Here is a 57,671-nt window from a genome sequence, read left to right on the forward strand (position 1 = left end):
GCCGGGGCGGGGGGGGGGGGGGGGGGGCGCCCGGCGGGGGGGGGGGGGCCCCCCCCCCCCCCCCCCCCCCCCCCCCCCCCCCGCCGCCGCCCCCGGGGGCCCGCCCCCGCCCCCCCCCCCCCCCCCCCCCGGCCGCCCCCCCCCCCCCCCGGGGGGGGGGGGCGCGCCCCTCTGCCCCCACCCCACCCGCCCCGCCCCCACCCCACCCGCCCCCGCCCCCGTACCCCACCCCGGTCCCGCCCCTCGCCCGGCCGCCCCCGCCCGACCCGGCCCCGCGATCTTGCACTTTCGGCCCTGGAGATGACCGGTCCTGGCGTCGGTCGTCACCTTTGTCCCGGGCAGGAACTGCAAGATCGCGGGCGGGTGTGCGAGGCGAAGCGCCCCGCAGCGCGCGAGGGCTTTTGCTGGATCTGACAAAAGTTGGCGTTGGATCTGCCGAAGGTATGGACAGGCGGCGCAGAAGGCTCCTACTGTGTCGGACACAACACATCGGCGATACGTCGATGTGAACGAGCCCCGTGAAGAGGTGAGTCCGGTGCGGACGGTCGATCCCCTGCACCTCCAGCTGTTGCGGTTGCTCCGCGACGAGGGGGCGGCGTCCCGGGCCGAGCTGGGCGACCGGTTGCAGATGCCCCGCCCCCGGCTGCTGGCCGAGCTGGAGCGGCTCGTCGGCCTCGGCTACGTCGCCGAGGCGGGGCTGGCCGCCTCCCGGGGCGGCCGCCGCTCCACCCTCGTGGAGCTGAGCCCCCGCCTGCGGTTCGCCGCCGTCGACCTCGGCGCCAGCTCGATCGACGTCGAGGTGGTCAACGGCCGCCTGGAGCCGGTCGCCGCGTACGCCGAGGCGGCCGACATCCGCACCGGCCCGAAGGTGACCCTCCAGCGGGTCAACGAGCTGCTGCACAAGGCCAGGGTCGACGGCGCCTACGAGCGGCTCGACGCCGTCGGCATCGGCGTGCCCGGCCCGGTCAGCTTCCGCGACGGCGTCCCGGTCTCCCCGCCGATCATGCCGGGCTGGGACCGGTTCCCGGTGCGCGAGCTGCTCACCCGCGAGCACGGCTGCCCGGCGGTGGTCGACAACGACGTCAACATCATGGCGATCGGCGAGCGGCACGGCGGCGTCGCCCACTCGGTGGACGACTTCCTCTTCGTCAAGATCGGCACCGGAATAGGGTGCGGGATCTACCTCAGCGGCGAGGTCTACCGGGGCACCGACGGCTGCGCCGGGGACATCGGCCACATCCAGGTCGACTCGCACGGCCCGATGTGCTCGTGCGGCAACGTCGGCTGCCTGGAGGCGCTGTTCAGCGGAGCCGCGCTGGCGAAGGAGGCGACCGCCGCGGCGCGCAGCGGCGCCTCGCCCGCACTGGCCGAGCGGCTCACCGCCCGGGGCGCGGTGACCGCCCGGGACGTCGCCGAGGGTGCCGGCGAGGGGGACGTCACCTGCATCCAGCTCATCCGCGACGGGGGTCGGCGGGTCGGCGGGGTCCTGGCCGGGCTGGTCAGCTTCACCAACCCGTCGATGATCGTGATCGGCGGCGGGCTGGCCCAGCTCGGGCACATCCTGCTGGCCGAGATCCGCAGCGTGGTCTACCGCCGGTCGCTGCCCCTGGCCACCGGCAACCTTCCGGTCGTCCTGTCCGAGCTGGGGCCCCGCGCCGGCGTCGCCGGCGCCGCCGTCCTGGCCAGCGACGTTGCCTTCGCGGAGGCGTCATGAGCGAGTGTCAGCGAGCGAGTCGTCGGCGTGGTGCCGTGGTGCCTCATGGCGGCGCGAAGCGGAGCGCCGTCATGAGCGAGTGTCAGCGAGCGAGTCATCGGCGTGGTGCCGTGGTGCCTCATGGCGGCGCGGAGCGAAGCGGAGCGCCGGCATGAGCAACCAACCCGAGGAGGCCGCCGTGGCACCCGCTCCGCTGGTCGAGGCCCCCGCCGACGCCGTCGCCGGCGAGGTGGTCCTGCGCCTCACCGACGTGGTCAAGACCTTCCCCGGCGTACGCGCCCTGGACGGCGTGCAGCTCGAGGTGCGCGCCGGCGAGGTGCACTGCCTGCTCGGGCAGAACGGCGCCGGCAAGTCCACCCTGATCAAGGTGCTGGCCGGGGTGCACCGCCCCGACTCCGGGCTGGTGCAGTGGCGCGGCGAGCCGGCGTCCTTCGCCAACCCGCAGGCCGCCATGCGCGCCGGCATCGCCACGATCTACCAGGAACTCGACCTGGTCGAGGACCTGTCGGTCGCGGAGAACACCTTCCTCGGCCACGAGCCGCGTCGGTTCGGCTTCGTCCGCCGGGGTCACATGGCCCGGCGTACCCGGCAGATCCTCGGGCGGCTGGGGCACGCCGAGATCCCGCCCGGGCGGATGGTCCGCGCCCTGCCGGCCGCCGGCAAGCAGGTGGTCAGCATGGCCCGCGCGCTCTCCCACGAGGCACGGTTGATCATCATGGACGAGCCGAGCGCCGTGCTGGCCCACGACGAGGTGGGCAACCTGTTCCGGATCATCCGCGAGCTGACCGCCCAGGGCATCGCCGTCATCTACATCTCGCACCGGCTGGAGGAGATCCGCGAGATCGGCGACCGGGTCACCGTACTCAAGGACGGCCGCACCACGGCGGCGAACCTGCCGGCCCGCGACACCCCGACCCGCGAGCTGGTCAGCCGGATGACCGGCCGCACCATAGAGTACGTCTTCCCGGACCGCCCGGCCGGCGCGGCCGGCGGCGCGGAGCTGCTCACGGTCGAGGGGCTGACCCGGGCCGGGGAGTTCGCCGACGTGTCGCTCAGCGTCCGCGCCGGCGAGATCGTGGGCATCGCCGGGCTGGTCGGCTCGGGCCGCTCGGAGCTGCTGGAGACCATCTACGGCGCGCGCCGCCCCGAGGCCGGCTCGGTGCGGATGGCCGGCAGGGCGCTGCGCCCCGGCAGCGTCGGCGCGGCCGTGAAGGCCGGCATGGGGATGGCCCCCGAGGAGCGCAAGAGTCAGGCGCTGCTGCTCGGCGAGCCGATCTACCGCAACGTCACCCTGGCCACCTTCGGCCGCTACGCCCGCGCCGGCTTCACCGACGTCGGCCGCGAGCGGGCCGAGGCGGACCGGATCGCCGAGAGCCTGGAGCTGCGCCCCCGCGACGTCCGCCGGCCGGTGCGCACCCTCTCCGGCGGCAACCAGCAGAAGGTGGTGGTCGGGCGCTGGCTGCTCGGCGACACGAAGCTGCTGCTGCTCGACGAGCCCACCCGGGGTGTCGACGTCGGCGCCAGGGCAGAGCTCTACCAGGTCATCCGAGGGCTGGCCGCCCGCGGCGTCGGGGTCCTGCTGGTCTCCAGCGAGGTCCCCGAGGTGCTCGGCCTGGCCGACCGGGTGCTGGTCATGCGGGAGGGGCGGGTCGTCCGCGAGGCCCCGGCCGGCGAACTCGACGAGAACACCGTGCTCGACCTCGTCATGGCGGGGTCCCTGATGGAAGGCGCACCGGCATGAGCGAGCTTCCTACGTCCACCGCGGCGCCGCACCGGGCGGCGCAACTGCCGGCGCAGTCTCCGCCGGTGGACCCGGCGGAGACCGCGGCCGTCGCGAAGGTCTCCACCGCCGGCCGACTCTCCTGGTGGCGGGGCGACGGCGGCGAGGGCGCCCGCCGCAACCTCGGCCTGATCGGCGTGCTGGTGGCGCTCGTCGTCATCGGCGCGCTCACCCGCTCCGACCTGTACTCCGACCCGGACTGGGTGTGGGACAACGTCCTCAGCATCCTGAAGCTCGCCGCCGTGGTCGGCGTGGTCACCGTCGGGATGACCTTCGTGATCATCGGTGGCGGCATCGACCTCTCCGTCGGCGCGATCGTCGCGTTGGCCGGGGTCTGGTGCACCACGGTGGCCACCCAGAGCTACGGTGCCGGCGGCATGATCTTCAGCGCCCTCACCGTCGGGCTGGCGGTCGGCCTGGTCAACGGGCTGCTCATCTCGTACGGCCGGCTGGTGCCCTTCATCGCCACCCTGGCGATGCTGGTGGCCGCCCGGGGCCTGGCCGCCGAGATCTCCGACAAGCAGACCCAGGTGTCGGACAACACGTTCATCAACGGCCTGGCCAGCAACAGCGTGTTCGGCATCCCGCTGCTGGTCTACATCCTCGCCGCCGTGGTCGCCGCCGGGTGGGTGCTGCTCAACCGCACCACCTTCGGCCGCCGGACGGTCGCCGTCGGCGGCAACCCGGAGGCGGCCCGGCTCGCCGGCATCAACGTCAAGCGGCACACCGTGCTGCTCTACGCGCTCTCCGGCCTCTGCTGCGGCATCGCCGCCATCATGCTCACCGCCCAGGCCAACTCGGCCCAGGCGGCGATGGCGAACCTCTACGAGCTGGACGCGATCGCCGCCGCGATCATCGGCGGCACGCTGCTCAGCGGCGGGCGGGGCACCATCATCGGTTCCCTGCTCGGGGTGGTCATCTTCGCCACCATCACCAACCTCTTCGCCATCAACGGCCTCTCCACCGAGGCCCAGAACATGGTCAAGGGCGGCATCATCGTCGCCGCCGTCCTGGTCCAGCAGGTCCAGTTCCGCAGCCTCACGCAGTTCCTGGGCCGCAACCGGCTCACCACCACCTGACCCGCACCGCACCGACCAGCACCCGAAGCGCGCAGCACCCGCACCGACCTGCGACCGAACCGCGCAGCACCCGCACCGACCAGCACCCGCACCGCGCGGCGTCCGGGCCACCCGAGCGACGGTGGCCGGACCCCGCACGCCCTCTTCCCGCCCTCGCACCGCGAATTCCCTCCACCACCGCGAACCCAGGAGGTCGTCATGACCCAGCACAGTCGCGACGTGTCGCGCCGCCGGCTGCTCTTCGGCGGGGCCGCCGTCGGCGCCGGCGTGCTCCTCGCCGGCTGCACCAGCAACGAGGCCCAGCCGACCGAGGCGCAGACCAAGGCGGCGGGCGCGCCCGGCGGCAACAGCGAGCCCGGCAAGCGGGTGACGATCGGCTTCTCCGCGCCGGCCGCCGACCACGGCTGGATCGCCGCCATCACCAACAACGCCAAGGCGCAGGCCGGCGCGTACTCCGACGTGGACTTCAAGACGGTCGAGGCCGGCGCCGACGCGGCAGCCCAGCGGGCCGCGCTGTCCACGCTGATCTCGCAGAAGCCGGACGTGATCGTGCTGCTGCCGCACGACGGCAAGGAGCTCAACGCGTTCGGCCTGGAGGCGATGAAGGCCGGCATCCCGGTGGTCAACCTGGACCGGGCCTTCCCCGACGCACGGGCGTACCGGCTCCAGATCAAGGGCGACAACTACGGCATGGGCGTGGCCGCCGCCACCTACATGGTCGCGCAGTTCAAGGCCAAGGGCATCAGCAACCCGATCATCGGCGAGATCGCCGGCATGGACGAGCTGGAGCTGACCCAGGAGCGATCGAAGGGCTTCGTCGACACCCTCACGGCGAACGGCTTCAAGGTCGCGAACCGCCGGGCGGCCCGGTTCACGGCCGACTCCGGGCAGCAGGAGGCGGCGCAGCTGCTCCAGGCCCTGCCGAAGATCGACGCGGTCTGGAACCACGACGACGACCAGGGCATCGGCGTGCTGGCCGCGGTGAGCCAGGCCAACCGCAAGGAGTTCTTCATGGTCGGCGGCGCCGGCTCGAAGAAGGCGATGGAGGACATCCAGGCCGACAACACGGTGCTGAAGGCGACCGTGACCTACAGCCCGTCGATGGCCTCCTCGGCCATCTCCCTGGCCCGGCTGATCGCCCAGGGCAAGGGCATGTCCGACCTGGTGGAACTCCAGGTGCCCAAGGAGATCATCCTCGCCTCCGAGACGATCACCAAGGAGAACGCGGGCAACTACCTCAAGCTCGGGTTCTGACACACGGGGGGAGACCCACCTTGTCCACGAAAGACAGGCAACTGCGGGTCGGCATGGTCGGCTACGCGTTCATGGGAGCCGCGCACTCGCAGGCGTGGCGCACCGTGAACCGGGTGTACGACCTGCCGGCGCGGGCCCGGATGGCGCTGATCTGCGGCCGGGACGCCGGGAAGGTGGCCGACGCCGCCGACCGGCTCGGCTGGGAGGCGTACACGACCGACTGGCGCGACCTGGTCGCCCGGGACGACATCGACGTGGTCGACGTCTGCACACCCGGGGACAGCCACGCCGAGATCGCCCTCGCCGCGTTGGCCGCCGGCAAGCACGTGCTGTGCGAGAAGCCGTTGGCCAACACGGTCGACGAGGCCCGGGCGATGGCCGCCGCGGCGGCCACCGCGCAGGCCGCGGGGGTGCGGTCGATGTGCGGGTTCAACTACCGGCGGGTGCCCGCGGTCACGATGATGCGGCAGCTCGTCGCCGACGGGCGGCTCGGGGTGATCCGGCACGTCCGGGCGACGTACCTGCAGGACTGGATCGTGGATCCGCAGTTCCCGCTGGTCTGGCGGTTGCAGCGGGACAGGGCGGGCTCCGGCGCGCTCGGCGACATCGGCGCGCACATCATCGACCTGACCCAGTACGTCACCGGCCGGCGGATCACCGGGGTCAGCGCGGTCACCGAGACGTTCGTCAAGGAGCGGCCGCTGCCGGCCGGGTCGAGCGGGCTGGCGGCCACGGCGGACGGTGCCGCGGTCGACGGCCACGGCGCCGACGGCCACCGCCCCGCCACCGGCGCGGTCACCGTCGACGACGCGGCGGTCTTCGTGGCCCGGCTCGACGGCGGCGTGCTGGCCACGTACGAGGCGAGCCGGTTCGCCACCGGACGCAAGAACTCCCTGCGGGTGGAGATCAACGGTTCGCTCGGCACCGTCGTCTTCGACCTGGAGCGCCTCAACGAGCTGGAGTTCTACGACGCGACGCGGCCGACCGCCGAGCAGGGCTTCAGCCGCATCCTGGTGACCGAGGGCGAGCACCCGTACATGTCGGCCTGGTGGCCGCCCGGGCACATCATCGGCTACGAGCACTCCTTCACCCACCAGATGCGGGACTTCGTCGAGGCGGTCGCCACCGGCACCGACCCGGCCCCCTCCTTCGCCGACGCGTTGCAGGTCCAGTTGGTGCTGGACGCGGTGACCCGGTCGGCGGAACTCGGTTCCTCGTGGACCGAGGTGGAACCGGCGCTGGTCACGGTCGCCGCCTGAGCCACCTCCGGCGCCGACCGGCGAGGGACCGGCCGCGGTTGCGCCCCGCGGTCGGGACGAGGCCGGTGCCGGAGGACGTGCAGCCGGGCCGCGGCCCGGTGGCGCACGAGCAGGACGGTCGTCCGGTGCGGCCGGACCGGGATTCCCCGGTCGCACCGGAGGACCGCCACCACCCGGCGACCTGCCGGGCGCGTGTCCACCACGACCTCCGGTCGGGGCGCGCCGTCGTCCCGACCGGCGGATGCGGGGGAGGCAGGGGCGAGACGCCGACCGACCCTGCCTGCCAGCCCCGTCCGTCCGTAACCGCACCGGGAACCGGGCCGGCGTCGTCGCCGCCGACTTCGTCGCCGGTCCGGTCGGCTCCCCCGGGGCGGCCGGCGGACGGGGCCCATCCGCACAGATCCATATCATTCCGAACAAACTTCTGATATCTATGTAACTCAATGCACGGCTGGTTCCTCCTGACGGGAAGGAGCACCATGCGTACGGGTGTCTGGCTGGTGGGGGCGCGCGGCTCGGTCGCGACCACCAGCGTCGTCGGGGCGCTCGCCCTGCGGGCCGGGCTCGCCGGCCCGACCGGATGCGTCACCGAGCTGCCCGACCTGCGCGGGCCCGCCCTGCCGGCCTTCACCGACCTGGTCTTCGGCGGCCACGACGTCGCGACCACCCCGCTGGCCAAGCGCGCCGAGGCTCTCGCCGACGCCGGAGTGCTGCCCGCCCGGCTGGTCGCCGCCCTCACCGACGAGCTGGCCGCCGTCGAGCGAGCGCTCCGCCCGGCCCCCGCCGGTGGCACCCAGGCCGACCGGGCCGCCGCGACCGTACGCGACCTCACCGAGTTCCGGAGCCGGCACGGGCTGGACCGGGTGGTCGTGGTCAACGTCTCGGCCACCGAACCGGCCGCCCGCCCGCACCCGGCGCACGTCGACCCGGACGCGTTGCCCACCGCGCTCGCCGGACCCGACGAGGTGCTGCCGCCCAGCTCGCTCTACGCGTACGCGGCGGTGCGGGCGGGCTGCCCGTACGTCGACTTCACCCCGTCCACCGGGCTGCGGCTGCCCGCCCTGGCCGCGCTGGCCGTCCGGCGCGGAATCCCGTACGCCGGGCACGACGGCAAGACCGGCGAGACCCTGGTCAAGTCGGTGCTCGCGCCGATGTTCGCGATGCGGCACCTGGCGGTGCGCTCCTGGTCGGGGGTCAACCTGCTCGGCGGCGGCGACGGCGCCACGCTGGCCGACCCGGCCGCCAACGCGGCCAAGGTGGAGAGCAAGCAGCGGGTGCTCGGCGAGACGCTCGGCTACCTGCCGCAGGGCGGCACCCGGATCGAGTACGTCGAGGCGCTGGGCGACTTCAAGACCGCCTGGGACCTGGTCACCTTCGCCGGCTTCCTCGGCACCGGGATGCGGATGGAGTTCACCTGGCACGGCTGCGACTCCGCGCTCGCCGCGCCCCTGGTGCTGGACCTGGCCCGGCTCACCGCCGCCGCGCACGCCGCCGGGCACGCCGGCCCCCTGGCCGACCTCGCCTTCTTCTTCAAGGATCCGCTCGACACGGCGACCCACTCGCTGTCCGAGCAGTGGAACCGGCTCTGCGGCTTCGCCCGCCGGCTGCACGCCGGGGGAGGTGCCGATGCCCCGCGTCACTGACCTCGCGGAACTGGTCCGGGCGCCGGCCGCGCTCTCGGTGCCCGGGGACGTCGTCGCCGGGGCCGCCGCGGCCGGGGCGCTGGACCGGCGCACGCCCGCCCTGGCCGGCGCGTCCGTGCTGCTCTACTGGGCGGGGATGGCCGCCAACGACTGGGCCGACCGGCGACTGGACGCCGTCGAGCGCCCCGAGCGGCCCATCCCCAGCGGCCGGATCGCCCCCGGCACCGCGCTCGGCCTCGCCGCCGGCCTCACCGCCGCCGGGGTCGCGGTGGCCGCCGCCGCCGGGGGCCGGCGCGCCGCCACGGTCGCGGTTCCGCTCGCCGCCGCCGTCTGGGGGTACGACCTGGCGGCGAAGAACACCGTCGCCGGACCGGCCGTGATGGCCGCCTGCCGAGGGCTGGACGTCCTCCTCGGCGCCACCGGCGGACGGGTGCCGCGGGCGCTGCCGGCGGCGGTCACCGTGGCCGCGCACACGTGGACGGTCACCGCGCTGTCCCGCCGGGAGGTCACCGGCGCCGACGCCGCGCTGCCGCTGGGTACCCTCGCCGGCACCGCCCTGGTCGCCGCGAGCGCCGCCACCGCTGCGGCACGCCCGGCCCCGGCGGGTCCACACCGCCACCCCCGCTCCACCACCCGCGCGACGCTCGGCCGCGCCTGCCGGCCGACGGCCGCCGCGCTGCCGGCGCTGCTGGCCGGCTGGTACGCGGCCCGCTACGGGGCCGCCCAGGCCCGGGTGGTGGCCGAGCCCTCCGCCGGCCGGGTGCGGGCGGCGGTGGGGGCCGGGATCACCGGGCTGCCCGCGTTGCAGGGCGCCCTGGCCGCGCGCGCCGGGGCCGGGCTGCTCGGGCTGGCGGTGGCGGCGGCCGCGCCCCTGGGCGCCCGCCTGGCCCGGAGGGTCTCCCCGACATGACCACGCCGCCGCCCTCTGTCGAGCCGGCGCGCGCGGACCCGCCGCACCCCACGACGCCGCGGTTCGGCTACGGGACGAACGGGTTCGCCAACCACCGGCTCGACGACGCGCTCGCGGTCGTCGCCGACCTGGGCTACCAGGGCGTCGCGCTCACCCTGGACCACGACCACCTCGACCCGTTCGCGCCCGGGCTGGCCGGGCGGGTGGCCGCCGTCGCCCGCCGCCTCGGGGCGCTCGGCCTCGCCGTGGTCGTCGAGACCGGCGCGCGGTACCTGCTCGACCCCTGGCACAAGCACGCCCCGACGCTGCTGCACGACGACCCGGCGCGGCGCGTCGAGTTCCTCCGCCGGGCCGTGCGCGTCGGCGCCGACCTGGGCGCGGAGGCCGTCTCCTTCTGGGCCGGCGTACGCCCCGCCACCGTCGCGCCGGGGACCGCCTGGGACCGGCTGGTCGCCGGCTGTGCCACGGTGGTCGACGCCGCCGACGCGGCGGGGGTGACCCTGGGCTTCGAGCCGGAGCCGGGCATGCTGGTCGAGGACATCGCCGGCTGGCGGCGGCTGCGCGGCGCGCTCGGCGACCCGGCCCGCTTCGGCATCACCCTCGACATCGGACACTGCCGCTGCCTGGAGCCGCGGCCGGTCCCCGAGTGCGTGCACGAGGTGGCCCCGCACCTGGTCAACGTGCAGATCGACGACATGCGCCGGGGCGTGCACGAGCACCTGGAGTTCGGTGCGGGGGAGATCGACTTCCCGCCGGTGCTGCGCGCCCTCACCGACGCCGGCTACCGGGGACTGGTCGCCGTGGAGCTGCCCCGGCACTCGCACGCCGCCCCCGCCGTCGCCGCCCGCTCACTCGCCTTCCTGCGCGCCGCCGCGAAGGAGGCAGCGCGACGACGACGGTGACGGCAGCCACCGGGCAGCAGCACGAGAGAGGAGACGGGATGACACCGGATTCACTGCGGGCCGCCCTGCGGGGCGTGCCCGATCCCGAATGGCTCGACGCGGCGGTGCGGGCGGTGGCGGCGGAACCGGCGGCGATCGGCCGGTTCTTCCCGGCCGCCGGCCGGCGCTGTGGCCGCCACGACCTGCCCGGGCTGCCCGGCTGGAGCGCCGACGAGGCGGCCCGGGCGCTGCTGCTGACCGCGCTGCCCACCGACCACGCCGCGCACGCCGAGGCCCGCTACCGGCACGGCGACGCCGCCGAGAAGCGGGCCGTGCTCAAGGCCCTGCCGCTGCTGCCCATCGGCACGGCCGGCGCGCCGCTGCTGCACGACGCGATCCGCACCAACGACACCCGGCTGCTCGCCGCCGCCCTCGGCCCGTACGCCCGGCACCTCGACCCCGCCGCCTGGCGGCAGGCGGTGCTCAAGTGCGTGTTCACGGGCGTGCCGCTGGCCGTGGTGCACGACCTCGACGCCCGTGCCGACGGCGAACTCGCCGCGATGCTCGCCGGGCTGGCCGCGGAACGGCAGGCCGCCGGCCGCGCCATGCCCGCCGACGCCGCCGCGCTGCTCGACCGGCTCACCTCCGGCTCCGCACCGATCACCGCCAGGGAGGCGTGATGCGCATCTTCGACCCGCACATCCACATGACCTCGCGGACCACGGACGACTACGAGCGGATGGCCGCCGCCGGTGTCCGCGCGGTGGTGGAGCCGGCGTTCTGGCTGGGCCAGCCCCGCACCAGCGCCGCCTCGTTCGCCGACTACTTCGACTCCCTGATCGGCTGGGAGCCGTTCCGGGCCGGGCAGTTCGGGATCCGCCACCACGCCACGGTGGCGCTCAACCCGAAGGAGGCCAACGACCCGCGCTGCCGCCCGGTGCTCGACCTGCTGCCGCGCTACCTGGACAAGGACGGTGTGGTGGCGGTCGGCGAGATCGGCTACGACTCGATGACGCCCGAGGAGGACGAGGCGTTCGCCGCCCAGCTCGCCCTGGCCGTCGCGCACGACCTGCCGGCCCTGGTGCACACCCCGCACCGGGACAAGGCCCGGGGCGTCGAGCGGAGCCTCGCCGTGGTCGCGGAGTCCGGCATCGAACCGGGCCGGGTGGTGCTCGACCACCTCAACGAGGTGACGGTAGAGCTGGTCCGGGACACCGGTTGCTGGCTGGGCTTCTCGATCTATCCGGACACGAAGATGTCCCCGCCGCGGATGGTGGAGCTGCTGCGGGCGTACGGGACCGAGCGGATGCTGGTCAACTCGGCGGCCGACTGGGGGCGCTCCGACCCGCTGCTCACCCGGGCCACCGGGGAGGCCATGCTGCTCGCCGGCTTCTCCGACGACGACGTCGACCGGGTGCTCTGGCGCAACCCGGTCGAGTTCTACGGCCAGTCGGGACGGCTCGACCTGGCCGACCTGGACCTCGCCGAGCTGGACCCGCCGACCGGCAGCTACGCCGGCAACTCGATCCTGCGGGGCGGCAGCTGATGCGGCTGCGACACGCCGGCGGGGACACGGTCCACCTCGGCTACTGCACCAACGTGCATCCGGCCGACGACCTCGCCGGCGTCCTCCGCCAGTTGGACACGTACGCCGTGCCCGTCCGCGAGGAGCTCGGCGCGGACCTGCTCGGCCTCGGACTGTGGCTGGCCGCTCCGGTGGCCGCCGCGCTGGCCGCCGACCCCGGCACCCGTCGCCGGCTGCGCGCCGAGCTGACCGCGCGAGGGCTGGAGGTGGTCACCCTCAACGGCTTCCCGTACGCGGCCTTCCAGGCCCCGGTGGTCAAGGGCGACGTCTACCACCCGGACTGGACCACCGGCGAGCGGCTCGCGTACACGCTGGACCTGGCCCGGGTGCTGGCCGACCTGCTGCCCGACGACGCGGCCCGGGGCTCGGTCTCCACCCTGCCGCTGGCCTGGCGGCGGCCCTGGGACGCCGGCCGCGCCGACGCCGCCCGCCGCCGGCTCGACCAGCTCGCGGCCGGTCTCGCGGCCGTCGAGCGGGACACCGGCCGGCCGGTCCGGGTCGGCTTTGAGCCGGAGCCGGGCTGCGTGGTGGAGAGCACCCGGCAGGCCACCGCGCTCTTGCGCGGCGTGGACACCGGGCGGCTCGGGATCTGCCTCGACCTGGCGCACCTCGCCTGTGCCTGGGAGGAGCCGGCCGACGCGCTGCGCCGGCTGCGGGCGGCCGGCCTGCCGGTGGTGAAGGTGCAGGTGTCGGCCGCCATCGAGGCGCCGCCCGGGGCGACGACGGCGCTGCGCCCGTGGGTCGAGCCGCGCTTCCTGCACCAGACCCGCGCCGCCGGCTGTGCCGACGCGGCCGACCCGGCCGACCCGGCCCACGCCGCCGACGACCTGGACGTCGCGCTGGACGCCCGGCTGCCCGGGCCGTGGCGGGTGCACTACCACGTGCCGCTGCACGCCCCGCCCGAACCACCGCTCGGCTCCACCCTGCCGGTGCTGCGCGCCGCGCTGGCGGCGCTCTACGCCGGGCCCGAGGCGGGCTGTGACCACCTCGACGTGGAGACGTACACCTGGGGGGTGTTGCCGGCCGCGCGGCGCCCGCGCACCGACGCGGAGCTGGCCGCCGGCATCGCCGCCGAACTGGCCTTCGCCCGCGCCGAGCTGGTCGCCCTCGGCCTGGCGCCGGCGGGCCGTCCGAGCCCGGCGGCGACGGGGGTACGGCGATGAGCGGGCGGGCGCGAGTGGGTCATCGATCCGGCGCCGGGCGGAGCGAGGTGCGGGCATGAGCCGGCGGCTGGTGGTGCTGGACGTGGTGGGGCTGACCCCGCGCCTGCTGGCGCACATGCCGAGGCTGCGCGCGGTCGCCGACGCCGGGTTCCGGGCGGAGCTGGGCACGGTGCTGCCCGCGGTGACCTGCTCGGTGCAGTCGACCTTCCTCACCGGGGCGCTCCCGGCCGGGCACGGCATCGTCGGCAACGGCTGGTACTTCCGCGACCTCGGCGAGGTGCTGCTCTGGCGGCAGCACCACGCCCTGGTCGGCGGCGAGCGGCTCTGGCAGGCGGCCCGCCGGGCCGAGCCGGGCTACACCGTCGCCAACGTCTGCTGGTGGTACGCGATGGGCGCGGATGTGGACTGGACGGTCACCCCGCGCCCCGTCTACCACGCCGACGGGCGCAAGGAGCCGGACTGCTACACCGACCCACCGGCGCTGCACGACGCGCTCACCGACCGGCTGGGCACCTTCCCGCTGTTCAGCTACTGGGGGCCGGGCGCCGGGTTGGCGTCGTCGGCGTGGATCTGCCGGGCCGCGGAGCGGATCCTCGCCGAGCAGTCCCCGGACCTGACCCTCGTCTACGTCCCGCACCTCGACTACGACCTGCAACGCTTCGGCGCCTCGTCGCCGCGGGCCGCCGCGGCGGCGGCCGAGCTGGACGGGGTGCTCGGGCCGCTGTTGGACGCCGCCCGGGCGCGGGACGCGACCGTGGTGGTCCTCTCCGAGTACGGCATCACCGACGTCTCCCGCCCGGTCGACGTCAACCGGCTGCTGCGCGCCGAGGGGCTGCTGCGGGTGCACACCCAGGCCGGGATGGAGTACCTCGACCCGTGGACCTCGCGGGCCTTCGCGGTCGCCGACCACCAGGTCGCGCACGTCTACGTGCGCGACCCGGCCGACGTGCCGGCGGTGGCGAAGCTCTGCGCCGGGCTGCCCGGGGTGGCCGAGGTGCTCGACGGCGACGGCAAGGCCGCGCACGGGCTGGACCACCCGCGCGCCGGTGAGCTGGTGCTGGTGGCCGAGCCGGATGCCTGGTTCACCTACTACTACTGGCTCGACGACGCCCGCGCGCCGGACTTCGCCCGGCTCGTGGAGATCCATCGCAAGCCGGGCTACGACCCGGCCGAGCTGTTCTTCGACCCGGCCGCCCCGGGCGCGGCGAAGCGGCGGGCCGCCGTGGCGCTGGCCCGCAAGAAGCTCGGGATGCGCTACCTGATGAGCGTGGTCGGGCTGGACGCCGGCGCCCGGGCGGTGCGCGGGTCGCACGGGCGCCTGCCGGCCGACCCGGCCGACGGGCCGGTGCTGCTCTGCTCCGACCCGTCCGCCGTCCGGGACCGGGTCGCCGCGACGGAGGTGAAGGCCCTGCTGCTGGAGCTGGCGGGGCTGGCCCCGCCGCCGGCGGCCGGGCGGCCGGGGGTGGCGTCGTGACCGTCACCGTCGCGCCGACCGACGTGAGCGGGTTGCGGGCCCGCATCGACGCCGAGTTGGCGGCCTTCCTCGACCGGCAGGACCCGCAGTGGCCGGACGGCGCGCCCCGGGGCGTCTTCACCGCGCTGCACCGCTTCGTGCTGGCCGGCGGCAAGCGGCTGCGCCCGCTCTTCTGCTACTGGGGGTGGCGCGCCGCCGGCGGCGTCGACGGCACCCCGATCGTGGTCGCCGCCGCCGCGCTGGAGCTGTTCCACGCGTTCGCGCTGATCCACGACGACATCCTCGACCGCAGCGACCGCCGCCGGGGCGAGCCGTCGGTGCACCGGCTCTTCGCCGACCTGCACGCCCGCTCGTCCTGGCGCGGCGACCCGGAGGCGTACGGGCGCAACACCGCGCTGCTCTGCGGCGACCTCTGCGCGGCCTGGTCGGACCAGATGTTCCACGAGTGCGGGCTGAGCGCCGAGCGGGTGCACCGGGGGTACGCCGTCTTCGCCCTGATGCGCACCGAGGTGATCGCGGGGGAGTACCTGGACCTGGTCTCCGGGGTGGGCGACGGCTCGGTGGCCAGCGCGCTGACCGTGATCCGGATGAAGGCGGCCCGCTACACGGTCACCCGGCCGTTGCAGATCGGGGCGACGCTGGCCGGGGCGGGCTCGGGGCTCGTCGACGCGCTGGCCGAGTTCGGCGACCCGCTGGGCGACGCGTTCCAGCTCCGCGACGACGTGCTGGGGGTCTTCGGCGATCCGGCGGTCACCGGCAAGTCGGTCCTGGACGACCTGCGGGAGGGCAAGCCGACGGTGATGATGGCGCTGACCCGCGCCGCCGCCGACCGGGCGCAGGCCGCCAGGCTGCGGGAGCTGTTCGGCAACCCGGCGCTGGACGCCGACGGGGCGGCCGAGCTGCGGGGCATCATCGAGCGCACCGGTGCCCGCGCGCGGATCGAACAGATGATCCGGGTACGCGCCGACGCCGCCCTGACGGCCCTGGCGGACGCCCCCGTGACGCCCGAGGCCCGGGCCGCCCTCGCCGCCCTCGCCGCCCAGGCCGTCGACCGTCCGCTCTGAGCGGCGCCCACGAGGGACTTTTGGCGGGATCGACGAAAGTTCGGGCCACGTAGGCGGAAGGTGTAGACACATCGATGAACGCCATTTAATGTCGTGCCATCGAAGTTGTTTCGTCGAGGTGAACCGGCGGCGCGGGAACCCATCGACTGGTGACCTCCGAGCGATGGCCTCCATCCCTCGCGGGTCGCGGCCGGCCGGGGACGGCACCCGGCGGGCCGATCGCATCCCCGCTACGGCACCCGGCGCGACGGCGCGCGCCCGCCCTGGCAGTCACTCGTCAGGAAGGGACGGCACAACGATGTCCACCAAGGACGCCTCCACCCACCGGACCAGACGGCGGTTCTCCGCCGGCTCGGCGCTGCTGCTGGTCGCCACCGCCGGCACGGTCGCCCTCGGCGCCGGCCCGGCCGGGCTCGGCGGCCCCACACCCGCCCAGGCCCACCCCATCGTCGGCACCGACTTCCAGCAGGTCACCCTCGCCAAGGGCGTCGCCGAGGTCGGCGAACCCATGACGATCGCGGTGCTGCCGGACCGGTCGGTGCTGCACACCGCCCGCAACGGCACCGTCCGGCGTACGGACTCCGCCGGCACCACCTCCGTGATCGGCACGCTGCCGGTCTACACCCACGACGAGGAGGGCTTGCAGGGCGTCGGGGTCGACCCCAACTTCGCCACCAACCGGCACGTCTACCTCTACTACGCGCCGCCGCTCTCCACCCCGGCGGGCGACGCGCCGGCGACCGGCAGCGACTTCTCGGCCTGGCAGGGCGTCAACCGGCTCTCCCGGTTCACCCTCAACGCCGACTTCACCCTGAACACCGGCAGCAGGGTCGACATCCTCGACGTGCCCGCCGACCGGGGCATGTGCTGCCACGTCGGCGGCGACATCGACTTCGACGCCGCCGGCAACCTCTACCTCTCCACCGGCGACGACACCAACCCGTTCGACTCGGCCGGGTACGCCCCGATCGACGAGCGCACCAACCGCAACCCCGCGTACGACGCGCAGCGCAGCGCGGCCAACACCAACGACCTGCGCGGGAAGATCCTGCGGATCAAGGTGAACGCCAACGGCACGTACTCGATCCCGGCCGGGAACATGTTCGTCGACTCGGACCCGAAGACCCGCCCCGAGATCTACGCGATGGGCTTCCGCAACCCGTTCCGGATGAGCGTCGACCGGGCCACCGGCATCGTCTACGTCGGCGACTACGGCCCGGACGCCGGCACCACCAGCGCCCGCGGCCCCAGCGGCCAGGTCGAGTTCAACCGGGTCACCGGCCCCGGCAACTACGGCTGGCCGTACTGCACCGGCACCAACACCGCCACCGAGACGTACGCCGAGTGGGACTTCGCCGCCGGCACCGCCGGTGCGAAGTACAACTGCGCCGGCGGGCCGACCAACAACTCGTTCCGCAACACCGGCCTGACCACCCTGCCGGGGGCGAAGCCGGCCTGGATCCGGTACGCCGGCGACGCCGGCAGCCCGCCCGAGTTCGGCGGCGGCTCCGAGTCGCCGATGGCCGGCCCCGTCTACCGCTACGACGCCGCGCTGAACTCCACCACCAAGTTCCCGCAGTCCTTCGACGGGCAGTTCTTCGCCGGGGAACTCGGCCGGGGCTGGGTCAAGCCGATCCACCTCACCGCCGACGGCTCGCCGGGTGGCATCGACACGTTCCCGTGGAACGGCAAGCAGGTCATGGACATGGCGTTCGGGCCGGAGGGGGCGCTCTACGTCCTCGACTACGGCACCGGCTACTTCAACGGCGACGCCAACTCAGCGCTCTACCGCTACGACCACATCGCCGGCGGCAACCGCGCGCCGACCGCCGTCGCCGCGGCCGACAGGACCTCCGGCGCGGCCCCGTTGACCGTGAACTTCTCCTCGGCCGGGTCGACGGACCCGGAGGGCGGCGCGCTGACGTACTCCTGGAACTTCGGCGACGGCACCACCTCGACGGCGGCGAACCCCAGCAAGACGTACACCGCCAACGGCACCTACCAGGTGACGCTGACCGTCCGCGACCCGCAGGGCGCCACCGGCACGGCGAACGTGCAGATCGGGGTCGGCAACACCGCCCCCACGGTCACCATCACCAGCCCGGCCAACGGCCAGCTGTTCAGCTACGGCGACACCGTGCCGTTCAGCATCACGGTGACCGACCCGGAGGACGGCGCCATCGACTGCACCAAGGTCAAGATGACCTACGTGCTGGGCCACGACAGCCACGGCCACCAGATCACCTCGAAGACCGGCTGCTCGGGCTCGATCACCATTCCCGTCGACGGCGAGCACGACGACGCGGCGAACATCTTCGCCATCTTCGACGCCGAGTACACCGACGCGGGCGGGCTGACCACCCACAAGCAGCACACCCTCCAGCCGCGCAAGCGGCAGGCGGAGCACTTCAAGACCTCCTCCGGCGTCGGGACCTTCGACAAGGCCACCGCCGAGGGCGGCAGGACGGTCGGCGACATCAACAACGGCGACTGGATCGCGTTCGAGCCGTACCGGCTCACCGACGCGACCTCGTTCAGCGCGCGGGTCTCCTCGGCCGGCTCCGGCGGCACCCTGCAGGTGCGGGCCGGCTCGGCCACCGGCACCGTGCTCGGCTCCGCGACGGTCCCGGTCACCGGCGCCTGGGACACGTTCACCACGGTCAGCGGCAGCATCGCCGGGGCGCCGGCCGGCACCACCACGCTCTACCTGACCTTCGCCGGCTCCGGCACCGGCGCGCTCTACGACGTGGACTCGTTCACTTTCGCCACCAGCGCGGTGCGGACCGGCCCGGTCGTCGGGCTGGGCGGTAAGTGCCTGGACGTGCGCAACGCCGCCACGGCCGACGGCACCCAGATCCAGATCTACGGCTGCAACGGCAGCGCGGCGCAGACCTGGACGGTGACGCCGAACTCGACGGTCAGGGCGTTGGGCAAGTGTCTGGACGTCTCCGGTGGTGGCTCGGCCGACGGTACGAAGATCCAGTTGTGGACGTGCAACGGCACGGGCGCGCAGAACTGGTCGGCGCAGCCGGACGGGACGGTGAAGAACCCCCAGTCGGGCAAGTGCCTGGACGTCTCGGGCAACAACCCGGCCGACGGCCAGGCCGTGCACCTGTGGACCTGCCACACCGGCGCCAACCAGAAGTGGACCCTGCCCTGACCCGACGGGGAGGGGCCGAGGCGCCCCTCTCCACCCCGGCATTGGAGAGCGACATGCGCAGACTCCTCCGACCCGTCCTCGGCGCGGCCACCGCCGTCCTCGCCGTCCTCGCCTGCACCACCCCGGCCACCCCGGCCAGCGCCGCCGACGCCCCGTACGACGTGCTGGTCTTCTCGAAGACCGCCGGCTTCCGGCACGACTCCATCGCGGTCGGCACCCAGGCCATCCGCGACCTCGGCGCGGCGAACAACTTCACCGTCACCGCCACCGAGGACGCCGCCCAGTTCACCACCGCCAACCTGGCCCGGTACGAGGCGGTCGTCTTCCTGAACACCACCGGCGACGTGCTCGACGCCGCCCAGCAGGGCGCCTTCGAGTCGTACATCGGCTCCGGCGGCGGCTTCGTGGGCGTGCACGCCGCGGCCGACACCGAGTACGGCTGGTCCTTCTACGGCAACCTGGTCGGGGCGTACTTCGCCTCGCACCCGCACATCCAGCAGGCCAACGTGAAGGTGGAGCACCGGGGGCACGCGGCCACCGCGCACCTGCCGCAGACCTGGACCCGCACCGACGAGTGGTACAACTACCAGACCAACGCCCGCTCCACCGCCCGGGTGCTGGCCACCCTCGACGAGTCCTCCTACTCGGGCGGCTCGATGGGCGCCGACCACCCGCACTCGTGGTGCAAGACCCACAGCGGCGGCCGGGCCTTCTACACCGGCGGCGGGCACACCCAGGCGTCGTACGCCGAGCCGGCCTTCCGGGCGCACCTGCTCGGCGGCATCCGCTACGCGGCCGGCCGCAGCAAGGCCGACTGCCGGCCGGAGACGGGCTACACCACCCTCTACAACGGCTCGACCACGGGCTGGTCGCAGGCCGGCCCGGGCAGCTTCACCAACGCCGACGCCACCCTGACCTCGGTCGGCGGGATGGGCCTGTACTGGTACAGCGCCAAGCAGTTCACCAACTACTCGCTCAAGCTGGACTGGCGGCTCGCCGGCGACGACAACTCCGGGGTCTTCATCGGCTTCCCGGCCTCCAGCGACCCCTGGTCGGCGGTGAACAACGGCTACGAGGTGCAGATCGACGCCACCGACGCGGCCGACCGCACCACCGGCGCGGTCTACACCTTCAAGTCCGCCGACCTCGCCGCCCGCGACGCCGCGCTCAACCCGCCGGGGGAGTGGAACACCTACGAACTGCTCGTCGAGGGCGAGCGGCTCCAGGTCTTCCTGAACGGGGTGAAGATCAACGACTTCACCAACACCGACCCGGCGCGTTCGCTCGCCGGACACGTCGGACTCCAGAACCACGGCACCGGCGACGACGCGTCGTTCCGCAACATCCGGATCAAGGAACTCGGCGTCACCCCGCCGGGCGGGAACACCACCGTCCAGGCGGAGGCGTTCAGCTCGGGCAGCGGGGTCACCCCGTTCGCCAAGGCGGGCGCGAACGGCGGCCAGACCCTCGGCTACATCGACCCGGGCGACTGGGCCGCGTACGACGGGGTGGACCTGACCGGCGTGACGTCGTTCCGGGCGCGGGTCGTCTCCGGCGGCTCCGGCGGCACCATCCAGGTCCGTACCGGCTCCACCACCGGCGCCGTGCTCGGCTCCGTCGCGGTGCCGAACACCGGGAGCTGGACCACCTTCGCCGACGTCACCACCACCCTCTCCGGGGTGCCGACCGGCACCCGCAACCTCTACCTGACCTTCACCGGGTCGGGCTCGGGGCTCTTCGACGTGGACGACTTCACCCTGGTGAGGTCCGGTGGCGGCGGCACCGGCACCGGCCCGATCAAGGGTCTGGGCGGCAAGTGCCTGGACGTGCGCAACGCCGCCACGGCCGACGGCACCCAGATCCAGATCAACACCTGCAACGGCAGCGCGGCGCAGACCTGGACGGTGACGCCGAACTCGACGGTCAGGGCGTTGGGCAAGTGTCTGGACGTCTCCGGTGGCGGCTCGGCCGACGGTACGAAGATCCAGTTGTGGACGTGCAACGGCACGGGCGCGCAGAACTGGTCGGCGCAGCCGGACGGGACGGTGAAGAACCCCCAGTCGGGCAAGTGCCTGGACGTCTCGGGCAACAACCCGGCCGACGGCCAGGCCGTGCACCTGTGGACCTGCCACACCGGCGCCAACCAGAAGTGGACCCTGCCCTAACCCCGGCCCCACCCTCCCGATCCTCCCCGCGATCCTGAAGTTCGTGCCCCGGCATCCCGGACGAAGGCCGTGAACCGGGGGCGGAAAGTGCAAGATCGCGGGGAGCGGGGCGGAGGGGTTTCGTGGGGGGCCCGACGGTTTTAGAGTGGGGGCGGCGACCGTGGCGGTTGCCGGTGACCGGCGGGAGGCGCAACCCGGCGGTTCCAGGTGCGCGCGCACCCGCCGGTGTCCCGCCGTGGCCCGCCGCGCACCGGCCCGCCCGGTCACCCTCGCCCCGGCCCCGCACATCCACCGGAATCCCCATCACCACAGGGGAGAAGCACCATGGCGCGACCCATCACGCTCTTCACCGGCCAGTGGGCCGACCTTCCGTTCGACGAGGTCTGCCGGCTCGCCTCCGAGTGGGGCTACGACGGGCTGGAGATCGCCTGCTGGGGCGACCACTTCGAGGTCGACAAGGCCCTCGCCGACGACTCGTACGTCGACCGCAAGCGGGAGACCCTGGCCAAGCACAACCTGAAGGTCTACGCGATCTCCAACCACCTGGTCGGCCAGGCCGTCTGCGACCACCCGATCGACGAGCGGCACCAGGGCATCCTGCCCGCCCGGATCTGGGGCGACGGCGAGCCCGAGGGGGTACGCCGCCGGGCCGCCGAGGAGATCAAGGACACCGCCCGGGCGGCGGCGAAGCTGGGCGTCGACACCGTCGTCGGCTTCACCGGGTCCTCGATCTGGCACACCCTGGCGATGTTCCCGCCGGTGCCGCCGTCGATGATCGAGCGGGGCTACCAGGACTTCGCCGACCGGTGGAACCCGATCCTCGACGTCTTCGACGAGGTGGGGGTGCGCTTCGCGCACGAGGTGCACCCGAGCGAGATCGCGTACGACTACTGGACGACGAAGCGGACGCTGGAGGCGGTCGGGCACCGGCCCGCGTTCGGGCTGAACTGGGACCCGTCGCACTTCGTCTGGCAGGAACTGGACCCGGTGAACTTCATCTTCGACTTCGCCGACCGCATCTACCACGTCGACTGCAAGGACGCGAAGGTACGCACCGGGGACGGGCGGCGCGGCCGGCTCGCCTCGCACCTGCCCTGGGCGGACATGCGGCGCGGCTGGGACTTCGTCTCCACCGGCCACGGCGACGTCCCCTGGGAGGACTGCTTCCGCGCGCTGAACGCGATCGGTTACGCCGGCCCGATCTCGATCGAGTGGGAGGACGCCGGCATGGACCGCCTCGTCGGTGCCCCGGAGGCGTTGCAGTTCGTCCGCCGGCTCGCCTTCGACGCTCCGGCCGCGGCCTTCGACGCCGCGTTCAGCAGCAAGGACTGAGCCCGCACCGGGGGCCGGCCGCCGGTCGGCCCCCGTCAGTCGGCCGAGAAGACGTGCTCGCTGACCAGCCGCGCCGCCCCCACCGCGCCGGCGCGGCCGTCGAGGTCCGACAGCACGATCGGCATGGTGCCGGTGGCCAGCGGCGCGGATCGGCGGTAGACCACACCGCGGATCTCCGCCAGCAGCGTGTGGCCCAGCCCGGCCGGGGCGCCCCCGATGATGACGATGCCCGGGTTGAAGAAGCTCACCAGGCCGACCAGCACCTGACCCAGGCGGCGGGCCGCCTCCCGGGCCAGGGCCTGCACGGCGGCGTCGCCCGCGCCCGCCGCCGCGGCGACGTCGGCCACGGTGAGGGCGCCGGCCTCGGCCAGCCGGCCCGCCAGCGCCGTCGACCGGCCCGCGCGCGCCGCGGCGAGCGCCGCGCCGACCAGCCCGCTGTCGCCGCAGTGCGCCTCCAGGCAGCCGGTCTCGCCGCAGACGCAGCTCGGCCCGTCCTCGGTGAGCGGCAGGTGGGCGATGTCGCCGGCGCTGCTCGTCGCGCCCCGGTAGGGCGCGCCGCCGAGCACCAGCCCGCAGCCGATCGCGCTGCCGAGCTTGACGTAGAGGAAGTCGTCGAAGGTGCGTCCGATCCCGGCGTGCTTCTCGCCGAGCGCCATCACGTTCGCGTCGTTGTCGACCAGGGTGGGGCAGCCCAGCTCGGCGGCGAACGCCTCGCGCACCGGGTACCGGTGCCAGCCCGGCATGGCAGCCGGCGAGACCGGGATGCCCTCGGGAAAGTCGACCGGCCCCGGCAGGCCCACGCCGACCCCGGTGAGCTGGGCCAGGCCCAGCTCGGCCTGGAGCTTCCCGACCAGTTCGACGGCCCGGCCGAGCACCGGCTCCGGCCCGACCCGGACGTCGGTCGGCTCGTGGACCTCGGCGAGCACGCTCAACTCGCCGTCGGTCACCGTGACGGTGATCCGGTCCGTGCCGACGACGACGCCGGCGAAGCGCAGGCCGCCGGCGACGCGCAGCAGCGAGGACCGCCGGCCCCCGCGCGACGCCGCCGGACCGGCGTTCTCGACCAGGCCCCGCTCGACCAGCCGGTCCACCTCCGCGGTGAGCTTCGACCGGGACAGACCCACCGCGTCGCCCAGTTCCACGCGCGAGCGGGGGCCGTCGTCACGCAGCAGCCGGACGAGCCGCGCCTGGTACGCGTTCTCAGGCCGGACGAGGACCATCGCCACCACCTCCCGGCCCGAGTCTTCCACGGCGCTGTTACCGCCGTGTGGCGCGAGGGGGCCGCGCCGGTCGTCCCGGCGCGGCCCCCGGCGCGTGCCGGGTCCGTCAGCCCCGCAGACCCGACATGTGCTGGAAACTGATCTCCGCGTACCGCAGGGAGCGGCCGGGGTCGGCGGCGCCGCCCGGCGCGTTGTCCTGCTCCCACATCGGGTTGTGGTAGCCCTTCGCGCCCATGTTGGCGAAGAACCCGCCGTAGTCGATGTCGCCCTGGCCGAGCGGCACCATCTCGTACCCCGCGCTGTTGGCCGGGTTGAAGGCGCCGTCCTTGGCGTGGAACAGCGGGAAGCGGATCGGCTGGGCCGCCACCGTCGCCAGCGGGTCGAAGACGTCGGTCCGCGTCACGCCGTCCGGGTCGGTGTAGCTGCGGAACCGGTGCTGGGCCACGTGCGCCCAGTAGATGTCCATCTCGAACCACACGTACGCCGGGTCGGTGAGCCCGATGAAGTACTCCAGCTTCCGGACGCCGGAGGACCGGGTCGGCCGGCCCAGGGCGTCCAGCGGGCCGCTGTCGAGCAGGAAGTTGTACGCCGCGTCGTGGTTGTGCGTGTACAGCTTCAGCCCGCGGGCGGCGGCCAGCTCGCCCAGGGTGTTCCACCGCTCGGCGGCGGCGTCCCAGTCGGCCTTGTAGTTGCTGCCGGTCGGGTCGCTGCCGGTGCCGATGTGTGTCATGCCCAGCGTCTCGGCGACGTCGAGCTGCTGCTCGAACGCGGCCAGGGTGGTGGGGTTGAGGACGCTCGGGACGGAGGTGTGCGAGCCGTTGGCCCGCAGCCCGTTGTCGTCCAGGATCTTGCGGATCTCCGCGGCGGTGATCTGCCGGCCGAGGATCGAGGTGTGCTGGTTGTAGCCGGCGAACTCCACCTCCTTGTAGCCGATCTCGGCGAGCCGCGCGAGCACCCGCTCGAAGCCGTACGGCACTCCGCTGGTGTCCGGGGCGGCGCCGATCCGGTCCCGGACGCTGTAGAGGATGATGCCGCGCTTGCCGGCGGGGACGAGCAGGCCGTTGCCGTTGGCGCCGGCGGCGGTCGCGAGTCCGGTGGCGCCGACGGCCGCCGCGCCGGCGACGCCGGCGAGGGCGCCGAGCATGCGGCGACGGCTCATTGCGTGCTGACTGTCGTTCATGTGCTGCTGCCTCTCGGTGCGGTGGGTGGTGGAGCCGGTGCCGGGCCACCGGCGGTGGTCCGGCACCGGCGGCGGCTAGGGCGCGACGCCGATGCCCTGGCCGGCGAACTCGATCCAGTTGAGGTTGCCGAAGCCGCTGGCCGGACCGCCGGGAACGGTGGCGAAGACCAGGTAGAGCCGGTGGCTGCCGCCCGGGTCGGTGATCGGCACGGTGGTGCTGGTGAAGGCGTTGTTGCCGCTGGTCGCGTTGACCGTCGCGGTGGTCAGCAGCGGGCCGGTGGGCGAGTCCAGCCGCAACTGGACGGCGAAGCGGGGCTGCCCGGCGGTCGCCGCGCTGCCGCCGGAGGTGCGCAGGGTGACCGACTGCATGTTCCGCAGGTTCACCGTGTTGTTCACCGCGATCCAGTCGCCCGGGTCGAGGCTGCCGCGCTGCTGCCCGCCCCCGGTGTCGGCGCTGGTGCCCACGGTGGTGCCGGACTGGTCGGCGGCGAACTCGACCTCCTGCCGCTTGGCCTGGATGATCTGCTGGTCCACCGTGGTCAGCGCCGGTTGCCCGTTCGCGCCGCGGTCGGTGTAGGAGGCGCTGACCACCCCGTAGATGTAGCCGCCGTGGGAGGCGTCGTCGGCCTCCGTGGGCAGCACGCCGGAGCAGCCGAACTGGTTGGCCTCGCCGTGGCCGTGCTGGTCGTGACCGAGCACGAAGGTCACCTCGACCTTGGCGCAGTCCACCGGCCCGTCCTCGGGGTCGGTGACGGTCACCGACCACGGGATGCCGTCGCCCCAGTCGAAGAAGCCGCCCTCGATCGGTGTCTGGACGGTGACGGTCGGGGCGGTGTTGCCCACCGTGATCGTGGTGTTGGCCGAGGCGCTCTTGCCGCTGGAGTCGGTCACCGTCAGGCGCGCGGTGTACACGCCGTTGACGGTGTACGTGTGCGTCGGGTTCGGGTCGACGGAGTCGGTCGTGCCGTTGCCGTCGAAGTCCCAGGCGAACGAGATGGAGTCCGCCGGGTCGGGGTCCTTCGAACCCTCGCTAGAGAACGCGACGGTCAGCGGCGCCGTCCCGTTGGTCGGGGTCGCCGTCAGCACCGCGTTCGGCGCCCGCAGGCCCTTGACGTAGCTGAACCTGAGCATCGCCGCGTCCGGGTTGACGTTGAAGAACCCGTCGCCGTACGTCAGCAGGTAGAAGTTGCCGTCGGGGCCCCACTTCATGTCCATCGGGTTGTCGCAGAGGAACGGCTTCGCGGGCGTGGTCGGCGCCTGCCCGCAGTTCAGCACGTTGTTGATCTTCAGGATGTCGCCCTGGCCGTCGAGCCGGACCTCCTTGAGCGTGTCCCGGGTGAACTCGCCGAAGAAGATCGCGTCGTCGAAGTACGCGGGGAACTTCGTCTCCGACCTCAGCTCCGGGTCGAAGTCGTACTTCGCCGCGCCGTGCGGCCCGACGCCGCCGGTGCCGAGTTCGGGGAAGAGCACCGGGCAGGTCTGCGTCGGGGTGGACAGGTAGGACTCCGGGCACGGCGTCGGCGCCTGGAACGAGTACCAGAGCTCGGACTTCTCCACCGCCGGCAGCTCGGTCAGGCCGGTGTTGTGCCGCGAGGTGTTCCGCGGCGCGGCGCAGTCGAAGGGCGCGACCGGGGAGATCGGACTGGTGGTCCAGTTCATCTCGATGTACGGCAGGTTCGGCTGCACGCACATCGGCCAGCCGTAGTTCGCCGGCTTGTCGACCACCATCATCCGGCCGGTGCCCGCCGGCCCCCGGCCGACCGCCGCGGTCGAGGAGTCGGGGGAGTAGTCGGTGACGTAGGCGACGTCGTCGGCGTCGAGGGTGATCCGGAACGGGTTCCGCAGGCCCATCGCGTAGATTTCCGGCCGGGTCCGGTCGCCGGTGTCCTGCGCCTCCGGGAAGAGGTTGCCCTCCGGCACCGTGTAGCTGCCGTCCGGTCGCACCGAGATGCGCAGCACCTTGCCGCGCAGGTCGTTGGTGTTGGCGGAGCTGCGCCGGGCGTCCACGAAGGGCGCCTGGTACACGCCGGTGGCGCTCACCGAGTCGTTGTGCGGCGAGAAGCCGCCGGACCCGCCGCCGCCGGCCGGGGTGTCGTCGCCGGTGACCAACCAGAGGTTGTTCTTCGAGTCGAAGGCGATGTCGCCGGCCACGTGGCAGCAGGCGCCCCGGTCGACCGGCACCTGGAGGATCTTCTGCTCCGAGGCCAGGTCCAGCGAGGGCGTCTCGCCGTCGACGAACTTGTACCGGGAGAGCTGGAAGTACCCCTTCCACCGGTCCCAGGCCGCCGGATCGGTGCTGGTGGTCGGCGCGCCTCCGGTGGGGGTGTCCAGCGGGGGCGCGTAGAAGAGGTAGACCCACCGGTTGGTGGCGAACTCCCGGTCGATCGCGGGGCCGTACATGCCGTCCTCGCTGTGGGTGTAGACCGGGATCTGGGCCAGCACGGTGGTCTCGTTGCTCTCCGGGTCGTGCAGGCGTACGCCGCCGCGACGGTCGGTCTGGATCACCCGGCCGTCGGGCAGCACGTCGAAGCCGATCGGCTCGTTGACGTTGGGCTGCGCCCCGATGACCTCCATCTGGTAGTTGGCCAGCACGGTGGCGCCGCAGTCGCCGGTGGTCACGCCGGCCGCCCACTGGATGGCGCCGCCGAGGTGCGCCCGCAGGTCGGTGCTGCCGTAGCTCTCCGGTGTCGCGCCGAGTCCGGTGTAGAAGGACCGGCCGCCCTGGTGGTCCTTGCACCAGGTGACCGGGTGGTCGAAGCCCATCGACCCGCCGACGTACGTCTTCTCGTCGACGGTGGCCAGGACGTGCGAGACGCCCCGGACGTTGGCCGCGAAGTTGTACCACCGGTCGGTGTGCGTCCAGCGCTCCGGCAGCGTCGCCGAGGCCGGGTGCACCCGGTCGGCGACGGTGACCGTGGCCTGGGCCGGCGCCGACGCGGCGCCCACGGCGCGGGTGCCGAGCACGTTGTCCAGGAAGGACCAGCCGGGCTCCGCCTCGATCGCGGAGTGGACGCCGACGAAGCCGCCGCCGTCGCGGTAGTACCGCTCGAACGCGGTCTGCTGGCCGTCCGTGAGGACGTCGCCGGAGGTGTTCAGGAACACCACGGCGCGGAACTGCTTGAGGTGCGCCTCGTCGAACTTGCGGGCGTCGTCGGTGACCTCGACGGTGAAGCGTCGGTCGTTGCCGAGCTGCCGGATCGCGTCGACGCCCGCGGCGGTGGCGGTGTGGCTGCCACCGGCGGACCGGGTGAAGACGAGGACCTTGTACTCGATGCCGTTGCTGGTCGGTGCCGGTGCGGCGAGCGCCGGTGCCGGCTGTTGTTGGGCCGTCGCGACGAGCGTCGCGCCGACGAGGGTGAGAAGGCTGAGGTAGGTGGCGGCCCTTCGGCCGATCGGTCTGCGCATCGAACCTCGCTCTGGTCGGGCGGGTCCGCCTCAGCGCCGGGACGTCGCTGAGGAGGTCGCGGGGAGTACCAAGAGCCTGGCCAGGTTCTACGCGAGACGATATTTGCGCCTCGGAGCAAAGAGAAGAGGTTGGCGGCAGAAGTTTTGGCTGGATCGGGCGAACTTTCGTTCCAGCGTGGCGAAAGTGGCGACGGGGCGGGCCGCGGTGTGGGCGTGATGCCCTGCGGACGCACGCAGACGGGCCGGCCGCCAGGTGGCGACCGGCCCGCTCGAAGGTGCGATCAGAGGGTGCTGGCGTTCGTGCCCGAGCTGGACGGCTTGTTGCGGGGCGTGGTGGTGGCCGACGACGACCCGGTGCTCGTCTTCGCCCCCACCGTGGCCGGGGTGCCGGCGAACGCGTCGTCGGCGGCGGTCAGCTCCTGCTTGTTGCCGTTGGTGCCCAGCTTCTCGCCCAGCTTCGACTGGCCGAGCTTGTCCTTGCCCTCGCTGTAGATGCGGGTCGCCTGGGCCTGCGCGACACCGGCCGCCTCCTGGACGGTCGGGTGGTCGAGCACCTTGCGGCCCCGGATCACCAGCTCCTCGTACTTCTCCCGACCGGCACGGGCGCCCAGGACGAATCCCGCAGCCAGCCCGCCAAGAAACATGATCTTTCCGCGCATGGCGGCTCCTTCCGTACCTGACGCGCCGTCGTCCAGCGGCTTACCCCGCCGGAGGCGACCAAATCGCGCCTGTGTCCTCTGTCCGCAGCTAACTACCCATCCTGCTCTCCGCTCATGCCTCCTTGTGCCGTGATGACGATTTGTCTGGTTTATTGTCGTGTCGACGGGGCACGGGTCGCAGGGGTAACCCCCTGGACCACGACCCCCCTGGGTCCTGTACTCTTGTCCCCGTCGCACGGCGCGGAGAGATCCGCACCGGACGACACAGCGGTCCCCCGTAGCTCAATTGGCAGAGCAGCCGGCTGTTAACCGGCAGGTTTTTGGTTCGAGTCCAAACGGGGGAGCTTCCACAACTGACGCCCGTCGGCCCCGCCGGCGGGCGTTCGCCGTCGTACCCGCCCCGGACGGTCGAGGGCGCGGGCGGTTCCGTTTCGGCCACCGCGGGCGCTCCCGGCCGGCAGGATGGACGGGGTCGGCCTGAGCTCCCCCTCTGCGTCGATCGACGCGTCGATTCTTGGGGTGGGTGCGGATGCCCGGAAGAGGTGGCCACGGCAGGATCACGCTCGCCGCCGTGGCGCTCGTGCTCGCGTGGCTGCTCGTCGGGGCGGTCGCCGGGCCGTTCTCCGGCAGGCTCGGTGAGGTCGCGACGAACGACAACGCCTCGTTCCTGCCCACCGACGCGGAGGCGACCCGGGCGCAGGAGCTGGCCGGACGGTTCGTCGATCGGCAGACCACCCCGGCCCTGGTGGTCTACGAACGCGCCAGCGGCATCACCGGAGCCGACACGAAGCGGGCGGTCGCCGACGCCGCCAGGTTCGCCCGGGTGCCCGGGGTCGTCGGGCCGCTGCCGCCGCCGATCCCCAGCGAGGACGGGCAGGCCCTGCAGGTGGTGGTGCCGATCGACGAATCCGACGGCGAACGGATCGGCACGGTCGTCGGGGAACTGCGCGACCTCGCCGGCGGCGACCGCGACGGGCTCACCGTGGACGTGGCCGGCCCCGCCGGCCTGCTCGCCGACCTGATCGAGGTCTTCTCCGCCATCGACGGCACCCTGCTGATCGTCACGCTCTGCGTGGTGCTGGTCATCCTGCTCGTCGTCTACCGCAGCCCGGTCCTGTGGATCTTCCCGCTGCTCGCGGCCGGGATGTCCTTCGCGCTCGCCGCCGTCTTCGTGTACCTGCTCGCCGACGCCGACGTCATCAAGCTCAACGGGCAGGCGCAGGGCATCCTCACCGTGCTCGTCTTCGGCGCCGGCACCGACTACGCGCTGCTGCTGGTCGCCCGCTACCGCGAGGAACTGCACCGGCACGAGCGCCCCTGGGACGCGATGCGGGCGGCGTGGAAGGGCGCCGCGCCGGCGATCATCGCCTCCGGCGGCACGGCGACCCTCAGCCTGCTCTGCCTGCTGCTGTCCAGCCTGAACTCCAACCGCGCGCTCGGCCCCGTCGCCGCCATCGGCATCGCCGCGACCCTGCTGGTCATGCTCACCTTCCTGCCCGCCCTGCTGGTGCTCGGCGGGCGGTGGGCGTTCTGGCCGCGCCGGCCCCGGCTCGACCGGGCCGACCCGCGCACCGAGCACGGCATCTGGAGCCGGATCGCCGGCTTCGTCGCCCGGCGGGCCCGGCCCGTCTGGGTGCTCACCACCCTCGCCCTGGCCGCGCTCGCGCTGGGCCTGACCCAGCTCGGCGCGACCACGCTCGGCCAGTCCGACCTGTTCACCGAGCGCACCGACTCGGTCGCCGGCCAGGAGGTGATCGCCCGGCACTACCCGGCCGGCACCGGCAGCCCGGCCACCATCTTTATCACCCAGCAGACCGCGCGGCAGGTCGCCGAGGTCGCCCGGGGCGTGCCGGGGGTGGCCGCCGTGCGGCCGGTCACCGGCGCGCGGACCGGCCCGCCCGACCCGAATGCCGCACCGAAGGTCGTCGACGGCACGGTGCAACTGGAGGCGACGCTCGCCGACCCGCCGGACAGCGACGGGGCCGAGCGGACCGTCCGCGAGCTGCGGCGGGCGGTGCACGCGGTGCCCGGCTCGGGCTCCGTGGTCGGCGGCTTCACCGCGATCAACGTGGACACGTCCGACGCCTCGACGCGGGACCGGAACGTGATCATCCCCGTCGTGCTGGTGGTGATCGCGATCATCCTGGCCCTGCTGCTGCGAGCGCTGCTGGCGCCGCTCCTGCTGATCGCGACCGTGCTGCTCAGCTTCGCCGCCACCCTCGGCCTCTGCGCGCTGATCTTCCGGTACGTCTTCGACTTCCCCGGCGTGGACGCCTCGTTCCCGCTCTTCGCCTTCGTCTTCCTGGTCGCCCTGGGCATCGACTACAACATCTTCCTGATGAGCCGGGTCCGCGAGGAGTCGGCCAGGCGGGGCGCCCGCGCCGGCGTGCTGACCGGCCTCGCCGTCACCGGCGGCGTGATCACCTCCGCCGGGGTCGTGCTCGCCGCGACCTTCTCCGCGCTCGCCGTACTGCCGCTGGTGGTGCTTGTCGAGCTGGGCGTGGCGGTCGCGGTCGGGGTGCTGCTCGACACCGTGGTCGTCCGCTCGCTGCTGGTGCCCGCCCTGTCGTACGACATCGGCCCGAAGATCTGGTGGCCAGGCCGGCTGTCCCGGACGAACGGTGAGCGGGAGGCGCGACATGCGCGCTGAGACCGACGTGGTCGTGGTCGGCGGCGGCCTGGCCGGCCTGGCGGCGGCCCGGCGGCTGCACCGCGCCGGCGTGCCGTGGCGGCTGCTGGAGGCCGGCGCCCGGCTCGGCGGCCGGGTCGCCACCGACGCGGTCGACGGCTACCTGCTGGACCGGGGTTTCCAGGTGCTCAACACCGCCTACCCCCGGCTCGGCACCCTGCTCGACGTCGACCGGCTGCGGCTGGGCCACTTCACCGCCGGCGTGCTGGTGCGCAGGGGCGACCGCCTCGCCCGCCTGGTCAACCCGCTGCGCGAGCCCACCGGCGCGCCCGGCACCGCGCTGGCCGGCGTCGGCTCGCTGCTCGACCGGCTGCGCTTCGCCGCGCTCGCCACCGGCTGCGCCGCCCTGCCGAAGGGACGGCTGCTCGCCGCGCCGGAGAGCACCACCGAGACGGCGCTGCGCCGCGCCGGTCTCTCCGACGGGATCATCGAGGAGCTGCTGCGGCCGTTTCTCTCCGGCGTCTTCGTCGAACGGGAGCTGGAGACCTCCAGCCACGTGCTGGCGATGGTGCTGCGGTCGTTCGCGCGCGGCCGGATCGGCCTGCCCGCCGAGGGGATGGCCGCGCTGCCCCGCGCCGTCGCCGACCCGCTCCCGGCCGAGCTGATCGACCTGGACACCCCGGTCTCGGCGGTGGCGCCCGGCCGGGTCCGCACCCAGGCCGGCGACATCCGCTGCCGCGCCGTCGTGGTCGCCGTCGACCCGCCGGCGGCGACCACCCTGCTGCCGACCCTGCCGGCGGTACGCACCCACAGCTACACGACGTACTACCACAGCGCCCCGGAGGCGCCGCTGGACGAACCGATCCTGCTGGTCGACGGCGACCGGCGGGAGATCCTCGCCAACACCGTGGTGGTCAGCCGGGCCGCGCCCACGTACGCGCCGGCCGGGCGGCACCTGGTCGCCACCTCCGTCGTCGGCCCGTCGCCCCCGCCCGAGCCCACGGTGCGGGCGGAGCTGACCCGGCTCTACGGGCGGTCCACGGCGGACTGGACCCACCTGACCACGGTGTCGATCCCCGACGCGCTGCCCGCCGCGCCGCCGCCGCAGGGACGGCTGCGCAAGCCGGTGTCGCTGGGGGAGGGCCTCTTCGTGGCCGGCGACCACCGCGACAGCCCTTCCATCCAGGGCGCGCTGGCCAGCGGCTGGCGCGCCGCCGGGGCCGTCCTGTCGGAGTTGCGCGCCGGTTGAGCCGCCCTCGCCGCAACCCGCCGCCGCAGGCGCCCGACTCGACGGCCGACGCCGACGGCCGGGCGGGCGCGGGGCGCGTCGGGTCGACTCCTCACTGTTATCCTCGCGTTGCCCATCGTGCCGCCGCGCCGACGACGCCGATGAGCGGAGCGTCGGTTCGTGCTGGCCGGTGATCGACCGGGCGGGATAAGATCCGGCGCGGTGCCGGGGCGGTAGCTCAGCCGGTTAGAGCAGGGGACTCATAATCCCTCGGTCGCGGGTTCGAGTCCCGCCCGCCCCACCAGCACAAACACTTGGCCAGCCTGGCTGCCCTGGCCACGGCACTGCGCGCGTCTGGGCGTCAACGCTCCGACGACTCCCGCAACCCCCGGAAGTCCTGCTGCTCAGTGCGCTTGGGTGACAAGGTCCCAGACCCTGACCGTCCGATCGTCGCCGGCGCTCACGGCAACGGGTCGGCCGCGTAGGGTGCCGGTCACCACCTTGCGTACCGAACCACGATGACCGGTCAGCGGAGCGCCGATCGCCCGCCCGTCGGACAGGTCCCAGACTCGTACGGTTCCGTCGGTGCCGCCGGTGACGACGACTGGACGGTCGTCGACGACGCCGGTCGCCAACGTGGTTATGGAGCCCTCGTGCCCGTCGAACGGGTCCCGGATCGGCTCGATCTCCTCGTCCGGCTCGTCGAGATCGTCACGCAGGCCCGCCCGAACCTGCTTCAGCCGCTCGCGGGCAAGCTCGCGAGCCGACCCGGCCTGGCGGGGCGACGGGAGCGTCCAGGCCAGGACGCTTCCGGTATCCGTCAACGCCACGACCGCCAAGCCACCGCCTTGCTGGACGAGGGTGACGGCGTGGATTCGCTCGTCGTCGGTGTCCTCGTCGTAGTCGTCAATCTCCTCGTCCTCGTCCTCGCCGTCGGTGTACAGCGAGGCCCACCGCTCGCGCGAGTCCACGTCCCACAACGTGACGCCCTCACGAGTGCCAGCCACGACCAGCGAACGGCCCTCGAAACTGCCCGTGCCGAGCGCATCCACGGTGGACTCTGGCAGCTCGACCGGAGACAACCCCCCGAGCGGTTCCCACATCGTGATGCCGTCCCAGTGCACTCCGCTACACGTCGCGAACCGCGCCAGACCGTCCCCACCGTCCAGGGCCGCGACCGCCGCGATGTACGGGGCGTCGAAGGAGGTCCCGCTGATCAACTCGCCGGTGCCGACATCCCAGAACGCGACACCCTGTTCATCGCCACCGGCCGCCAACACCACCCGTCCGCCAGAGACGGCCAAAGCCACCGAGTCCAACTCGTTTCCGGCGTCCGGATATTGCGCCGCCTGCGGATCCGCGGCGCAGGCGAACGGCAACACCAGGTTTCGCCAGACGTTCTGTGCCGACTCCCAGACCCACACCCCGTCACGGCCCCAGCGGGACACGCCCACCACGGTCAGCGCGCCGTCCACCTCGACCGCCGCGATGTCCCCGATCCCGCCGCCTGGCATCTCGTCACTGACGAACAGAGCATTGATCATCGGGAGAATCTAGCGCGTCGAGCGCGTCTCCCTCTGCCCCGAATACATCCCCGAGCCCTGGTGACCGGTGCGACGCCGTGCCCCCGCCCGGACGGGGGCACCGGGTCCGTCACCGGCGGCTCTTGGGCAGGTCGAACTGGTCGGCGGCCTTGCAGTCGCGCCGGCCGCCGACCGCGCCCGGACCGGCCCGGTCGAGCGCCTCGCGGGCCCGCACCCGGCCCAGGTTCCAGGCGTACCAGGGGTCCGGCTCGTCGAGGTCGTCGGCGATCCAGCTCAGCGTGCAGCGGCGCACCGGGTCGGGCAGGCCGGCCAGGGCCGGCGTCGCGTCGGCCGAGAGCGCCCGCAGGTACCAGGCGTCGATCTTGCCCGTCTGCTCGTAGCGGGCGATGTTGCGGCGGGCCGCGTAGTCCTCGGGGTTGAGCACGGCCAGGCTCAGCAGCATCGCCACGGCGAGCGCCACGGTCAGCCGGGGGATCCACTCTCCCCGCCACCGGATCCCGGCCACCAGGATCATCAGGAAGACGGTGCCGAGCAGCAGCTCGAACGCCATCACGAAGAGCCGCTCCCCGGTGAAGCTGTAGGCCTTCTGGTACGTGTACATCCGCGACAGCGCCGACACCACGATGACGAAGCCGAACGCGCTGAGCAGGCCGAGCAGGACCCGGAGCAGGTGGCGCTCGACCGGTCGCTCCCGCCGCGCCCACCGGGCCACCCCGGCGAGCACCGCCAGCGTCAGCATCGTGACGACGACGAGCTGCCAGAACCCGCTGCGCGCGTACTCGGCGTAGCTGAGGCCGGCGGTGCGCAGCACGTGCCGTTCCCCGCCGAACAGGACGGTGAACTGCACCGCCACGAAACCGCCGAACAGCAGGGTCAGCGCGCTGATGACCGGTGCCCACTCCAGGACGCCGAGACGGCGCGTGCCGGGCCGGTCCACGGTCGACAGGTCGGGAGGCGCGGCCAGCGTGTAGACGGCGGCGACCGCGCTCAGCCCACCGATGCCGGCGAGGAAGAGCCAGGCGAACCCCGCGCCGGCGTTGACCTCCGGGATGAGCCCGCCGAGCACCGCGGAGAAGGCGCCGTCGGCCGACGAGAGGAGCGCGCCGAAGACGGCCAGCGCGGCCACCGTGACCGCGGCCGACCCGACGACGCGGCGGGCCAGGCCCGGCTTCGCGGGGGCCTGGAGGTGCCCGCCCACCCACGGCAGCCCCCGCAGCGCCGCGAACGGCGCCGCCACCAGGCTGAACAGGATCGAGCGTACGAGCCGCCCGCCCACGATCGCGAGGGTCGCGCAGCCGAGCGCGCCGAGGACGCAGAACGTCACCAGCCACCAGGCGTTGCGGAAGGCCAGGACCGAGAGCAGCGCCAGCGCGGCCACCGCCCAGCCGGCGCGGACCCACCGTTCGGCGCGCGGCAGGTCGGCGCCGGTGCGGCGGACCGCGACGGCCACCGCGACGGTCAGGGTGAGCCAGCCCAGGAACCAGCCGATGCCGGTGCGGGTGAGCGGCACGAAGCACGCCAGCCCCAGCGCTCCGGTGAGGACGGCGGCCGGCACGGACCGGTCGCGGGCCGCCTTCGGTCCCGGCCACCGCGTCTGGAGGAACGAGGGCCGGACCGGTGGCGGCTGGTAGCCGCGGTACGGCATGGGCGACGTGACCGGCGTGCCCGTCAGGTGCGGCGCCGGGTACGGACCGACGCCCGGCGGCGGCGCGGCGACGGTTGCCGGCGCGGCGACGGTTCGCGGGGCGGCGGGTGCCGCCGCGGTGGCCGGTGGTGGCGACGTGCCCGGGTCGGGCGGCGCGGCGGCGGACGGCGGCGCGGCGTCGGTGGGGGAGGGCGCCGGGGCTCCGGCCGGGGACGGCTGCGCCGACCGCGCGTCGGGTGGCGCCTCGGCGGGCGGCGGTGCCTGCCCGGTCACCGCGTCCGCCGTGGCCGTCGGGCCCGGGCTGGCCTTCCCGTCCGCCTGCCTCGGCACGGCCGCCGGGCGGGCGCCCGCACCCGCCGGCGCCGGTACGGCCGTCACGTCGGTGGCCAGGCCCGGCGGCGTCGGTACGGCCGTCACGCCGGTGGCCGGGCCCGGCGGCGTCGGCGCGGCGGTTGCCGGGTCGGTGGCGGCGTCCGGCGGTGCCGGCGCGGCGGACGGGAGCAACGGGATGAACACGGCGTACCCGCGTGTGCCCGCCGGGATGCTGACCGGGATCGCCCAGGCGGGCGCGCCCTCCGGGCCGGGCCACACCATGGGGGACGGCGCCCCGTCGGTCGGCGGCATGACGAGCAGGTACGGCGTCGCGGTGCCGGGGCTCTCGCCGCCGGGGCTCGCGGGCGCGCCGGTCGTCTCCGGGGATCCCGGCACCGGTGGCGGTTGGGTCACGGACCCTCCTCGATCGAATGGCCCGCACACTGTACGACCGATCCTGATCCCGTCGCCGCCCGGTTGACGCTCCGTGAGCCGCCCCGCACGAGGCGTCGCCGGCGGGATCGGCCGCTCAGGTCCGGTGCCGCTCGGTCCAGCGGTCGTCGGGCCAGGCGGCCGTGGGCAGGGTGGCGCAGGCGCCGCCGCAGACGTGGGGGTAGGCCACGTCCGTGGTCAGCTCCCCGGTGGCGGGACCCCGGGCACCGGGGTACGAGATCTTCCGGGCCGGCCCGCTCAGGGGCGACCCGTTGCGCTGCAACCAGCTTGAGACGGCGTCGTGGGCGGCGAGGACGGCGGGGTACGTGGCAAGGGCGGAGGGTAGCGACACGAAGACCTCCGCGCGGGCCGGCTCGAGCCGGACACCGATCCGTCCGTGGGGCTCCACGCTGCCCTCGGTGGGTGCGCACACCTCCACCGCTCCCTCCGAGTCCTCGGACACCAGGCTGAGGCAAGTGACGATCGCGGGTCCGTTCGTCCGGGTGGCCGGTGGCGGGGCGTCGCCGGGCCGGCACGCGACCAGCTCGACGCGACGGTGTCGGGTAGCCGACAGGACGCCGGCCGCCTCCGCGACGCACTGTTGTAGCAGGTGAGAGGCGTAAGGATGGCGGGCCACATCCCATTCCTCGGGCCCGGTGGGGACAGCACCGTCCCCGCCGACGCCGCCATCACCGAGCCCGGCCCCGCGACGGCCCCGGCGTAGCGCAGCGCCGGCCGGCCGCGCACCGCGAGGCCGCGCTCCGCCAGCCCACCGATCCGGGCGCCGGGCCGGTGCGCCGCACCGACACCGACGTCACACCTGGCAGCCGTCGAGCCGCGCAACCCCGAGACGAGCGCGATCGACGAGCCGTACCTCGGAACCGGTCCCCGGCCGCGCCGTCGCGTGCCGGCGGACCGGTCGTCGCCAGACCCATCCTCCCCGCCGGGCCCGACCGTGGCCACGAGTCGCCGGTCCGGCAACCGAGCACGAGAGGAGCCGGCCATGGCCGCTCCCACCGCGACCGCGTCCCTGAACGCCTCGACCTACTCACCCGGCGACCAGATGACCCTCACGGTCACCTACGGCGACACCGACACGAAGCCGGTGACCGTCACGATCGTGGTCACCGACGCGCAGGGCAACAGCAGCGCCCCGGTCAAGGTCACCGCCGTCATCGACCCGCTCACCGTCACCGTCACCGACAGCTCCGGCCGCACCTGGACCAGGTTGTCGGACAACGGCTCGGTCGCCGTCTACCGGGCGGTGGCGTGATGCCCCGGGTCACCGTCACCGTGCGCGACAACGGCGGGCGCACCGCCACCGCCACCGCCGACTACACGATCGCCCCGCCCGTGCTGGGCGGCTACTACCTCTCCGGCGGCGCGGACCCGACGGCGGACATGGCCGGCGGGAACTTCCGCTCGCTGACCCAGTACCGCAGCTTCGCCGACGGCTACACCTTCCCCGGCTACCAGCGACCATGGCTGGTCACCCTGGGCCGGGCGGGGGTGCGGATGAACATGGTGCTGGAGCTGAAGCACTACGGCGCGCCCAACGCCGGGCCGCAGACCTTCACCGTGGACGGCGTCACCCACACCGTCCCGGCGCCCGCGATGACCATCCAGCAGCGACCGGGCACGAGCTGGCCCCGGGCGTACGGCTACAGCCAGGTCCTGGCCGGGCACTGCGACGGGCTGTTCGCCCGCGCCCTGTCCCAGTACCGCACCCTCGGGTTCGGGGTGAACATCCAGCTCGCCTCCGAGCTGGACACCGACCACGAGTTCGGCACCACCGAGTCCGGCGTCGCCTACACGTGGGCGCAGTCGGACGCCCGCGCGGTGCAGGCGATGACGTACATCGTGAACTGGTTCCGGGCCCGCCAGTTGCCCGCCGACACCACCTTCTCCGTGGGGGTGGGCGGCTTCGACCGGGCCTGCTTCCAGCGCACCCATCCGGAGGCCCTGATGGCCAGGCTCGACTTCCTGCAGTGGAACGCGTACGCGACCAGCCCCACCCACACGGCGCTGGCCCGGTTCCGCCGGACGAAGGACTGGGCGGTGGCCGACCTCGGGCCGGTCGCGCTCTCCCGACCGGTGATCATCGCCGAGTGGGGCGTACGGGTGGCCGAGGTGCCGGACCAGGCGGCGTGGATCGCCACCGTGCCGGCCGCCGTCGCCCAGCTCAACGCCGAGCGGGGGCCCCGGATCGCGCGGACCAACTACTTCAACTCCGGCTGGGGCACGCTGTCGCCGAAGTCGGCCGGGCTGGCCGCGTTGCGGACCGCGTACGCCACCCGGCCGTACGTCTGACCGCTCCGGCGGCGTCGGGGCCCGACCCGGCGCCGCCGGCACGCTCGACCGTGGCTCGCACCTCTCGTGCGGGTCCCCGGCGTCAGTAGGCCAGCTCCACCGGCCGGCCGAGCACCCGGGCGCCGTTGTTGCCGAGCCAGCCCTCGGCCGCCGCCGCGTGCTGGCTGAAGGTGTGGATGTCCCGGAAGCGCCGCTGGAGCGGGGACGAGTCCCGGGCCGCCCCGCCGCCGGCCGCCCGGTAGCAGGTGTCGACCGCGGCGGCGGCCCGCTCGGTCACCCAGGGCAGGGCGGCGGAGATGCGCGGGTGCAGCCCGGGAACGGCCGCCGGGTCGGTGGCGCAGGCCGCCCAGAGGTCGTCGGCCAGGTCCCGCAGCAGCGCCCGTGCCGCGCGTACGTCGAGGTCGGCGCGGCCGAGCTGGAGGCGGAAGGCGGGCGAGTCGGCCAGCGACTGCCGGGCGTAGAGCCGCTGCCGGCCGCCGTCGAGCAGCGCGACCATGTCGTCCAGCGCGCCCTGCGCGATGCCGACCGCCACCGCGCCCAGGTGCAGGACGAAGTGGACCAGCGGCGCCACGAAGCCCGGCCCCGGCACGCAGGGCGCGCCGGTGAACAGGTCGAAGCTCTCCTCCGCCGGGCAGAAGGCGGACGCCACCTCCACGTCGTGGCTGCCGGTGCCGCGCAGGCCCAGCGCGTGCCAGGTGTCGTGCACGGTGAACCGGGAGGCCGGGAAGAGCATCGAGCGCACCTCCGGCGGCGTCCCCGCCGGCCCGGGCAGCGGCTCGCCGTCGCCGGTCAGCACGCAGTTGCCGAAGATCCAGTCGGCGTGCCGGGCGCCGCTCGCGTACGCCCACCGGCCGGTGACCTGGAAGCCGCCGTCGGCCAGCTCGGCCCGCCCCTGCGGGGCGAACCCGCCCGCGACCACCACGTCCGGCCCGTCGGCGTAGAGCTTGTCGAACCGGTCGCGGGGCAGCATCGCCAGCAGGTGCGGCGTCTCCGCGCCGATCATCACCGTCCACCCGGTCGAGCCGTCCGCCCGGGCCAGCGACTCCAGCAACCGCAGCCCGGTGCGCAGGTCCGCCTCGTACCCGCCGTGGCTGCGGGGGACGAACATCCGGAAGCAGCCGGCCGCCCGGAGCCCGTCGAGCAGGTCGGCGGGGAGCCCGCGCGCCGCCTCGATCTCCCCGGCCCGGCGGGACACCTCCGGGAGCAGCGCGTCCACCGCCCCGATCAGCCGGTCCCGGTGCTGGTCCTCCATGGGTTCCTCCTCGCGTCGTCGCTCACCTCCACGGTGGACCGGCCGGCGACCCGGGGGCCAGGGACACCGGCACCGGATGCCCGGGACATCCGCCCGGCGCGCGGGGAGCCCGGCCGGCCGCCCTCCGGGCGACTGTCGCCGGACCGACATTCGCACTGGAACGTCGGGGGATCACCAACTGCCCCCGCGGCTGCCAGGATTCTCGGCATGTCGGTCCAACCCCCAGCGACGGCGATCCTCGGCGACCGCCGGCACCCGGTCGCGGCCTGGGTCGTCCTCGTCGGGTGCGCGCTGCTGTTCGTCGCGACCGCCGCCTGCTGGGTGCTCGCCCGCCGGCCGTGGGGGCTGTCCCAGCTCTACTTCCTGGTCGACTTCACCGACTGCGCCGTCTACGGCGTGGTCGCCTGGCTGATCCTGCTGCGCCGGGGGCACCCGGTCGCCTGGCTGCTCGCCGCGACCGGGCTCGGCGGCGGGTTCAGCGCGCTCAGCGCCCAGTACGTCGACCTGCTCCGGGTGCGCCCCGGGCTGCCGGACCCGGTGCTGCTCACCTCCGCCCTGCACTGGGCCTGGGCGCCGGGGATGCTCTCGCTGATCGTGGTGCTGCCCTGGCTGGTCCGGGAGGGGCGGCTGCCGCGGGCCGCCCGGGTGGCGGTGCTGGCCGGCGCGGTGGTCGTCGCCGGCTACGTGCTGTTCCAGCTCACCTGGCCAGGGCCGGGCGCGAGCGGGTCGGGCGCGCCGCTGCGGATCGCCAGCGCGGGGTGGGCGGGGTTCATCGAGCGGGTGCAGCCGGCTCTGCTGGTGGCCGTCCCCGTGCTCGGGCTGCTGACCGCCGCCGGGGTCGCCGCCCGCCGCCGCGGGGGCGGGCCCGTCGAGCGGGTCGGGCTGGGCTGGCTGGCCGTCGGCACGCTGCTGCTCGCCCTGAGCTTCGCCCCGGTGGCCATGCCGGAGGGCTGGGCCCGGCCGGTGCCCGAGGAGGCGGCTCCCCTGGCGATGCTCGCCTCGCAGGCGTTCTTCCCGGCGGCCGTGCTGGCGGTGGTGCTCCGGCAGCGGCTGTGGGGCATCGAGATCGCGGTCCGCCGCACCCTGGTCTGGTTCCTGATGACGTTCCTGCTGGTCGCCGCGTACGTGCTGGGGGTGTCGGTGCTGGACGCGCTGCTGCCGGCCACCCCGGCGGTGCCCGGGGTGCTGGTCACGGCGCTGGTCGCGATCGGCGTGCAGCCGGGCCGGCTCCGGGTGCAGCGCTGGGTGGACCGGCTGATCCACGGCGCGGCGGCCGAGCCGCTGCGCGTGGTGCGCCGCGTCGGGCACCGGATCAGCGCGACCGAGGACGCGGCCGACGTGCTCACCGGCGTGGCGGGCAGTCTGACCGACCTGCTGCGCCTCGGCGCCTGCGTCATCGAGGTGGACGGGCCGGAGGGCTGCTCCGCGCGCGCCGAGTCGGCCGGTCCGCCCGGCGCGCCGCTGGTGCTGCCGCTGCGCCGGGGCGAGCGCGAGGTGGGCCGCCTCACCGCGTGGGCCCGGGCGGGGGAGCGGCTGGACGGGCGTACCCGGGCCGCGCTGCTGGACCTGGTGCCGCTGGTCTCCTCCGCGGCGAGCCTCGCCGCGACCAGCGGTGCGCTGGCCGCCTCCCGGGCCCGGCTGGCCGAGGCCCGCGACTCCGAGCGCCGCAAGCTGCGCCGGGACCTGCACGACGGCCTCGGGCCGGCGCTGGCCGGGGTGGCGCTCGGCGTGCAGGCCGCCCGGAACCTGCTCACCGTCGACCCGGACGCGGCCGGCCGGCTGCTGGACCGGCTGCGTGAGGAGATGGACCAGAGCGTCGAGCAGGTCCGCGACCTGGCCCGGGGCCTGCTGCCGCCGGTGCTGGGCGAGCGGGGCCTGGTGCCGGCCGTGCACGAGCTGGCCCGGCGGTACGAGGGCGGGCCGCTCCTGGTCGAGGTCGAGGCGGCCCCGCTGCCGCTGCCCGAGCCGGTGGCCACCGCCGTGTACGGCATCGTGGCCGAGGCGCTGCGCAACGCCCACCGGCACGCCGCCGCCCGGACCTGCCGCATCGCGCTGACCCGGGACGACGCGGGTCTGACGGTCACCGTCGCCGACGACGGGGCCGGCATCCCGCCGGGGGCGTCACCCGGTGTCGGCATGCTGTCGATGCGCGAGCGGGCCGAGGGGGTCGACGGGGCGTGCACGGTCGGCCCGGGGCCGGCCGGCGGCACCCTGGTCACCGTCCGGGTGCCGGCCGACCGGTGCGCCCTGCCAGCCCCGGCGGGGCCGCCCCCGGAGCACACCCCGTGGCCACCGGAGGCCGTGTCACCGGCGCCGGGGTGCGCGCCGTCGCCGCCGGCGGGGACGGCACCCGTCCGGGCGGGCGACGACGTGGGCGTCGGGGACGACCGGCGCGGGGGAGACCTCCAGGTCGGGGCCGCGCGTCGGGCGGCGGGGGTCGCGTCGTGACCGGGACGGACGACGGGGCGATCCGGGTCGCGGTGGTTGACGACCACCCGGTGTTCCGCCTCGGCATGACCGCCCTGCTCGCGAGCACCGCCGGCCTGCGGGTGGTCGGCGAGGCCGCCGACGCCGACGCGGCCCTGCGGGTGGCCGACACGCTGCGCCCGGACGTGATGATCATGGATCTGCACCTGGGCGGCCGGTCCGGGGTGGAGGCCACCCGGGAGATCGTCGGCCGGCACCCCGGGATCGGGGTGCTCGTGGTGACGATGCTGGACGACGACGACTCGGTCTTCGCGGCGCTGCGCGCCGGGGCCCGCGGCTACCTGCTCAAGGGGGCCGCGCCGGGGGAGGTGGAACGGGCCGTCCGGGCGGTGGCCAACGGCGAGGTGCTGCTCGGTCCGGCGGTCGCCGCCCGGGCGGTGGGTTTCCTGGCCGGGGCGCGCGCCGCCGGCCCGGTGCCCTTCCCCGAGCTGACCGACCGGGAGCGCGAGGTGCTCGACCTGGTCGCGCAGGGGCTGAGCAACGTGGTGATCGCGCGGCGGTTGACGCTCAGCCCGAAGACCGTCCGCAACCACCTGTCCAACGTGCTCACCAAGCTCCAGGTCGCCGACCGCGGCCAGGCCATCCAGCGTGCCCGGCAGGCCGGCCTCGGCCAGTTGTGAGGCCGGCTCCGCCGAGGCGGGGTCGCCGGCGCCCCCGCCTCGGCCGACCGGGCGCGGGCGGGGCGAGCCGCGGCGGCGGCCGGGCCGCCTCCCTATGCTCGGTGGCATGGAACTGCGGATCTTCACCGAACCCCAGCAGGGCGCGACCTACGACGACCTGCTCGCCGTGGCCCGCTGCGCGGAGGACGCCGGCTACGGCGCCTTCTTCCGCTCCGACCACTACCTGAAGATGGGCTCGGTGAGCGGCGACCCCGGCCCGACGGACGCCTGGACCACCCTCGCCGGCCTGGCGCGGGACACCCGGCGGATCCGGCTGGGCACGCTGATGACCGCCGCCACCTTCCGGCTGCCCGGCCCGCTCGCCATCACCTTGGCGCAGGTCGACCAGATGAGCGGCGGCCGGGTGGAGCTGGGCATCGGCACCGGCTGGTACGCCGAGGAGCACACCGCGTACGGGATTCCCTTCCCGTCGCTGGGGGAGCGCTTCGACCGGCTGGAGGAGCAGCTCGCGGTCATCACCGGGCTCTGGGCGACGCCGCCGGGCAAAACCTTCGACTTCGCCGGGACGTACTACCCGGTCAGCGACTCGCCGGCCCTGCCGAAGCCGGTGCAGGACCCGCGCCCGCCGATCCTGCTCGGCGGCATGGGCCCGAAGCGCACGCCCCGCCTGGCCGCCCGCTACGCCGACGAGTTCAACCTGCCGTTCGCCTCGGTCGAGGACTCGGCCGCCCAGTTCGGGCGGGTGCGGGCCGCCTGCGCCCAGGCCGGCCGGGACCCGGGCGAGCTGTGCTGGTCCAACGCCCTGGTGCTCTGCTGCGGCCGGGACGACGCCGAGGTGGCCCGGCGGGCGGCGGCCATCGGCCGGGAGCCCGACGAGCTGCGCGCCAACGGCCTCGCCGGCACCCCCGCCGAGGTGGTCGACAAGATCGGCCGGTACGCGGAGATCGGCAGCGAGCGGCTCTACCTCCAGGTGCTCGACCTGGCCGACCTGGACCACCTGGAACTGGTCGCGGCCGAGGTGATGCCGCAGCTCTGAGCCGCGGCGGCCGGTCCGCGCGGGACGTCAGGCGCGGCCCGGGCCGCCGGCGCGGGGCGCCGGCCCGGGGTGGGGCACCGGGTGCGGCGCGGGCGGGGGCGCGGGCGTCGGCCGGGGCCCGGGCGTCGTGCCCACCGGGTACGCCCCGGCCGGCGGCGCGCTCGACGGCGCCAGCCCGGTGCCGGTCGGGTCGATCTCCTCCTCGGAGGGGAACACGTCGCCCCGCGGGGCGGGATCGCGGTAGGTGCTCATCGGCGTAGGGTTCCCCGACGACGACGGTGGTAACCGCCGCCGACCGACCGGTGGTCGACCCCGACGACCACCGTCAGGGGACAGAGGGGGATCGACGTGGAACTGGACGCCGGCGCGGCGGACCGGACGGACGGCCCGCCGCGCCCCCGGGGCGGGGCCACGCCGCCCGGCGACGGCACCGACCGGGCGGTGCCCGGACGCAACTGGGCGGGCAACGTCCGCTACGCCGCCCGCCGGCGGCACCGGCCGTCCTCGCTGGACGAGGTGCGCCGGCTGGTCGCGGGCAGCGACCGCGTCCGGGCCGTCGGCACCGGGCACTCGTTCAACCGGCTCGGCGACACCGCCGGCGACCTGGTCTCGCTGGCGGGGCTGCCCGCGACCGTCACGCTCGACCCGGACCGGGGGACCGTCTCCGTGCCGGCCGCCATGCGGTACGGGGACCTCGCCGCCCGCCTGCACGAGCGGGGGTACGCCCTGGCCAACCTCGCCTCCCTGCCGCACATCTCGGTCGCCGGGGCGGTCGCCACCGGCACCCACGGCTCGGGCGAGACCGTCGGCAACCTGGCCACGGCGGTCGCCGGGCTGGAACTGGTGACGGCCGACGGCGACCTGCTGACCGTGGACCGGGCGGCGGACGGGGACACGTTCGCCGGGATGGTGGTCTCGCTCGGCGCGCTGGGCGTGGTCACCCGGCTCACCCTCGACGTGGTGCCCGCCTACCACCTGCGCCAGCACGTCCGCCTCGGCCTGCCCCGCGAGGCGCTGGACGCGGCGTTCGCCTCGGCGTACAGCGTCAGCGTCTTCACCGACTTCCGCGGTCCCCAGCTGCGGGAGGTGTGGCTGAAGCAGCACGCGGACGCCGCCCCGCTCCCGGCGGACTGGCTGGGCACGACGGCGGCCGACGGGCCGCGGCACCCGGTGCCCGGCCTGCCGGCGGAGAACTGCACCGCGCAGCTCGGCGCGCCCGGGCCGTGGCACGAGCGGCTGCCGCACTTCCGGCTCGGCTTCACCCCGAGCAGCGGCGACGAGCTCCAGTCGGAGTACCACGTGCCGCGCGGCTCGGGGGCGGCCGCGCTGGCCGCGCTGGACCCGGTCGCGCACCTGATCGCGCCGGTGCTCCAGGTCTGCGAGCTGCGGGCGGTGGCGGCCGACCGGCTCTGGCTCAGCCCGAACCACGGGCGGGACAGCCTCGCCCTCCACTTCACCTGGGTCGCCGATCCGGCGGCGGTGCTGCCGGTGGTGGCGGCGGTGGAGGAGCAGCTCGCCCCGTTCGTGCCGCGCCCGCACTGGGGGAAGGTCTTCGGTCTCGCCCCGGCGGCGGTCGCCTCGGCCTGGCCCCGGTACGCCGACTTCCTGGATCTGACGACCCGGCTCGACCCGGCCGGGAAGTTCCGCACCGACCTGCTGGACCGCTACTTCCCCCGCAGCTGACGGCCGGGCCGGCGCCTTGCCCATGCGCTGGCGGCCGGGTCGGCGCCCTACGCGCAGCGGCTAGCGGCCGGGCCGGCCCGCGAGCTGCTCGCGCAGGCTGCCGCGCTGCACGGCCCGGCTGATGTCGCTCGGCGAGACGATTCCGACCAGCCGGCCGTCGGTCACCACCAGGGCCCGCCCGTCGGCGCACTCGCTGAGCCGGGGCAGCAGGTCGTTCAGCGACTCCTCCGGCCGCGCCAGCACCAGCTCGTCGGCGCGGCAGGCCACCTCGCCCAGCGTGGTGGCGGCCCGCCGGTCCGCCGGGATGCCGCGCACCCGGTCGAGGGTGACCAGGCCGACGGGCCGGTCGTCCTCGGTCAGCGGCAGCGCCGAGTGCCGGTACGCGAAGAGGTAGTGGTCGACGAAGTCGGCCACCGTCATCTGCCCGGACGCGGTCTGCGGCTGCGGCGTCATCACGTCGGCGACCCGCACGCCGCGCAGCGCGCTGCCCATCCGGGCCTGCCGTTCCTCCATGCCGGCGGCGCCGATCAGGAACCAGCCGATCAGGGCGAGCCACAGCCCGCCGAAGCCGACCCCCGCCAGGAACTGCCACAGCCCCAGGCCGATCAGCAGCGCGCCGAGCACCCAGCCGGCCCGGGCGGCGACGACCGACGCCCTCGTCCGGTCGCCGGTCGCCTTCCAGACCGCCGCGCGCAGCAGCCGCCCGCCGTCCAGCGGGGCGGCGGGGAGCACGTTGAAGACCGCGAGCAGCACGTTGATGCCGGCCAGCCAGGACACCGAGCCGAGCAGCAGCCCGTCCGCCCCGGCCAGGGCGAGCACCACGGCGATCGCGCCGAAGAAGAACCCGATCAGCAGGCTCACCAGCGGGCCGACCCCGGAGATGCGCAGCTCCGCGCCGGGGTCGGGCGCCTCGCCGCGCAGCTCGGCCACCCCGCCGAAGAGCCACAGGGTGATGCCGCCGACCTCCAGCCCGTTGCGCTTGGCGACGACCGCGTGCGAGACCTCGTGGGCGAGCAGCCCGAGGAAGAAGACGACGGCCGCGGCGAGCCCGGCGAGGGCGTACGCGACCACCGGCCGGTCCGGGTAGGCCCGGGGGAACTGGTTGACCGACAGCCCCCAGGCGATCAGCGCGAAGATGACCAGGACGCTCCAGTTGACCCCGACCGGAACCCCCGCGATCCGGCCGAGCCGGAAACTCGCCCTCATGCCTGCGTACTACCCGGGACGGTCACACCCATGCGCCAGGACGGTGCCGGGGCCCGGCGCGACCCGTCAGGCCGTCGGGGGCGGGGCGGGCAGCTCGTCGACCACCACCACCTCGGTGCCGGGGCGGACCTCGGCCAGCAGCTCCCGCTGCCCGCTCTTCGTCAACCGGATGCAGCCGTTGGTGGTGTTCTCGCCCAGCTCGCCGTCGTGGTACCAGCTGTGCACGCCGATGTGCGCGCCGCGCAGGCCGGGTGGCACCGAGTCCGGGTCGTCGGGCACGGAGCCGAGGGCGAAGATGTCCACGCCGCCGTACACGCTCTCCGGCGGCGGGGTGCGGCCGAGGATGAAGGTGCGGCCCAGCGGGGTCTCCTGGCCGCGCTGGCCGAGGCTGACCTCCCAGGAGCGGACGGCCCGGCCGGCGCGGTACCAGGTCAGCCGGTGCGGTTTGCGCTCGACCACGATCTGGTCGCGCAGCGGCACGGTGGTGAAGCCGCCGGGCGGCAGCCAGGCGAGGGTGCGATTGGCCGAGGGAAGCAGCACCGCGGTCCAGCCGGCGCGCCGCTGGGCGATCGGCATGGTCAGCTCGACGCCGCTGATGGTGGGGTCGAGGAAGGCCAACGGCTTGCCGCCGGGGGCGGTGTAGGCGGCGATCCGGCGGGTCGGGTGCAGGCCCTCGGTCAGCGGCGTGGTGTCCAGCGCGCCCGGGTCGGCCGGGAAGCCCTTGGGCGCCGGGTCGTAGTCGACCACCGGCAGGTCGTCCGGCGCGGGCGCGGCCACCGGCACCCGCTCCGGGGCCGTGGCGGTCGGCGCCGCGCGGGTCGGCGCGGGCGGACCGACGGCCGGCGGGGCGGGGGGCGCGTCGCCGGGCGTCAGCGCCCAGCCCGTGGCCCCGGCAGCCAGCAGGAGCAGGGGTACGCCCACGGCGGCGGCCAGCCGGCCGGCCTGCCGCCGGGTGATTCGGTCAAAACGCACAAAGACACTGTAACGGGTAAAGAGGGTCGGAACCCCCGTCCCGGCCGGAATGTCGGCCGGGACGGGGGCGTCGGTTGCGGCGTCAGCTCAGGCGTGCGCCGGCGTGGATGGCGATCGCGTCGTGGGCGGGCACGTCGGCCGCGAACCAGCCGTTGCCGTCCACGGTGATCACCGGCCCGCTGCACGTGCCGTTGCCGAAGGTGCCGTGGATGACGTCGCAGTAGCGGCCGGCCGGCAGCCCGGTGTGGTAGGACCGGCCGGTGATCGCGTGGTCCTCGTCGTTGACGGTCAGGTAGCCCCGGCCGGTCCGGCTGAAGGCGATGTGGTTGTTGCCGTTGTCGTACCAGTTGGCGACCCCGGCGCCCTCGGTGGCGTTGCGGAAGCCGACCATGTTGGCGATCACCGGCCAGCGGTGCTCGCACTCCCAGCCCGAGTAGCAGGTGGTGTCGAGGGTCCGGCCCGAGCCGTCCGAGGGTGGGCCCTGGTCGCGCTGACTGAACGTGTAGCTCGACATGACCGTCGGGGAGCCGTACGGCCAGCCGAGCATGAACGCGTTGGCCAGCGCGTAGATGCCCCGGTCGCGGTAGGTCAGCACGCCGCCGACGTCCCGCTGGGTGTCGTGGTTGTCCACGAAGACCGCCGCCGAGGCGCTGGGCAGATGCCCCCAGCCCTCGCCGAAGTTGCGCAGGTAGGCGAGCCGCTCGGAGCGGAAGACCCGGGCCAGGTCCTTGCCGTAGCGGAACTCGTGCACGTCGCCGTTGCCGGTGTACTCGCCCGGCTGGATCGGCTCGCCCGCGCCGTGGATGACCTCCTGCACGATGTACGCCGAGCGGGACAGCTTGCCCTTGATGGCGGCGATGTCGGCGGCCGGCATGTGCTTGCTGGCGTCCATCCGGAAGCCGTCGACGCCGAGCGAGAGCAGGTCGTTGAGGTAGCCGGCGATCTTCGTCCGGACGTAGTCGGACTCCGTCTTCAGGTCGGCGAGGTTGACCAGCTCGCAGTTCTGCACCTCCCACCGGTCGCCGTAGTTGGCGATGTCGTCGCCGCCGTTGCGGCCGCAGTGGTGGAAGTCCTGCGTCTGGTAGATGCCCGGGTAGTCGTAGTGGCCGTACGACGAGCCGGCCCAGCCGGTGCCGCCGTTGTCCTGCCCGGACATGTGGTTGACGACCGCGTCGACGACGACCTTCACGCCGGCGGCGTGGCAGGCGTCGACCATGGACTTGAACTGGGCGCGAGTGCCCTTGCGGGACTCGATCCGGTAGCTGACCGGCTGGTACGCCAGCCACCACTGCGAGCCCCGGACGTGTTCCTGGGGCGGGGAGACCTGGACCCAGCCGTAGCCCTTCGGGCCGAGGGTGGTCCGGCACTCGGTCGCCACCGAGGCCCAGTTCCACTCGAAGAGGTTGGCGATGACCTTCTTGCTGCCGGCCGGCGCCGCGGCGGCCGGGGGTGCCGTCGCGGTGACGGGGACGATCAGGCTCGCGATCACGCCGAGGGCGACGATCGCCGACAGACGCCGACGTCTCTGCATCGAGGACTCCTGACGGGGGTGCGGGGGACGGGTGGCGGTGCGGGCCGGAACCGGGTGGCGGTGCGGGCCGGGGGAAGCCCGCTGCCGGTGTCTTGCATGCCGGCCTGAAAATTTCTGAAAGATTACAAGCGCGTTGCGATGACTGTCAACGCATGGATATGTGTCACTGCACAGGACGCCACGACGGGCGGCTGGCCCCGCCGTACACGCGCGCCGCGGCCCGACGGTTCGACGCCCGTGCGGAGAATTTCGCCGTGCCGCTGATCCGCCCGCCGCGCGGGTCCGTACTCGATGAGGGAGGCCGGCGGTGCGCCGCCGCGAGACGATCGAGGAGCAGATGGCCCGGGCACAGCAGAACCAGAAGGCGGCGACCGTCCGGACCACCAGCACCAGCCGGGGCGTCCGCACCCGGTCCCGGCCCGCGGTGGTCCTGTTGACCGTCTCCGCGCTCGCCGCCGCGTGGGCCGTCACGATGCTCACCGGCGTCGGCTCCGCAACGTACGCGTACGGCTTCTTCTTCACCGAGTTCTTCGCCGGGGTGATCACCCTGGTGGCGCTGAGCCTCACCGTGATGCTGGGGTTGCTCGCCACCGACCGGCTGGTCCTGCTGATCCGGCACCGGGTGCTGCTGCAGTCCGCGCACCGGGCCACCGGCATCCTCGGCGTCGCCGGGCTGGTCTGCCACGTGCTCACCAAGGTCGCCACCGGCCGGGCGGCGAGCACCGACGCGGTGGTGCCCTTCGTCGGCGGGCGGGGCCTCTACGTCGGGCTCGGCACCGTGGCCGCGCTGCTGATGGTGAGCGTGCTCTGGACCGGCGTCGTCCGGGCCCGCTTCGCCGGCGTCGGTCCGACGTGGCTCTGGCGGACGCTGCACTCCGCCGCGTACCTCTCCTGGCCGTTCGCCATCCTGCACGGCCTCAGCGCCGGGCGACCGGCCGGTTCGTGGGTGGTGCTGAGCTACCTCGCCTGCGTCCTGCTGGTCGTGCTGGCGCTGCTGGTCCGGCTCTCGGTGAGCCTCGGCCGGCGCAGCAGGGAACGGCACCAGGCCGCCGCGATGAACGCGGCGCTGGCCGGCCGGCCGGCCGAGGACGCCCCGGGCCGGTCGCTGCTCGGAAGCCGGCGCCGTCGTGGGGCGACGAAGCAGGACATCCCGGACTGGGCGCAGGCCACGGTCGCCGGGACGTGGACCGCGTCCGCCGCGCGACGGCCCGACCCGGAGCGGTTCGCCGTGCCCGTCGTCCCGGAGCCCGGAACGCTGCGCGAGCCGGTACGCCAAGGTCGCCGCCGGGAGGAGGAGCCGGCGATCCGGGGGGAGGAAGGCCGGTCCCGCCGCCGCGCCCCGGAGCCGGCGACCGGACGGCGCCGCGACGAGGAGCGGGAGGCCGTGGTCGGGCGCCGGTCCCGGCGCGAGGAGGACGTTCGGGAGCCCGTCGTCGCGCGGCGGTCCCGGCGCGAGGAGGAGGATCGGGAGCCCGCCGTCGCACGGCGGCCCCGGAGCAGCGGGGAGGAGACCGCCCCGACCGGCCGGCGCCGCCGGTACGCCGAGGACGGTCCCCGCCGGGCCGAGGTGGCGGCGGGCGGCCGCTACTCCGCGCCGCCCCGGCGGGCGGAGCCCGAGGCGCCCTGGGACAGCCCGCTCCGCTGGGCGAGCAGCCCGCCAGTCTCGGGCGGCTCCGTCTGGGCCGGCCCCGTCTCGGCCGGCTCCGTCTCGGCCGGGCCGGTCGCCGGTGGGCCAATCTCCGGCGGACCGGTCTCCGCCGCACCGCGCAGCGGCGGGGGCCGGCACAGCGCCGAGGACGACCTGGACGTCGAGCCGGACTACTGGCGCCCCCCGGCCCGGTACGTCCCGGAGGACGTCCCGCTGCCCGCCGACGACACCCCGACCCTGGTCGACCTCGCCTCCCGGCGGGCGCGCCGGGCCGCCGGCGAGGGCCGGTCCGGGCGCCGCCGCCGCGCCACCGCCGACGCCGTCGACGGGGCGTACTGGGCCGGGCTGCGGGGAGAGGCGAAGTGACGCGCACGACCGTGCCCCCGGTGGCCTGCGTCGGCGAGGCCCGGCTCACCGCCGGCTTCGCCGAGTTCGGCCGGCTCGACCTGCCCGCACACGAGGAGGTGCACGGGCCGCTCGGACCGATGGAGCCGGCCGACCTGCTCCGGCTCGCCGAGGGCGCCCAGCTCAGGGGCAGGGGCGGGGCGGGTTTCCCGTTCGCGCGCAAGCTCCGCGCGGTACTGGAGTCCGGCGAGCGGCAGGACCTGTCGGCGGTGGTGGTGGTCAACGCCACCGAGGGGGAGCCGGCGAGTTGGAAGGACAAGGTGCTGCTCACCCGGGCCCCGCACCTGATCCTCGACGGCGCGGCGCTGGCCGCGTACGCGCTCGACGCCGACGAGATCATCGTCGGGGTGGCGGACGACGGGGTGGGCCGCGACTCCCTGACCGAGGCGCTCCAGGAACGCCGGATGCCGGTGCCCACCAGCATCGTCACCGTGCCGCACCGGTTCATCTCCGGCGAGGGCGGTGCGCTGGTCAACGGCATCAACGGACTGCCGCACATCCCGCCGGGCACCAAGCGGCGCTCCAGCGACTCCGGCGTCGGCGGGCTGCCCACCCTGCTCTCCAACGCCGAGACGTACGCCCAACTCGCGGTCGCCGCCCGGCTCGGCCCGTACGAGTACGCGGCGCTCGGCACCGACGACGAGCCCGGCACGGTGCTGCTCACCGTCACCGGCGCGGCGCGGCGGGCGGCGGTGGTGGAGTGTGCCGCCGGCACGCCGCTGCGGGAGATCCTCGACCTCTGCGAGGCGCCGGACGGGCCGGGCGTCCTGACGGGCGGTTACCACGGCAAGTGGATCACCCAGGAGGCGGCGGACCGGGCCGGGATCTCCCGCGCCGGGCTGGCCGCGGTCGGCGGCACCCTCGGCGCCGGCATCATCGTCCCGCTGGGCGCGGACACCTGCCCGCTCGGCGAGACCGCCCAGGTGGTGCGCTACCTGGCCGGTGAGTCGGCCGGGCAGTGCGGGCCCTGCCGGATGGGCCTGCCCGACCTGGCCCGCGCGGTCGACCTGGCGGTCTCCGGCAGCGCCCCGGTGGAGGTGGTCCGCGCCGCCGCCGGCGACGTGAAGGGCCGGGGCGCGTGCAGCCACCCCGACGGCACGGCCCGGTTCGCGCTCTCCGCGATGGAGGTCTTCGCCGAGGATCTGCGGCTGCACACCACCGGGGAAGGCTGCGGCCGGCGGGTCGGCGGCGTGCTGGGTCTGCCCGGCGCGCCCGACCCGAACCCGCAGAGGCTCACCCTCGACTGGTCCCGCTGCGACGGGCACGGGCTCTGCGCGCACGTCGTGCCGGACTTCATCCGGCTCGACGCGAACGGTTACCCCGCCTTCCCGCCCACCCCGGTGCCGACGTGGCTGCGGGACGGCGCGCTGAAGGCGGTCAAGGTCTGCCCGGCGCTGGCCCTGCGGCTGACCAGGGCCGAATAGCCCGCCACGCCCCCGCGCCGCCGCCGCCCACTCGTCCCCGCGGCGCCGCCGCCCACTCGTCCCCGCGGCGCCGCCGCCCACTCGTCCCCGCGGCGCCGCCGCCCACTCGTCCCCGCGCCGCCGCCGCCCACTCGTCCCCGCGCCGCCGCCCCTCGTCCCCGCGATCTTGCACTTGGTGCCCCGACGAAAGCCGCATTCCACGCGACTCGGGGGCCGAAAGTGCAAGATCGCCCCCGCCCCCGCCCCCGTCGCCGGGGGCGCCGGGGACGAGGACGAGGACGAGGACGAGGCGGGGCGGGTTAGCGGAGCGGGGTGAGGCGGTCGGTGCCGAGGCGGTCGCGGAGCACCTCGGGCACCAGCACCGAGCCGTCCGGCTGCTGGAACTGCTCCAGGATCGCCGGGAGGAGCCGGCTGGTGGCCAGCGCCGACCCGTTGAGGGTGTGCACGAAGCGGGTCTGCTTGCCGCCCGGCTCCCGGTAGCGGATGGCCGCCCGGCGGGCCTGGTAGTCGCCGCCCCAGGAGACCGAGGAGACCTCCTTGTACTTGCCGGTGCTCGGCATCCAGACCTCGATGTCGAGGGTCTTCCGCATCGCGGCGCTGGCGTCGCCGGCCGAGAGCAGGCTGCGCTGGTAGTGCAGGCCCAGCCCCTCGACCAGGCTCTCCGCGTGGCCGACCATCTGCGCCAGGGCGGCGTCGGCCTGCTCCGGCAGGGTGAACTGGAAGATCTCCACCTTGTTGAACTGGTGGCCGCGCACGGTGCCGCGCTCGTCGGAGTGCGAGCCGGCCGCCTCGCGCCGGTAGCAGGGGGTGTACGCGAAGACCTTCAGCGGCAGCTTCGTGGTGTCCAGGATCTCGTCCTGGTAGGCGCCGAGGATGGCCGTCTCCGCGGTGGGCAGCAGGAACTGCCCGCGCGGCGCGGACTGCCTGTCCAGGTGGTAGACGTCGTCGTAGAACTTCGGGAACTGCCCGGCGGCGAAGCCGGCGCTGTCCAGCAGCAGGTGCGGCGGGAGCAGGAACTCGTAGCCGGCCTCGATGTTCCGCTCGATCAGCCAGTTCACCAGCGCCCACTCCAGCCGGGCACCCATGCCGGTGTACATCCAGAAGCCGGAGCCGCCGAGCTTGACCCCGCGCTCGTGGTCGACCAGGCCGAGCGCGCGGCTCAGCTCCACGTGGTCGCGGACCTTCTCGATGACTGGGGGCTCGCCGAAGGTCTTGACGACCCGGTTGGCCTCCTTGCCGCCAGGCACGACGTCGTCGGCGGGCAGGTTGGGCAGCTCGCTCATCCGGCCGCGCAGCCGGGCCTGCACCTCGTCGAGCTGACTCTCCAGCTCGGCGAGCTGCTTGCGCTCGGCCTCCGGGGCGCTCACCTGCGGCTCGGTGCCGGCCCGCTTCGCCTGCGCGTACGCGCGCGCCTCGGCCTTGCGGCGCTGCCGCTCGGCATCGATCTCGCTGATCAGGGCGCGGCGTTCCTGGTCGAGCCGCTGGATCTCGTCCAGGGCCCGGGTGACCTCGGCGGGATCCAGTCGCTTCGCCAGCGCGGTCGCCACCGCCTCGCGATCCTTCCGGATCAACTCCATGTCGAGCATGCTGCTCCGTACGCCTCCGTCCGGACGTCTGGTGGACCCCCAGATGCTACCGTCGCCGCCCGGTGCGACCCGGAGCGCCCGCCGACCCGGCCCGGCCGGCGCGCCTCACCGCCCCCGAACCGTCCCGGCCGCTGGTGCCCCACCGGCGGACTCACAGGCGGATCGGCATCAGGATCGAGAAGGCGTCGGCGTCGTCGGGGCGGCGCACGGCCAGCGGCGCGATCGGGCCGTCCAGCTCCAGCAGCAACTGCCCGCGGCCGGCGGCGTCGAGGGCCTCCAGCAGGTACCCGCCGTTGACGCCGACCCGGACCGCGTCCTCCTCCCCGGCCAGCTCGTCCGCCCGGAACAGCCGCACCCCGCCCCGGCCGTCGGGCCCCAGCACGGTCACCGCGAGCGGGGCGCCGTCGTGCCGCCGGGTGACGACGGGGGCGTCCGCGCTGGTCAGGGCCGACCGCAGGGCGGCGGCGTCGACCGTGAGCCGGTGCGTCGGCGCGTCGTCGGGCGCCGCGCGCAGCAGGCGGCGATAGTCCGGGAAGTCGTACGGCAGGGCGGCGGCGTCGACCCTCCGGCCGGCCACGGAGACCGAGATCGACCCGTCGGTGACGGTCAGGTGCGCCTCGGGGGTGGTCCCCGCGCCCGCGTCGAGCAGGGCCCGCACCTCGTCGACGAAGGCGACCGGGGCGAGCACGCGCGCCGCCGGCCCGTCGACCCGGCCCGCCGCCCGACCCAGGGCCATCCGGTGCCGGTCGGTCGCCACCAGCCGTACGCCGTCGCCGTCCACGTCGAGCAGCACGCCGGTCAGCACCGGCAGGTCGGGGTCGGTGCCGACCGCGAAGCGGACCGCGTCCACGGCGGCGGCCAGGTCGGCGCGGGACAGGACGACACGGGTGGTCACGGGGCGCTCCTCGGGATCGATCAGCGTACGGATCCGGGAGAGCTCGCGGCGGGCGTCGGCGAGGCCGTCCTCCAGCCGGCGCAGGTGCGCGTCCAGCAGGCGGTGCACCTCGGCCGGCTCGGCCCGCAGCGCGGCGGCGATCTCGGCCACCGGCATGCCGACCCGGCGCAGCCCGGCGACCAGCCGGGCGGGCGCCACCTGGTCGCCGGTGTACCAGCGGTAGCCGGTGACCGGGTCGACCAGGGCCGGGGTCAGCACCCCGGCCGAGTCGTAGAACCGCAGGGCGCTCACGGTGAGCCCGCTGGCCCGGGCCAGCTCGCCGATGCTGCGCAGGTCGCTCTCCACGGCGGTGATCCTGTCGTCTCAACCTGGTCGAGGGTCAAGCCGGGCGGCCGGGGCGGTCCGCTCGGCGCGGCCGGCGGCGGTGGCACGCCCGGCCGTCGGCGTCAGGCGCCGCCGGCACGGCCACGGTCAGCGGGGCGGGTCCAGCACCCGGAAGGTCATCCCGGCCTTGACCAGCCGGTCCAGCAGCGCGTCGCCCATCGCGGTGACCGGGGTGACCTGACCCGAGGTGGCCGGCAGGTCGTCGGTGGCCAGGCAGAGCGCCGACTCGGCGAGCATCTTCGCGGTCTCGTCGTAGCCGGGGTCGCCGCCGGCCACCTCGGTCAGCACCCGCCGGCCGCCGCCGGTGCCGAGGAACCGCACCCGGAACCACGACTTCGCCCGCTGCTGCGGCGTCGGCCCCTGCCCGGAGGCGAGCCGGCCGAGCAGCCAGCGCCGGGTCGGCGGCAGCCGCACCAGGGCCACCAGGCCGCCCAGCCCGGCCCCGGCGGCCAGCACCGTGGGCAGCCGCTTGACGGCGGCGAAGTGCCGGTAGCGGAAGTCCGGCCCGTACTCCGGGCGGGCGGCGGCCGAGCGGCGGACCACCTGCGGGTCGATGGTCGGCAGCGGCACCGTCCACATGCCCAGCTCCGTCGAGCGGGCGACCCGGCCGGGCACCGCGCGGACCCGCCGCCCGGTCGGTCGCGGCTCGACCTGCCGCCGTTCGCGGGCGGCCCGGGACGCCTGCGCCGTGCGGGAGAACGCGGTGAGCGCCGAGTGGTACGTGCCGGCGGAGAACCGCCCGCCCGCCCGGACGAAGCCGTCGACGGTGATCGGCACGCCGTCCGGCAGGTGCTTCAGCGTGAACCAGACGCCCAGGTCGTGCGGGATCGAGTCGAAGCCGCAGGCGTGCACCAGCCGCGCCCCGGTGCGCTCCGCCTCGGCGTGGTGGCGCACGTACATCAGGTCGACGAACTCGGGCTCGCCGGTGATGTCCAGGTAGTCGGTGCCGGCGCGGGCGCAGGCGGCGACCAGCGGCTCGCCGTGGTGGACGTACGGGCCGACGGTGGTGGCCACGACGCGGGCGCTCCCGGCCACCGCCCGCAGCGACTCCGGGTCCGTGACGTCGGCGGTGAGCAGGGGTAGCCCGGCCAGTGCCGGGTCGATCCCGGCCAGCCGCTCCCGGACGGCGGCCAGCTTGCCGGGGTTGCGCCCGGCGAGGGCCCAGCGCAGCCCGGGCGGGGCGTTGCGGGCCAGGTACTCGGCGGTCAGCCCGCCGGTGAAGCCGGTGGCCCCGAACAGGACGACGTCGTACGCCCGCTGCTCACGCATCCGCCGAGTCTGCCACCCGACCCGGCGGGTCGCAGCGTTCCGCCTCAGCCGCCGGCGGGCGGAGGGTCGGGGTTGAGCACCACGCGGACGCAGCCGTCGGCACGGTCCCGGAACAGCGCGTACCCCTCCGCGCCCCGCTCCAGCGGCAACCGGTGGGTGGCCAGATGCTCGGTGCACAGCTCGCCGCGGGCCATCCGCTCCAGCAGCATCGGGATGTAGCGCTGCCCGTGCTGCCGCGCGCCCCGC

The 57,671-nt window shown here is 74.7% G+C and carries 42 protein-coding genes and 2 tRNA genes (1 of these 44 running past the window's edge); 28 read left to right on the plus strand and 16 right to left on the minus strand.

Features of this window, described 5'->3' with window-relative positions:
* Positions 1-535 precede the first annotated feature (535 nt).
* From ACGF7U_RS04700 to ACGF7U_RS04775, 16 genes are all read left to right on the plus strand, one after another.
* Positions 536-1,714, plus strand: coding sequence for an ROK family protein (locus tag ACGF7U_RS04700; protein WP_393102974.1), 1,179 nt, complete (start codon positions 536-538; stop codon positions 1,712-1,714).
* Between the two features lie 151 nt (positions 1,715-1,865).
* Positions 1,866-3,455: a sugar ABC transporter ATP-binding protein gene (locus tag ACGF7U_RS04705; protein ID WP_393102976.1), complete on the plus strand. Its 1,590-nt coding sequence runs from the start codon at positions 1,866-1,868 to the stop codon at positions 3,453-3,455.
* Positions 3,452-4,573, plus strand: coding sequence for an ABC transporter permease (locus ACGF7U_RS04710; protein ID WP_393102978.1), 1,122 nt, complete (start codon positions 3,452-3,454; stop codon positions 4,571-4,573). Before ACGF7U_RS04705 ends, ACGF7U_RS04710 begins: the two co-directional genes overlap by 4 nt.
* Before the next feature lie 198 nt (positions 4,574-4,771).
* The gene (locus ACGF7U_RS04715; RefSeq protein ID WP_393102980.1) at positions 4,772-5,827 is read left to right on the plus strand and encodes a substrate-binding domain-containing protein; all 1,056 of its coding nucleotides are present in this window, start codon (positions 4,772-4,774) and stop codon (positions 5,825-5,827) included.
* 53 nt (positions 5,828-5,880) lie between these two features.
* Positions 5,881-7,086 carry a Gfo/Idh/MocA family protein gene (locus ACGF7U_RS04720; RefSeq protein ID WP_393104109.1) on the plus strand — a complete coding sequence of 402 codons (1,206 nt, stop codon included), beginning with the start codon at positions 5,881-5,883 and terminating at the stop codon, positions 7,084-7,086.
* Between the two features lie 479 nt (positions 7,087-7,565).
* Complete coding sequence (locus ACGF7U_RS04725; protein WP_393102982.1) at positions 7,566-8,729, plus strand: inositol-3-phosphate synthase; 1,164 nt, start codon at positions 7,566-7,568, stop codon at positions 8,727-8,729.
* On the plus strand, positions 8,713-9,639 hold the full coding sequence (locus tag ACGF7U_RS04730) for an SCO3242 family prenyltransferase (protein WP_393102984.1): 927 nt from the start codon (positions 8,713-8,715) through the stop codon (positions 9,637-9,639). Before ACGF7U_RS04725 ends, ACGF7U_RS04730 begins: the two co-directional genes overlap by 17 nt.
* Positions 9,636-10,541, plus strand: a complete 906-nt coding sequence (locus ACGF7U_RS04735) for a sugar phosphate isomerase/epimerase family protein (protein WP_393102986.1) — start codon at positions 9,636-9,638, stop codon at positions 10,539-10,541. The genes ACGF7U_RS04730 and ACGF7U_RS04735 overlap by 4 nt, the downstream gene beginning before the upstream one ends.
* A 38-nt stretch (positions 10,542-10,579) precedes the next feature.
* Positions 10,580-11,200, plus strand: a complete 621-nt coding sequence (locus tag ACGF7U_RS04740) for an EboA domain-containing protein (protein WP_393102988.1) — start codon at positions 10,580-10,582, stop codon at positions 11,198-11,200.
* The gene (locus ACGF7U_RS04745; protein WP_393102990.1) at positions 11,200-12,066 is read left to right on the plus strand and encodes a TatD family hydrolase; all 867 of its coding nucleotides are present in this window, start codon (positions 11,200-11,202) and stop codon (positions 12,064-12,066) included. The genes ACGF7U_RS04740 and ACGF7U_RS04745 overlap by 1 nt, the downstream gene beginning before the upstream one ends.
* On the plus strand, positions 12,066-13,268 hold the full coding sequence (gene eboE, locus ACGF7U_RS04750; protein ID WP_393102991.1) for a metabolite traffic protein EboE: 1,203 nt from the start codon (positions 12,066-12,068) through the stop codon (positions 13,266-13,268). Before ACGF7U_RS04745 ends, eboE begins: the two co-directional genes overlap by 1 nt.
* Before the next feature lie 55 nt (positions 13,269-13,323).
* Positions 13,324-14,742: an alkaline phosphatase family protein gene (locus ACGF7U_RS04755; RefSeq protein ID WP_393102993.1), complete on the plus strand. Its 1,419-nt coding sequence runs from the start codon at positions 13,324-13,326 to the stop codon at positions 14,740-14,742.
* Entirely contained in the window at positions 14,739-15,806 is a 1,068-nt protein-coding gene (locus ACGF7U_RS04760) for a polyprenyl synthetase family protein (protein WP_393102995.1), read from the plus strand. The genes ACGF7U_RS04755 and ACGF7U_RS04760 overlap by 4 nt, the downstream gene beginning before the upstream one ends.
* Before the next feature lie 298 nt (positions 15,807-16,104).
* The gene (locus ACGF7U_RS04765; protein WP_393102997.1) at positions 16,105-18,966 is read left to right on the plus strand and encodes a PQQ-dependent sugar dehydrogenase; all 2,862 of its coding nucleotides are present in this window, start codon (positions 16,105-16,107) and stop codon (positions 18,964-18,966) included.
* A 53-nt stretch (positions 18,967-19,019) separates the two neighbouring features.
* Positions 19,020-21,131 carry a ThuA domain-containing protein gene (locus ACGF7U_RS04770; protein WP_393102999.1) on the plus strand — a complete coding sequence of 704 codons (2,112 nt, stop codon included), beginning with the start codon at positions 19,020-19,022 and terminating at the stop codon, positions 21,129-21,131.
* 324 nt (positions 21,132-21,455) lie between these two features.
* Complete coding sequence (locus tag ACGF7U_RS04775; RefSeq protein WP_393103001.1) at positions 21,456-22,463, plus strand: sugar phosphate isomerase/epimerase family protein; 1,008 nt, start codon at positions 21,456-21,458, stop codon at positions 22,461-22,463.
* Between the two features lie 35 nt (positions 22,464-22,498).
* Here the strand turns inward: ACGF7U_RS04775 and ACGF7U_RS04780 are convergent, their stop codons facing one another.
* The 4 genes from ACGF7U_RS04780 to ACGF7U_RS04795 all read right to left on the minus strand — a co-directional run bounded on the left by ACGF7U_RS04780 (position 22,499) and on the right by ACGF7U_RS04795 (position 28,927).
* Entirely contained in the window at positions 22,499-23,683 is a 1,185-nt protein-coding gene (locus ACGF7U_RS04780; protein ID WP_393103003.1) for an ROK family protein, read from the minus strand.
* A gap of 106 nt (positions 23,684-23,789) precedes the next feature.
* A complete protein-coding gene (locus ACGF7U_RS04785) occupies positions 23,790-24,863 on the minus strand; it encodes a sugar phosphate isomerase/epimerase family protein (RefSeq protein ID WP_393103005.1) in 1,074 nt (357 codons plus the stop codon).
* Positions 24,864-24,938: 75 nt separating this feature from the next.
* Entirely contained in the window at positions 24,939-28,268 is a 3,330-nt protein-coding gene (locus ACGF7U_RS04790) for a ThuA domain-containing protein (RefSeq protein ID WP_393103007.1), read from the minus strand.
* 281 nt (positions 28,269-28,549) lie between these two features.
* On the minus strand, positions 28,550-28,927 hold the full coding sequence (locus ACGF7U_RS04795; RefSeq protein ID WP_393103009.1) for a hypothetical protein: 378 nt from the start codon (positions 28,925-28,927) through the stop codon (positions 28,550-28,552).
* Between the two features lie 271 nt (positions 28,928-29,198).
* Here ACGF7U_RS04795 and ACGF7U_RS04800 point away from each other — a divergent pair.
* The 4 genes from ACGF7U_RS04800 (at position 29,199) to ACGF7U_RS04815 (ending at position 33,088) form a co-directional block, all read left to right on the plus strand.
* A tRNA-Asn gene (locus ACGF7U_RS04800) sits at positions 29,199-29,271 on the plus strand.
* Positions 29,272-29,456: 185 nt separating this feature from the next.
* A complete protein-coding gene (locus ACGF7U_RS04805; RefSeq protein ID WP_393103011.1) occupies positions 29,457-31,577 on the plus strand; it encodes an MMPL family transporter in 2,121 nt (706 codons plus the stop codon).
* The gene (locus ACGF7U_RS04810) at positions 31,567-32,805 is read left to right on the plus strand and encodes an NAD(P)/FAD-dependent oxidoreductase (RefSeq protein ID WP_393103013.1); all 1,239 of its coding nucleotides are present in this window, start codon (positions 31,567-31,569) and stop codon (positions 32,803-32,805) included. The genes ACGF7U_RS04805 and ACGF7U_RS04810 overlap by 11 nt, the downstream gene beginning before the upstream one ends.
* A 206-nt stretch (positions 32,806-33,011) precedes the next feature.
* A tRNA-Ile gene (locus tag ACGF7U_RS04815) sits at positions 33,012-33,088 on the plus strand.
* Positions 33,089-33,188: 100 nt separating this feature from the next.
* Here ACGF7U_RS04815 and ACGF7U_RS04820 read toward each other — a convergent pair.
* From ACGF7U_RS04820 to ACGF7U_RS04830, 3 genes are all read right to left on the minus strand, one after another.
* Entirely contained in the window at positions 33,189-34,328 is a 1,140-nt protein-coding gene (locus ACGF7U_RS04820) for a WD40 repeat domain-containing protein (protein WP_393103015.1), read from the minus strand.
* A 109-nt stretch (positions 34,329-34,437) separates the two neighbouring features.
* A complete protein-coding gene (locus ACGF7U_RS04825; protein ID WP_393103017.1) occupies positions 34,438-36,699 on the minus strand; it encodes a DUF4153 domain-containing protein in 2,262 nt (753 codons plus the stop codon).
* 115 nt (positions 36,700-36,814) lie between these two features.
* Positions 36,815-37,180, minus strand: coding sequence for a hypothetical protein (locus ACGF7U_RS04830; RefSeq protein WP_393103019.1), 366 nt, complete (start codon positions 37,178-37,180; stop codon positions 36,815-36,817).
* 540 nt (positions 37,181-37,720) lie between these two features.
* On the opposite strand from ACGF7U_RS04830, the gene ACGF7U_RS04835 reads away from it, so the two are divergent.
* Together ACGF7U_RS04835 and ACGF7U_RS04840 are read left to right on the plus strand one after the other, a co-directional pair.
* Complete coding sequence (locus ACGF7U_RS04835) at positions 37,721-37,990, plus strand: hypothetical protein (RefSeq protein ID WP_393103021.1); 270 nt, start codon at positions 37,721-37,723, stop codon at positions 37,988-37,990.
* Complete coding sequence (locus tag ACGF7U_RS04840) at positions 37,990-39,027, plus strand: hypothetical protein (protein ID WP_393103023.1); 1,038 nt, start codon at positions 37,990-37,992, stop codon at positions 39,025-39,027. Before ACGF7U_RS04835 ends, ACGF7U_RS04840 begins: the two co-directional genes overlap by 1 nt.
* 82 nt (positions 39,028-39,109) lie before the next feature.
* On the opposite strand, the gene ACGF7U_RS04845 is transcribed toward ACGF7U_RS04840, so the two are convergent.
* Positions 39,110-40,279 carry an acyl-CoA dehydrogenase family protein gene (locus ACGF7U_RS04845; RefSeq protein ID WP_393103025.1) on the minus strand — a complete coding sequence of 390 codons (1,170 nt, stop codon included), beginning with the start codon at positions 40,277-40,279 and terminating at the stop codon, positions 39,110-39,112.
* A gap of 207 nt (positions 40,280-40,486) precedes the next feature.
* Here ACGF7U_RS04845 and ACGF7U_RS04850 point away from each other — a divergent pair, with 207 nt between their 5' ends.
* The 3 genes from ACGF7U_RS04850 to ACGF7U_RS04860 all read left to right on the plus strand — a co-directional run bounded on the left by ACGF7U_RS04850 (position 40,487) and on the right by ACGF7U_RS04860 (position 44,422).
* Positions 40,487-42,727 (plus strand): sensor histidine kinase, encoded by a 2,241-nt coding sequence (locus ACGF7U_RS04850; protein WP_393103027.1) that lies wholly within the window; start codon positions 40,487-40,489, stop codon positions 42,725-42,727.
* Complete coding sequence (locus ACGF7U_RS04855; protein WP_393103029.1) at positions 42,724-43,386, plus strand: response regulator; 663 nt, start codon at positions 42,724-42,726, stop codon at positions 43,384-43,386. Before ACGF7U_RS04850 ends, ACGF7U_RS04855 begins: the two co-directional genes overlap by 4 nt.
* Positions 43,387-43,492: 106 nt before the next feature.
* A complete protein-coding gene (locus ACGF7U_RS04860) occupies positions 43,493-44,422 on the plus strand; it encodes an LLM class F420-dependent oxidoreductase (protein WP_393103031.1) in 930 nt (309 codons plus the stop codon).
* 27 nt (positions 44,423-44,449) lie between these two features.
* Here the strand turns inward: ACGF7U_RS04860 and ACGF7U_RS04865 are convergent, their stop codons facing one another.
* The gene (locus tag ACGF7U_RS04865) at positions 44,450-44,674 is read right to left on the minus strand and encodes a hypothetical protein (RefSeq protein ID WP_393103033.1); all 225 of its coding nucleotides are present in this window, start codon (positions 44,672-44,674) and stop codon (positions 44,450-44,452) included.
* Positions 44,675-44,863: 189 nt separating this feature from the next.
* On the opposite strand from ACGF7U_RS04865, the gene ACGF7U_RS04870 reads away from it, so the two are divergent.
* Positions 44,864-46,105, plus strand: a complete 1,242-nt coding sequence (locus ACGF7U_RS04870; RefSeq protein WP_393104111.1) for an FAD-binding protein — start codon at positions 44,864-44,866, stop codon at positions 46,103-46,105.
* A 60-nt stretch (positions 46,106-46,165) separates the two neighbouring features.
* Here the strand turns inward: ACGF7U_RS04870 and ACGF7U_RS04875 are convergent, their stop codons facing one another.
* The 3 genes from ACGF7U_RS04875 to ACGF7U_RS04885 form a co-directional block, all read right to left on the minus strand.
* Positions 46,166-47,311, minus strand: a complete 1,146-nt coding sequence (locus ACGF7U_RS04875; protein ID WP_393103035.1) for a site-2 protease family protein — start codon at positions 47,309-47,311, stop codon at positions 46,166-46,168.
* Between the two features lie 66 nt (positions 47,312-47,377).
* A complete protein-coding gene (locus ACGF7U_RS04880) occupies positions 47,378-48,283 on the minus strand; it encodes a L,D-transpeptidase (protein WP_393103037.1) in 906 nt (301 codons plus the stop codon).
* An 82-nt stretch (positions 48,284-48,365) separates the two neighbouring features.
* Positions 48,366-49,814: an alpha-amylase family protein gene (locus tag ACGF7U_RS04885; protein WP_393103039.1), complete on the minus strand. Its 1,449-nt coding sequence runs from the start codon at positions 49,812-49,814 to the stop codon at positions 48,366-48,368.
* Between the two features lie 307 nt (positions 49,815-50,121).
* Here ACGF7U_RS04885 and ACGF7U_RS04890 point away from each other — a divergent pair, with 307 nt between their 5' ends.
* Positions 50,122-51,828 carry a hypothetical protein gene (locus ACGF7U_RS04890; RefSeq protein ID WP_393103041.1) on the plus strand — a complete coding sequence of 569 codons (1,707 nt, stop codon included), beginning with the start codon at positions 50,122-50,124 and terminating at the stop codon, positions 51,826-51,828.
* Entirely contained in the window at positions 51,825-53,291 is a 1,467-nt protein-coding gene (locus ACGF7U_RS04895) for an NADH-ubiquinone oxidoreductase-F iron-sulfur binding region domain-containing protein (RefSeq protein WP_393103043.1), read from the plus strand. Before ACGF7U_RS04890 ends, ACGF7U_RS04895 begins: the two co-directional genes overlap by 4 nt.
* 299 nt (positions 53,292-53,590) lie before the next feature.
* On the opposite strand, the gene serS is transcribed toward ACGF7U_RS04895, so the two are convergent.
* The 4 genes from serS to ACGF7U_RS04915 form a co-directional block, all read right to left on the minus strand.
* Positions 53,591-54,877 (minus strand): serine--tRNA ligase, encoded by a 1,287-nt coding sequence (gene serS / locus ACGF7U_RS04900; protein WP_393103045.1) that lies wholly within the window; start codon positions 54,875-54,877, stop codon positions 53,591-53,593.
* 151 nt (positions 54,878-55,028) lie between these two features.
* Positions 55,029-56,105, minus strand: a complete 1,077-nt coding sequence (locus ACGF7U_RS04905; RefSeq protein ID WP_393104113.1) for a MerR family transcriptional regulator — start codon at positions 56,103-56,105, stop codon at positions 55,029-55,031.
* A 138-nt stretch (positions 56,106-56,243) separates the two neighbouring features.
* The gene (locus ACGF7U_RS04910; RefSeq protein ID WP_393103047.1) at positions 56,244-57,425 is read right to left on the minus strand and encodes a saccharopine dehydrogenase family protein; all 1,182 of its coding nucleotides are present in this window, start codon (positions 57,423-57,425) and stop codon (positions 56,244-56,246) included.
* A 44-nt stretch (positions 57,426-57,469) separates the two neighbouring features.
* On the minus strand, positions 57,470-57,671 hold the end of the coding sequence (locus ACGF7U_RS04915; RefSeq protein WP_393103049.1) for a zinc-dependent alcohol dehydrogenase. It continues 977 nt past the right edge of the window; only the last 202 of its 1,179 coding nucleotides appear in the window; the start codon falls outside the window, past its right edge; it ends in the stop codon at positions 57,470-57,472.

Origin of the sequence: Micromonospora sp. NPDC047670 (genome assembly GCF_043204915.1) — a bacterium.
Taxonomy (GTDB): Bacteria; Actinomycetota; Actinomycetes; order Mycobacteriales; family Micromonosporaceae; genus Micromonospora.

Coding starts and splice junctions, on each gene's coding strand:
- ACGF7U_RS04705 (WP_393102976.1), top strand. CDS start 1,866: ATGAGCAACCAACCCGAGGAGGCCGCCGTGGCACCCGCTCCGCTGGTC.
- ACGF7U_RS04710 (WP_393102978.1), top strand. CDS start 3,452: ATGAGCGAGCTTCCTACGTCCACCGCGGCGCCGCACCGGGCGGCGCAA.
- ACGF7U_RS04715 (WP_393102980.1), top strand. CDS start 4,772: ATGACCCAGCACAGTCGCGACGTGTCGCGCCGCCGGCTGCTCTTCGGC.
- ACGF7U_RS04720 (WP_393104109.1), top strand. CDS start 5,881: ATGGTCGGCTACGCGTTCATGGGAGCCGCGCACTCGCAGGCGTGGCGC.
- ACGF7U_RS04725 (WP_393102982.1), top strand. CDS start 7,566: ATGCGTACGGGTGTCTGGCTGGTGGGGGCGCGCGGCTCGGTCGCGACC.
- ACGF7U_RS04730 (WP_393102984.1), top strand. CDS start 8,713: ATGCCCCGCGTCACTGACCTCGCGGAACTGGTCCGGGCGCCGGCCGCG.
- ACGF7U_RS04735 (WP_393102986.1), top strand. CDS start 9,636: ATGACCACGCCGCCGCCCTCTGTCGAGCCGGCGCGCGCGGACCCGCCG.
- ACGF7U_RS04740 (WP_393102988.1), top strand. CDS start 10,580: ATGACACCGGATTCACTGCGGGCCGCCCTGCGGGGCGTGCCCGATCCC.
- ACGF7U_RS04745 (WP_393102990.1), top strand. CDS start 11,200: ATGCGCATCTTCGACCCGCACATCCACATGACCTCGCGGACCACGGAC.
- eboE (WP_393102991.1), top strand. CDS start 12,066: ATGCGGCTGCGACACGCCGGCGGGGACACGGTCCACCTCGGCTACTGC.
- ACGF7U_RS04755 (WP_393102993.1), top strand. CDS start 13,324: ATGAGCCGGCGGCTGGTGGTGCTGGACGTGGTGGGGCTGACCCCGCGC.
- ACGF7U_RS04765 (WP_393102997.1), top strand. CDS start 16,105: ATGTCCACCAAGGACGCCTCCACCCACCGGACCAGACGGCGGTTCTCC.
- ACGF7U_RS04770 (WP_393102999.1), top strand. CDS start 19,020: ATGCGCAGACTCCTCCGACCCGTCCTCGGCGCGGCCACCGCCGTCCTC.
- ACGF7U_RS04775 (WP_393103001.1), top strand. CDS start 21,456: ATGGCGCGACCCATCACGCTCTTCACCGGCCAGTGGGCCGACCTTCCG.
- ACGF7U_RS04780 (WP_393103003.1), bottom strand. CDS start 23,683: ATGGTCCTCGTCCGGCCTGAGAACGCGTACCAGGCGCGGCTCGTCCGG.
- ACGF7U_RS04785 (WP_393103005.1), bottom strand. CDS start 24,863: ATGAACGACAGTCAGCACGCAATGAGCCGTCGCCGCATGCTCGGCGCC.
- ACGF7U_RS04790 (WP_393103007.1), bottom strand. CDS start 28,268: ATGCGCAGACCGATCGGCCGAAGGGCCGCCACCTACCTCAGCCTTCTC.
- ACGF7U_RS04795 (WP_393103009.1), bottom strand. CDS start 28,927: ATGCGCGGAAAGATCATGTTTCTTGGCGGGCTGGCTGCGGGATTCGTC.
- ACGF7U_RS04805 (WP_393103011.1), top strand. CDS start 29,457: ATGCCCGGAAGAGGTGGCCACGGCAGGATCACGCTCGCCGCCGTGGCG.
- ACGF7U_RS04810 (WP_393103013.1), top strand. CDS start 31,567: ATGCGCGCTGAGACCGACGTGGTCGTGGTCGGCGGCGGCCTGGCCGGC.
- ACGF7U_RS04820 (WP_393103015.1), bottom strand. CDS start 34,328: ATGATCAATGCTCTGTTCGTCAGTGACGAGATGCCAGGCGGCGGGATC.
- ACGF7U_RS04835 (WP_393103021.1), top strand. CDS start 37,721: ATGGCCGCTCCCACCGCGACCGCGTCCCTGAACGCCTCGACCTACTCA.
- ACGF7U_RS04840 (WP_393103023.1), top strand. CDS start 37,990: ATGCCCCGGGTCACCGTCACCGTGCGCGACAACGGCGGGCGCACCGCC.
- ACGF7U_RS04845 (WP_393103025.1), bottom strand. CDS start 40,279: ATGGAGGACCAGCACCGGGACCGGCTGATCGGGGCGGTGGACGCGCTG.
- ACGF7U_RS04850 (WP_393103027.1), top strand. CDS start 40,487: ATGTCGGTCCAACCCCCAGCGACGGCGATCCTCGGCGACCGCCGGCAC.
- ACGF7U_RS04860 (WP_393103031.1), top strand. CDS start 43,493: ATGGAACTGCGGATCTTCACCGAACCCCAGCAGGGCGCGACCTACGAC.
- ACGF7U_RS04865 (WP_393103033.1), bottom strand. CDS start 44,674: ATGAGCACCTACCGCGATCCCGCCCCGCGGGGCGACGTGTTCCCCTCC.
- ACGF7U_RS04875 (WP_393103035.1), bottom strand. CDS start 47,311: ATGAGGGCGAGTTTCCGGCTCGGCCGGATCGCGGGGGTTCCGGTCGGG.
- ACGF7U_RS04885 (WP_393103039.1), bottom strand. CDS start 49,814: ATGCAGAGACGTCGGCGTCTGTCGGCGATCGTCGCCCTCGGCGTGATC.
- serS (WP_393103045.1), bottom strand. CDS start 54,877: ATGCTCGACATGGAGTTGATCCGGAAGGATCGCGAGGCGGTGGCGACC.
- ACGF7U_RS04910 (WP_393103047.1), bottom strand. CDS start 57,425: ATGCGTGAGCAGCGGGCGTACGACGTCGTCCTGTTCGGGGCCACCGGC.